The organism is Undibacterium sp. TC9W (genome assembly GCF_049339865.1).
Classification (GTDB): domain Bacteria; phylum Pseudomonadota; class Gammaproteobacteria; order Burkholderiales; family Burkholderiaceae_D; genus Undibacterium.
Genome location: NZ_JBMPPJ010000003.1, coordinates 345460 through 403130 on the forward strand (window position 1 = coordinate 345460; position 57671 = coordinate 403130).

General features: G+C 52.2%; 47 protein-coding genes (2 of these 47 only partly in view). 20 read left to right on the forward strand and 27 right to left on the reverse strand.

From position 1 onward, the window contains the following. On the reverse strand, positions 1–3833 hold the 5' portion of the coding sequence (locus ACO0LN_RS05685; protein WP_422971784.1) for an NAD-glutamate dehydrogenase. Its footprint begins 928 nt before the window's first position; the window shows 3833 of its 4761 coding nt (coding positions 1–3833); it begins with the start codon at positions 3831–3833; its stop codon lies off the left edge, out of view. Between the two features lie 37 nt (positions 3834–3870). On the opposite strand from ACO0LN_RS05685, the gene ACO0LN_RS05690 reads away from it, so the two are divergent. Beyond that, a complete protein-coding gene (locus ACO0LN_RS05690) occupies positions 3871–4194 on the forward strand; it encodes a hypothetical protein (RefSeq protein ID WP_422971785.1) in 324 nt (107 codons plus the stop codon). On the opposite strand, the gene ACO0LN_RS05695 is transcribed toward ACO0LN_RS05690, so the two are convergent. The 3 genes from ACO0LN_RS05695 to ACO0LN_RS05705 all read right to left on the reverse strand — a co-directional run bounded on the left by ACO0LN_RS05695 (position 4191) and on the right by ACO0LN_RS05705 (position 7256). Then, positions 4191–4934 carry a hypothetical protein gene (locus ACO0LN_RS05695; RefSeq protein ID WP_162044321.1) on the reverse strand — a complete coding sequence of 248 codons (744 nt, stop codon included), beginning with the start codon at positions 4932–4934 and terminating at the stop codon, positions 4191–4193. The genes ACO0LN_RS05690 and ACO0LN_RS05695 overlap by 4 nt on opposite strands. Positions 4935–4949: 15 nt before the next feature. Continuing rightward, a complete protein-coding gene (locus ACO0LN_RS05700) occupies positions 4950–5501 on the reverse strand; it encodes a hypothetical protein (protein ID WP_422971787.1) in 552 nt (183 codons plus the stop codon). A gap of 99 nt (positions 5502–5600) precedes the next feature. Beyond that, complete coding sequence (locus tag ACO0LN_RS05705; RefSeq protein ID WP_422971789.1) at positions 5601–7256, reverse strand: M20/M25/M40 family metallo-hydrolase; 1656 nt, start codon at positions 7254–7256, stop codon at positions 5601–5603. 473 nt (positions 7257–7729) lie between these two features. Here ACO0LN_RS05705 and ACO0LN_RS05710 point away from each other — a divergent pair, with 473 nt between their 5' ends. Together ACO0LN_RS05710 and ACO0LN_RS05715 are read left to right on the forward strand one after the other, a co-directional pair. Beyond that, complete coding sequence (locus ACO0LN_RS05710; protein ID WP_422971791.1) at positions 7730–8701, forward strand: foldase protein PrsA; 972 nt, start codon at positions 7730–7732, stop codon at positions 8699–8701. A gap of 190 nt (positions 8702–8891) precedes the next feature. Further along, positions 8892–11090 (forward strand): C1 family peptidase, encoded by a 2199-nt coding sequence (locus ACO0LN_RS05715; RefSeq protein ID WP_422971793.1) that lies wholly within the window; start codon positions 8892–8894, stop codon positions 11088–11090. Positions 11091–11135: 45 nt separating this feature from the next. Here the strand turns inward: ACO0LN_RS05715 and ACO0LN_RS05720 are convergent, their stop codons facing one another. Both ACO0LN_RS05720 and ACO0LN_RS05725 read right to left on the reverse strand, forming a co-directional pair. Further along, positions 11136–12470 (reverse strand): alpha-amylase family glycosyl hydrolase, encoded by a 1335-nt coding sequence (locus tag ACO0LN_RS05720; RefSeq protein ID WP_422971795.1) that lies wholly within the window; start codon positions 12468–12470, stop codon positions 11136–11138. Between the two features lie 214 nt (positions 12471–12684). Further along, a complete protein-coding gene (locus ACO0LN_RS05725; RefSeq protein ID WP_422971797.1) occupies positions 12685–13329 on the reverse strand; it encodes a TetR/AcrR family transcriptional regulator in 645 nt (214 codons plus the stop codon). Between the two features lie 198 nt (positions 13330–13527). On the opposite strand from ACO0LN_RS05725, the gene ACO0LN_RS05730 reads away from it, so the two are divergent. Continuing rightward, positions 13528–14556 carry an aldo/keto reductase gene (locus ACO0LN_RS05730; RefSeq protein WP_422971799.1) on the forward strand — a complete coding sequence of 343 codons (1029 nt, stop codon included), beginning with the start codon at positions 13528–13530 and terminating at the stop codon, positions 14554–14556. A 108-nt stretch (positions 14557–14664) separates the two neighbouring features. On the opposite strand, the gene ACO0LN_RS05735 is transcribed toward ACO0LN_RS05730, so the two are convergent. Further along, a complete protein-coding gene (locus ACO0LN_RS05735) occupies positions 14665–16995 on the reverse strand; it encodes a DEAD/DEAH box helicase (RefSeq protein WP_422971801.1) in 2331 nt (776 codons plus the stop codon). 215 nt (positions 16996–17210) lie between these two features. Between ACO0LN_RS05735 and ACO0LN_RS05740 the strand changes: the two genes are divergently transcribed. Then, entirely contained in the window at positions 17211–17612 is a 402-nt protein-coding gene (locus tag ACO0LN_RS05740; protein WP_422971803.1) for a hypothetical protein, read from the forward strand. Between the two features lie 23 nt (positions 17613–17635). Here ACO0LN_RS05740 and ACO0LN_RS05745 read toward each other — a convergent pair whose 3' ends face one another. Further along, entirely contained in the window at positions 17636–18544 is a 909-nt protein-coding gene (locus tag ACO0LN_RS05745) for a LysR family transcriptional regulator (protein WP_422971805.1), read from the reverse strand. A gap of 210 nt (positions 18545–18754) precedes the next feature. On the opposite strand from ACO0LN_RS05745, the gene ACO0LN_RS05750 reads away from it, so the two are divergent. From ACO0LN_RS05750 to ACO0LN_RS05765, 4 genes are read left to right on the forward strand one after another with little or no spacing between them, the layout of a single operon-like run. Further along, a complete protein-coding gene (locus tag ACO0LN_RS05750) occupies positions 18755–19969 on the forward strand; it encodes a M48 family metallopeptidase (RefSeq protein ID WP_422971807.1) in 1215 nt (404 codons plus the stop codon). Between the two features lie 20 nt (positions 19970–19989). Next, the gene (locus ACO0LN_RS05755; RefSeq protein WP_422952479.1) at positions 19990–20649 is read left to right on the forward strand and encodes a TIGR00266 family protein; all 660 of its coding nucleotides are present in this window, start codon (positions 19990–19992) and stop codon (positions 20647–20649) included. A 9-nt stretch (positions 20650–20658) separates the two neighbouring features. Further along, on the forward strand, positions 20659–21339 hold the full coding sequence (locus ACO0LN_RS05760; protein ID WP_422952480.1) for a TIGR00266 family protein: 681 nt from the start codon (positions 20659–20661) through the stop codon (positions 21337–21339). Between the two features lie 12 nt (positions 21340–21351). Then, complete coding sequence (locus tag ACO0LN_RS05765) at positions 21352–22464, forward strand: TIGR00266 family protein (RefSeq protein WP_422971809.1); 1113 nt, start codon at positions 21352–21354, stop codon at positions 22462–22464. On the opposite strand, the gene ACO0LN_RS05770 is transcribed toward ACO0LN_RS05765, so the two are convergent. Next, positions 22461–22691, reverse strand: a complete 231-nt coding sequence (locus tag ACO0LN_RS05770) for a hypothetical protein (RefSeq protein ID WP_422971811.1) — start codon at positions 22689–22691, stop codon at positions 22461–22463. The two genes, ACO0LN_RS05765 and ACO0LN_RS05770, sit on opposite strands and share 4 nt — an antisense overlap. Positions 22692–22771: 80 nt before the next feature. Beyond that, positions 22772–24031, reverse strand: coding sequence for a flavin-dependent oxidoreductase (locus tag ACO0LN_RS05775; RefSeq protein ID WP_422971813.1), 1260 nt, complete (start codon positions 24029–24031; stop codon positions 22772–22774). A 198-nt stretch (positions 24032–24229) separates the two neighbouring features. Here ACO0LN_RS05775 and ACO0LN_RS05780 point away from each other — a divergent pair, with 198 nt between their 5' ends. Continuing rightward, positions 24230–24763 (forward strand): MarR family winged helix-turn-helix transcriptional regulator, encoded by a 534-nt coding sequence (locus tag ACO0LN_RS05780; RefSeq protein WP_422971815.1) that lies wholly within the window; start codon positions 24230–24232, stop codon positions 24761–24763. A gap of 359 nt (positions 24764–25122) precedes the next feature. Continuing rightward, on the forward strand, positions 25123–26265 hold the full coding sequence (locus tag ACO0LN_RS05785; protein ID WP_422971817.1) for an ABC transporter substrate-binding protein: 1143 nt from the start codon (positions 25123–25125) through the stop codon (positions 26263–26265). Between the two features lie 88 nt (positions 26266–26353). Here the strand turns inward: ACO0LN_RS05785 and ACO0LN_RS05790 are convergent, their stop codons facing one another. From ACO0LN_RS05790 to ACO0LN_RS05800, 3 genes are all read right to left on the reverse strand, one after another. Beyond that, positions 26354–27760, reverse strand: a complete 1407-nt coding sequence (locus ACO0LN_RS05790; protein WP_422971819.1) for a DASH family cryptochrome — start codon at positions 27758–27760, stop codon at positions 26354–26356. 27 nt (positions 27761–27787) lie between these two features. Beyond that, positions 27788–29344: a deoxyribodipyrimidine photo-lyase/cryptochrome family protein gene (locus ACO0LN_RS05795; RefSeq protein WP_422971821.1), complete on the reverse strand. Its 1557-nt coding sequence runs from the start codon at positions 29342–29344 to the stop codon at positions 27788–27790. A gap of 64 nt (positions 29345–29408) precedes the next feature. Then, positions 29409–29963 carry a lipocalin family protein gene (locus ACO0LN_RS05800; protein ID WP_422971822.1) on the reverse strand — a complete coding sequence of 185 codons (555 nt, stop codon included), beginning with the start codon at positions 29961–29963 and terminating at the stop codon, positions 29409–29411. A gap of 516 nt (positions 29964–30479) precedes the next feature. Between ACO0LN_RS05800 and ACO0LN_RS05805 the strand changes: the two genes are divergently transcribed. Next, a complete protein-coding gene (locus ACO0LN_RS05805) occupies positions 30480–30710 on the forward strand; it encodes a hypothetical protein (protein WP_422971888.1) in 231 nt (76 codons plus the stop codon). A 107-nt stretch (positions 30711–30817) separates the two neighbouring features. On the opposite strand, the gene ACO0LN_RS05810 is transcribed toward ACO0LN_RS05805, so the two are convergent. From ACO0LN_RS05810 to ACO0LN_RS05835, 6 genes are all read right to left on the reverse strand, one after another. Continuing rightward, positions 30818–31605, reverse strand: a protein-coding gene (locus tag ACO0LN_RS05810; RefSeq protein ID WP_422971824.1) for an IS5 family transposase whose coding sequence is annotated in 2 segments (ribosomal slippage) — positions 30818–31254 and positions 31254–31605 — 789 coding nt in all. Because the reading frame shifts where the segments join, the coding sequence is not laid out codon by codon here. Positions 31606–32005: 400 nt separating this feature from the next. Further along, the gene (locus ACO0LN_RS05815) at positions 32006–33733 is read right to left on the reverse strand and encodes a methyl-accepting chemotaxis protein (RefSeq protein WP_422971826.1); all 1728 of its coding nucleotides are present in this window, start codon (positions 33731–33733) and stop codon (positions 32006–32008) included. 69 nt (positions 33734–33802) lie between these two features. Continuing rightward, positions 33803–35518, reverse strand: coding sequence for a methyl-accepting chemotaxis protein (locus ACO0LN_RS05820; RefSeq protein WP_422971828.1), 1716 nt, complete (start codon positions 35516–35518; stop codon positions 33803–33805). Positions 35519–35741: 223 nt separating this feature from the next. After that, the gene (locus tag ACO0LN_RS05825) at positions 35742–36155 is read right to left on the reverse strand and encodes a hypothetical protein (protein WP_422971830.1); all 414 of its coding nucleotides are present in this window, start codon (positions 36153–36155) and stop codon (positions 35742–35744) included. Positions 36156–36166: 11 nt separating this feature from the next. Further along, the gene (locus ACO0LN_RS05830; RefSeq protein ID WP_422971832.1) at positions 36167–37360 is read right to left on the reverse strand and encodes a hypothetical protein; all 1194 of its coding nucleotides are present in this window, start codon (positions 37358–37360) and stop codon (positions 36167–36169) included. A 342-nt stretch (positions 37361–37702) separates the two neighbouring features. Then, entirely contained in the window at positions 37703–39919 is a 2217-nt protein-coding gene (locus ACO0LN_RS05835; RefSeq protein WP_422971833.1) for a TonB-dependent receptor, read from the reverse strand. 414 nt (positions 39920–40333) lie between these two features. On the opposite strand from ACO0LN_RS05835, the gene ACO0LN_RS05840 reads away from it, so the two are divergent. Together ACO0LN_RS05840 and ACO0LN_RS05845 are read left to right on the forward strand one after the other, a co-directional pair. Further along, positions 40334–42025 (forward strand): ABC transporter substrate-binding protein, encoded by a 1692-nt coding sequence (locus ACO0LN_RS05840; RefSeq protein WP_422971890.1) that lies wholly within the window; start codon positions 40334–40336, stop codon positions 42023–42025. A 43-nt stretch (positions 42026–42068) separates the two neighbouring features. After that, positions 42069–44312, forward strand: a complete 2244-nt coding sequence (locus ACO0LN_RS05845; RefSeq protein WP_422971834.1) for an ATP-binding protein — start codon at positions 42069–42071, stop codon at positions 44310–44312. 73 nt (positions 44313–44385) lie between these two features. Here the strand turns inward: ACO0LN_RS05845 and ACO0LN_RS05850 are convergent, their stop codons facing one another. The 5 genes from ACO0LN_RS05850 to ACO0LN_RS05870 form a co-directional block, all read right to left on the reverse strand. Beyond that, positions 44386–45801, reverse strand: coding sequence for a metallophosphoesterase family protein (locus ACO0LN_RS05850; RefSeq protein ID WP_422971836.1), 1416 nt, complete (start codon positions 45799–45801; stop codon positions 44386–44388). Between the two features lie 15 nt (positions 45802–45816). Then, positions 45817–46995, reverse strand: coding sequence for a serine hydrolase domain-containing protein (locus tag ACO0LN_RS05855; protein WP_422971837.1), 1179 nt, complete (start codon positions 46993–46995; stop codon positions 45817–45819). 38 nt (positions 46996–47033) lie between these two features. After that, a complete protein-coding gene (locus tag ACO0LN_RS05860; RefSeq protein ID WP_162061682.1) occupies positions 47034–47354 on the reverse strand; it encodes an AzlD domain-containing protein in 321 nt (106 codons plus the stop codon). Continuing rightward, entirely contained in the window at positions 47351–48088 is a 738-nt protein-coding gene (locus ACO0LN_RS05865) for an AzlC family ABC transporter permease (RefSeq protein WP_422971840.1), read from the reverse strand. The genes ACO0LN_RS05860 and ACO0LN_RS05865 overlap by 4 nt, the downstream gene beginning before the upstream one ends. A 597-nt stretch (positions 48089–48685) precedes the next feature. Beyond that, positions 48686–49513 (reverse strand): AraC family transcriptional regulator, encoded by an 828-nt coding sequence (locus ACO0LN_RS05870; protein ID WP_162061684.1) that lies wholly within the window; start codon positions 49511–49513, stop codon positions 48686–48688. A 385-nt stretch (positions 49514–49898) separates the two neighbouring features. Here ACO0LN_RS05870 and ACO0LN_RS05875 point away from each other — a divergent pair, with 385 nt between their 5' ends. From ACO0LN_RS05875 to ACO0LN_RS05890, 4 genes are all read left to right on the forward strand, one after another. Then, positions 49899–51515, forward strand: a complete 1617-nt coding sequence (locus ACO0LN_RS05875) for an ABC transporter ATP-binding protein (RefSeq protein ID WP_422971842.1) — start codon at positions 49899–49901, stop codon at positions 51513–51515. Beyond that, on the forward strand, positions 51508–52575 hold the full coding sequence (locus ACO0LN_RS05880; RefSeq protein ID WP_422971844.1) for an ABC transporter permease: 1068 nt from the start codon (positions 51508–51510) through the stop codon (positions 52573–52575). The genes ACO0LN_RS05875 and ACO0LN_RS05880 overlap by 8 nt, the downstream gene beginning before the upstream one ends. 6 nt (positions 52576–52581) lie before the next feature. Then, complete coding sequence (locus ACO0LN_RS05885) at positions 52582–53502, forward strand: ABC transporter permease (RefSeq protein ID WP_422971846.1); 921 nt, start codon at positions 52582–52584, stop codon at positions 53500–53502. A 71-nt stretch (positions 53503–53573) separates the two neighbouring features. After that, the gene (locus tag ACO0LN_RS05890) at positions 53574–54731 is read left to right on the forward strand and encodes a BMP family ABC transporter substrate-binding protein (protein ID WP_422971848.1); all 1158 of its coding nucleotides are present in this window, start codon (positions 53574–53576) and stop codon (positions 54729–54731) included. 207 nt (positions 54732–54938) lie between these two features. On the opposite strand, the gene ACO0LN_RS05895 is transcribed toward ACO0LN_RS05890, so the two are convergent. Next, entirely contained in the window at positions 54939–55865 is a 927-nt protein-coding gene (locus tag ACO0LN_RS05895; protein WP_422954408.1) for a LysR family transcriptional regulator, read from the reverse strand. Continuing rightward, positions 55862–56653, reverse strand: a complete 792-nt coding sequence (locus tag ACO0LN_RS05900) for a class II glutamine amidotransferase (protein ID WP_422954407.1) — start codon at positions 56651–56653, stop codon at positions 55862–55864. The genes ACO0LN_RS05895 and ACO0LN_RS05900 overlap by 4 nt, the downstream gene beginning before the upstream one ends. Positions 56654–56742: 89 nt before the next feature. On the opposite strand from ACO0LN_RS05900, the gene ACO0LN_RS05905 reads away from it, so the two are divergent. Further along, positions 56743–57039 (forward strand): YciI family protein, encoded by a 297-nt coding sequence (locus ACO0LN_RS05905; protein WP_422971850.1) that lies wholly within the window; start codon positions 56743–56745, stop codon positions 57037–57039. Positions 57040–57200: 161 nt separating this feature from the next. Further along, entirely contained in the window at positions 57201–57536 is a 336-nt protein-coding gene (locus ACO0LN_RS05910) for a hypothetical protein (protein WP_422971852.1), read from the forward strand. A 35-nt stretch (positions 57537–57571) separates the two neighbouring features. On the opposite strand, the gene ACO0LN_RS05915 is transcribed toward ACO0LN_RS05910, so the two are convergent. Beyond that, positions 57572–57671: the 3' portion of an ArsR/SmtB family transcription factor gene (locus tag ACO0LN_RS05915; protein ID WP_422971854.1), read on the reverse strand. Its footprint extends 617 nt past the window's final position; 100 of the gene's 717 nt are visible here — the last part of the coding sequence; its start codon lies off the right edge, out of view — the gene reads right to left on this strand; its stop codon occupies positions 57572–57574.

Consider the following 57671-nt stretch of genomic DNA (forward strand, 5'->3'; position numbering starts at 1 on the left):
ACCAGTTCATCAAACACTGACATCTTGGCATAGGCCAGCACGACCGCACCTTCTGGTGCAGTCAGGCCCTGCTTCAATGCCTTGCGATGGAAGATTTCATCATCGCTGGGCAGGTATTCTATGGCACGGTTCAGGCGGCCCTGCTTTTCGAGAGATTGCATCAATCTTTGCTGACCATCAAGTACATACATTGGACGATGCGCGGCAATATCCAGTGCCTGGCTTTGATAATAATTATCGGTCAGTACCAGATGGCCAACTTCATCTGTCATTGAAGCCAGCAAATCATTGCGTTGCTTGAGTGTCAGGTCACCAGCTTCGACGATACTGCCCAACAAAATCTTGATATTGACTTCATGGTCAGAGCAATCAACACCGGCAGAATTGTCTATCGCATCGGTATAGATACGGCCACCTTTTTGCGCGAATTCTATACGGCCATTTTGTGTACAACCCAAATTACCACCTTCGGCCAGCACCTTGCAGCGCAGGTCATTACCGTTGACACGGAAGGCATCACCAGCCTTGTCACCGACCTGGGCATGGGTTTCATACTTGGCCTTGACATAAGTGCCTATGCCGCCGTTGTACAGTAAATCAACAGGGGCTTGCAAAATGGCGCGCAGCAATTCCACTGGTGCCAGTTCGGCAGTTTCTATACCCAGCACAGCGCGTGCTTCCGGGCTAAGGCTGATGGATTTTGCACCACGTGGAAACACGCCGCCACCAGCAGAAATCAAACTCTTGTCGTAATCATCCCAACTCGAACGCGGCAAGTTGAACAGGCGCTGGCGCTCGGCAAATGAAGTTGCCACATCAGGTGATGGATCAATGAAAATATGACGGTGATCAAATGCCGCCACCAGTTTGATATGCTCGGACAGCAACATACCATTCCCGAACACGTCGCCCGACATGTCACCAATACCGGCGACAGTGAAAGCCGTATCCTGCGTATTCACACCCAATGAGCGGAAATGGCGCTTGACCGATTCCCATGCACCGCGTGCGGTAATCCCCATTTTCTTGTGGTCGTAACCTACAGAGCCACCAGACGCAAATGCATCACCGAGCCAGAAACCGTAGTCAGCAGAGACACCATTGGCGATATCCGAGAAAGTAGCCGTGCCCTTGTCTGCCGCGACCACCAGGTAGGGATCATCGACATCATGGCGTATCACCAGTTTAGGTGGCACTACCGCTCCTTTGACGATATTGTCAGTCAGGTCCAGCAAGCCGGACAGGAAAATTTTGTAGCAAGCCACGCCTTCGGCCTGATAGGCTTCACGGTCTGTCGCTGGTGGTGCATTCTTGAGGACAAAACCACCTTTGGAACCAACCGGTACGATGACCGTATTCTTGACTTGCTGGGCTTTCACCAGTCCCAGGATCTCGGTACGGAAGTCTTCACGCCTGTCGGACCAGCGCAAGCCACCACGGGCGACCTTGCCACCGCGCAGATGCACGCCCTCAACACGGGGTGAATATACCCAGATTTCAAACAGGGGTTTGGGTTCAGGTACACCCGGCACTTCACGCGGGTTGAGTTTGAAGCTCATGTAGGGCTTGAATGCCCCGCTGGCGGTGGTTTGCCACAGATTGGTACGCAATGTCGCAACGATAGTCGCAATGAACTGGCGCAAGATACGGTCTTCATCCAGACTCGCTACATTGCTCATCTGCGCTTCCAGCTGTTCACGTATATGCTTTTGCGCCAGGTCGCGGTCACCGACATAATCAGGCTTGAAGCGCGCACCAAACAGCTCTGCAATCAATTGCGTGATAGGCGCGTTCTTGTTGAGTGCTGCTTCTATGTAGTTCTGGCTATAGGCAAAACCCAGTTGCTTGAAATAACGCGAGCAGGCGCGCAAGACAGCAATGGAGCGGGCATCCAGCGTGGTATTCAAGACCAGGCGATTCAGGTCATCACTTTCAACCTCACCACCCCAGGCTTGCGAAAACAGGTTTTCAAAGCGCAGTTTGACCGATGACAAATCTGTATTGGCAGGCAGTTGCAAGCCAAGGTCATGTATCCACAAAGTTTCGGCACCGCTGACGATGGCATACGGATGTTCATCCAGTACCCTGGCACCCATGTGTTCCAGCACAGGCAGGGAATCAGACAAGGCCACTTTGGCGGTGTTATAAATCTTGAAGCGCAAATTGCCGGGGCCTGCATCGAGTGGACGGTAGAGCTTGACCATCATCGGTGCACCGGTGTTCAGGCTGGCCAGCATGTCGGCATCTTCTGCACCCACCAGGGCAGAAAAATCTTCACGGTAAGCAGTAGGGAAGGCATTGGCGAAACGGTTTGCCAGGCTCAGGCCATTGCCTTCACCATGCGAGCGCAGCAACTCTGCTGTGCAATCATCTTCCCAGCGTTGTGCGAGTTTGGCAATGCGGGCTTCCAGCATCGCCAGGTTGACGTTCTGTGGTGCGACATCCTTGGCCCTGACCAGATAATGAATACGCGCCAATGGGCTATCGGTCAGCATCGGTGTAAATTCTATCGACTGGCCATTCAGTGCCATCATCAATTCATTGCCTATCTTGACGCGTAACTCAGTGTTATAGCGATCACGCGGCACGAAAACCTGGGCAGAAGTAAAGCGGCCAAAAGGGTCACGACGCAAGAACAAACGGGTGCGCTGGCGCTCTTGCAGGCGCAGGATACCGATCGCATGATCAGCCAGGGTAGCAGCGTCAATCTGGAACAGCTCATCACGCGGATAATCGTCAAGAATGGCTTGCAGGGACTTGGCCGCATGGCTTTCAGGCACGACGCCGGAGGTATTCATGACGTTCACTACACGCTGGCGTACCAGCGGGATGTTGCCTACCGGCTCGGAATAAGCCGTGGATGTATATAAGCCCAGAAAACGCGATTCACCAATGACATTGCCTGCATCATCAAAACGCTTGACGGCAATATAGTCCAGCCATGCTGGTCTGTGCACAGTGGCGCGTGTCATGGCTTTGGTGACCATGACCATTTCTGTCGAATCCATCAGGGCCACGACTTCTGGTGGCAAACGGGTTTCAGCCGTCTTGACGGGGCCGCGCAAAATGCCCAGGCCAGAATCGGCAATCGCCACCAGGCTGACATTGTCGCCTTCGCGCTTCAGGTCATAGTCGCGCACACCGAGGAAAGTGAAATGCCGGTCTTCCAGCCAGGCCAGGAAGGCAATCGCTTCATCACGTTTTTCTGGGGACTGGCTGGATTTCTCGCAGGCTGCACGCACTTCACGTACCCGGGCCAGCATGGGTTGCCAATCGACCACGGCACCGCGTACATCAGACAAGACACTTTTCAAATCTTCTACCAGCGCCTGCTGTGCCGCCTGATCAACAATACGGTCACATTCAACCAGAATCAGGGATTCAACCGGATCAGTGCTGCCGGCAGCCTTTGCCGCTGCCACGGTGCTGACTGCTGTCACACTGCCATTCGCATCACGCGCCACACTCATCAAGGGATGTACTATCCAGTGTGCAGTACGGCCACTGCGGTTGATTGCCATCGTCACCGAATCCACCAGGAAAGGCATATTGTCATTCACAATCTGCACGACAGTATGGTCACTGACAAAACCATCTTCTGCCAGGGTCGGGTTGAACACCCTTATCTTGGGCGTGTGCGCAGCCCGTGGAGCATCCAGCAAACGCCAGTGGGCATTGGCCTGGGCGAACAGCGTAGCTGGACCGCGGCTGATAATTTCATCCGGGTCAGTGTTTTCAAAATAGGTGGTAATAAAAGAACCCTGGCGTTCAGATGCAGGGCCGGTGTGCGCTTGCGCATAAGCAATCAGCTCAGCGAAGTGGGAAGAGGTCATACGTTCTCCTTCTGTTGGAAGATAACGAGAGATAAAGATGCAAAGACTGATGCACCATATTGTGCAAGTATCCTCCATTATGCGGATGGAAACAAACGGGATTTCCCTTACGAGCGTACGGAAAATTAGCCGCCAGACCACACAACTGGTATTGACTGCAGGCAGTTCTGGGCAAGTGTTGCTTACTTACACAAAAATGCCGACAAAATGTGAGAACATCGAGCCCAGGCTAAATGCAGCTTTTTTGCTTTTTCTCAAGCCCATAGAAATAAGAGGATACAAATTTCAAATAAGAATGCTGATGAATCCTTATGTGCAGCGCAGCATGATGGACGTAGCCGGTTGTATTTCATCACTCTAATGATTGAAACGAACTGGTTGCATAAACCAGCCCACAATACTGGCAATCAGTATGATGGCAGCCAGCCACACCAGCTTGCGCCATGTCTGACCACTGCTTTTGAGTATCTCGAAACTATCAACAAAAATGGTTTCGCAGGCACCATTGCCGGTATCGGTGCGGACGATGCTGGTGCCGCGCTTGAAAGCGAAACCATGGTTATGTGAATATTCAGACAAACGACCGCGCAGGTGTATTTGGTCGCCCACTTCGACTTTTTGCATGATCTTGGCGAGGCTGGGCTGGTCGGTCAGCAGATGGTTGTTTGAAATGGCAGTCTGGTCAAATGCAGCAAATGCTTCTGCTGTCGATGCCCGGAAATTGCAGGTGAACTGGCCACTGGAAAAACTGATGTCGTTGTAAGAACCATTGCGTGCATTATTACCCCAGATGACACAGATATCCATGACATTCAAATGGTCGTTCCATTCGCGATGCAGGTAATCCCAGCCTGTGCTGGTGTCATGTCTGCTGACGACCAGACCAACCAGGTCATAGTCATATAATGGTTGTACCTGGTAATCGACACCGCCTCTGCTGACTGCAAATGCGGTTTGCTCTATCTTGGTTTGTACTGGTTCATTCAAGAGCACATTGTTCAATTCGGCAGGAGGTGGCAATACGTCTCGCCGCCATATCGCGTATAGCAAAAGACAAAGGCTGAATGTCATCAGCCATTTCAAAAAAGTACGCGTTGTCAAGGTGCTTAATCCAGCTTAATCCAGCTTCAATAAGCTGGCATCATGCAATGAGCAAGCCTGTACTTTTGCGCCAAAAAAATCGGCCTGTAGCTGAAATGCACGCAGGATTCTTTGACGACCGGCTTCATCCTCCGGCAAAGTAAAAATCACTTTCAGTACATTGGCTGTATTTGTGCCCTTTATGGTGGTAAGGGTTTGAGCTGGAGCCGTAGAGGCATTCGCTAAAGCTGTCTTTGCTGCTGGCGGCAGCATCAATTGCATTTCAGCCAGAACTTCGGCTTCGGTAATGATGACGATGTCATGCGCACCATGAAATTTTTTACCGCCGGAACTTGGGTCGGCAATACCGCCTGTGATTTCAAATTCGCTTGCAGAAATGCGCTCATAGTGGAATGCCTGCCAACCACTGTTTTGCTGTTCTGCTGATTGGGCCGCCAAAAACTTGCGGTTGGCTACTGCCGCCATGGCCAGTGCTGCCACGCCTCCACCCGCGATCATGCCCACTGGCAATATCTCGGCCAGGTTATCGGGAATATCTTCCACGCTGGCCAGGCTAACTTCACTCATCTCTTGTCTCAATCAAAAAAAGCCAAAGGCGCATTGTATTCCTGTTCGGGAAGACTAAGCGCAAATGGCCTTTTTGAAAGAATAAAGTATCTGTATTATTTATTTGACCGCTGTCTCTTCAGTTGCCTTGTCTTCTTTCTTCTCGTCTGGCGGTGGATCTTTAGGCATAGGCTTGCGCGGCAGCATGTCATTGCGGTTGGCAGCATGGGCAACGAAGCTCGCCAGTATCATCGAAGCCTGGGTCAGGTCGCTCTTTTGTACTTTGTCATACACGTCCATGCTGGAGTGATGGGTGCGGCTGAAGTAATCCATATCATCCTGGACAAACTGGAAACCGGGCACGCCAACGCGGTCAAAGCTCACATGGTCGGTGCTGCCAGTATTGCGCAGCGTCGTCGTGGTTGCACCGACATCATTGAATGGCGCCAGCCAGGCATCAAATATCGGTTTTAAGGTCGCATTGTTTTCTGCATAGATGCCACGGATTTTACCGCCGCCATTATCGAGATTGAAGTAGGCAGAAATCTTGCTGTGCATGGGTTTGATACTGAGCGGTCCGGTGGGTTTGCGTGCAAAAGTCGGCAGTTCAAGTTCCTTGGGGTCAGTTGGTTCAGGGCGGGACGCTATCCATTTATTGACATAGGCACGTGAACCCAGCAAACCCTGTTCTTCACCACCCCACAGAGCGATGCGTATGGTGCGGCGTGGTTTGAAACCAGTCGCCTTCAAGAGTCGCACAGCTTCCATTGCCATGGCAACGCCGGCGGCATTGTCTGTCGCGCCTGTGCCACCATGCCAGGAATCCAGATGGGCACCGAGCATGACGATCTCGTCTTTTTTATCTGTGCCGGGGATTTCTGCCAGCACATTGATGGCAGCTTCCGGGTCTTCGTCGCTGAACGTGGCTTTGACATCAATTTCCAGTTCCACATCTTTTTTCTTTTCGACCAGGCGATACAGACGGTTATAGGTTTCGCTGGCAACGACCAGGGTAGGCGGGCCGGTCACTTCATCTTTCTTGTATGAGCCACCTTCCTGTACAAAGATGGTACCGTCTTCGCCGCGGGTCACATTCAGAGCAGCCAGGGCTTTTTCTTCTGCCAGGAAGGTGCGCAGTTTTTTGGCGAATGCAAAACGCTTCAGGTAAGTCTGTATATCGCCACGGCGGGAGGCTGACGGCTCGAAATCGATCTTACTGAGCTCACTCAGTTCTTCATGTGTATACCTGTGCGCATCTGCCTTCACATGCGGTTTGATCGGCAATGGTTCATCGAGCAAGACGATGGCACCAGCCAGCTTGCCTTTCCATTTTGGCAGATCCTCATCTGCTACCATTTTTGCGATGATCAGCTTGCCACGCTGCAGTCCATTTGTGCCTGGTGTCCATGCCTTGGGGATCGCATACAGATCGACTTGCGAAGGCGCAACCATGCGCAGTGTGGTTTTTTCCAGCGTCCAGCCACGGCCAAAGGGGGCAAAGCTTTCGCTATGAATATTTTGCAGGCCCCATTCACCAAATTTGCTGCGGGTCCAGTCACCTGCCTTGCGCAGTGCGGGCGAACCGGTCAGGCGCGGGCCAATTTCATCTGTGAGTGTGCCCAGTATCTCTTGCGCCTTGGAACGGTTCATGGCCTCGTCGCGCAATTTGGTAATCAGATCGAGGTCGATTTTTTCTTCACTGGCGGCAAGCGCAAGCTGGCCGCTAAAGCTGGTGGCGATGAGGGCTGTGCCACATAAAACCTGCAAAATACGCATTCATGTCTCCTGTTTGGATTCTTCTATCGAAATTTCTGGCCGGATTGGCCAAAGCTCCCTGTACGATGCTTTTTAATTGCCGGTATGGGCCTTGATTGCCATTCTTATACCGGATAAAACCTCCTGTTTGGAGTGAGCAAGTCAAAATTTGTTCCCTGACTTCCGTGCATTTAAGAAATATTCCTCATTTTTAACAGAAATACCTGACAAATTTGCCGGAATTTAAATTTGTCATCGAAATAACGATGAGCATGCAGGGGACATGCTATTTATGCCAGCATCAGTCAGGGCATTGACGGCTGGCTTTGACAGGAGCCGACGGCAGATATTTTCACTGAAATTTGGTAAGTAAAAGTGAATAACTAGCATGACAGGTACAATCACGAGTAGAATTCAGCGTCATTTTTTAAATCGTCGTATGCCGACAGGCATGATATCTGCTGCAAAGTCAGCTCAATATTGAAGGAATGTGTATGTCAATTAAGTCCCGTGTCGTCCTGGGTAGCGCTCTTGCCTTGTTGGTACTCAGCGCCTGTAATGATAAGAATGCAGACAAGGCTGCGTCAGCCTCGGCTTCCGCTTCTGCGTCGGCTGCTGCAAGTAGCGAAGTCGCAGCCACTGTCGATGGCACGCCTATCAGCAAGAAACAACTGGATCAGATCATGCAGCAACAGGCCGCCCAAGGCATGCCTGATACGGCTGAAACACGCAAGATGGTCATCGACAATCTGGCCATGCAAATCGTTGTAGCCAAAGAAGCTGTCAACAAAGGTCTGGATAAAAAGCCAGAAGTGGCCGATCAGATCGAAATGACGCGTCAATCCATCCTGGCTAATGCCTATGTCAAGGATTACATCAAGACAGCAGCCGTCTCGGATGATGCTCTGAAAGCTGAATACGAAGAATTCAAGAAAAGCAATGGTGGCAATGAATACAAGGCACGCCATATCCTGGTAAAAACAGAAGATGAAGCGAAAGACATCATCGCCAAGATCAAGAAAGACGTGAAGTCTTTCGAAGGCCTGGCCAAAGCCAAATCACAAGACCCTGGCTCCAAAGCCAATGGTGGTGATCTGGGCTGGTTCAACCCACGCGGCATGGTGCCGGAATTTGGCGCAGCAGTCGCTAAACTGGAAAAAGGCAAATTCACTGAGGAGCCAGTCAAATCCCAGTTTGGTTACCACGTCATCATCCTCGACGATTCCCGTCCTGTGACTATTCCTCCGCTGGAAGAAGTCAAGTCCGGTCTGAGCCAGCAATTGCAGCAAAAGAACCTGAAGAAAATGCTGGATGACATCAAGGCTAAAGCCAAGATAGAAATCAAGGAAGCGCCAGCCGCGGCTTCTGCACCGGCAGCATCAGGTGCGCCTTTGTCAGTCACGCCGACAGTGGTACCGGCAGCATCTGCAGCAGCATCCGCTCCTGCTGACGCAGCGAAAAAATAAGCTTCAGTAATTTTTGGGCAAAAGGCCGTCAAGCTAGTCTTGGCGGCCTTTTTCTTTATCTGCAGGCTTTTCCAGATATCGCTATTCATTGAACTATTGCCAAGCCAAATAAATCCTGAGACACTATTGTTGCCAATATTTCAAGCAACATTCTCCATAGAAATCCTTCATACTGACCCAGGAGGCCTGCATGCCAGCCCAGATCATACCTTTCAACGGCAGCGAACTGGCCCTGGATGCGCGCCCTGACCGCCTTGATATCCGCGACCGCATCTACACGCCCCGCGTGCTGAACCTGCCAGTATCCTACCCGGATAGCGGCTTTATCAAGAACCAGCTTGCCAGCTACATCAAGGCAGGCATGATTTTGAACCAGGGCTCGGACGGTGCCTGTACTGGCTTTGGTCTGGCCGCCGTCATCAATTACCTGTTCTGGCTGCGCGACACCAGCAACAAGGAAAGCAGCCCACGCATGATTTACCACCTCGCTCAGCTTTATGACGAATGGCCGGGTGAAGATTATCTGGGCTCCAGCTGTCGCGGTGCTCTCAAGGGCTGGCACAAGCATGGTGTCTGCAGCCGTGCGCTGTGGCCCTATACGGTCAATAAAAATGACCAGGTAGCAGCCTTTGAAGCGCCAAAACCGGGCTGGGAAAAAGACGCACTGAGCCGCGCCCTGGGTGTGTATTACCGCATAGATAAAACATCGATCACCGACATGCAGGCGGCCATCCTGGAGATTGGTGCCATCTATGTCTCATGCAAGCTGCATCAGGGCTGGTCCGAGGTACCGACATCAAAAGCAAGCAGCTTCAGCAAGCTGGAGCAATTGCCTGTAGTCAGCTTTAGCGAGGTCAAGGCCGGTGGCCATGCCTTTGCCTTGCTCGGTTATACCGACCAGGGTTTTGTCGTGCAAAACTCCTGGGGCGCAGATTGGGGCCTGCAGGGTTTCGCCATCATCACCTATGACGACTGGCTGGTAAATGGCACAGATGCCTGGACCGTATCCCTGGGCGTGCCCGTGCGCTATGTTGATGCGGTGAACCGCACTCGTGCTGAGAAACAGCTGTCCCCTCAGGCGAATATCCCGCCTGTTGCCGCCTTCAAGGCCAGTGGATCAGCCCTGTTGCCCGGTGGTGCCCATCCCGCAGGCAAGCCTGGTCAGGCGGTACTCAGCATGGACCAGGCGTATAGCCTGACCGTGGTCATGGGCAACGATGGTGGTCTGATACAAAGATTGCTCGAAGTTGCCGATGCCGCAGCAACGGTAGAAAAAGTACTGGTGCAGGCACCACAAGCCTGGCTCAAACAACACAGCAAAAACAAGGTCTTGAAACTTGCCCTGTATGCTCATGGTGGCCTTCATAGTGAAGCTGAGTCACTCAAGCGCATTGCCGCCATGGCACCCAGTTTTCTGGCAAACGGTATATACCCGGTTTTCATCACCTGGAAAACCGGGCTCACAGAAACCATGGGGGACGTGCTCAAGGATAAATTGCGGGATTACCTGACAGGCTCGGTAGTCTCCAGCGACTGGCTGGAGCAGCTCAAGAATACAGCCGTTGATGTCATGGACCGCACGATAGAAAACCTTGCAGCCAGCATAGGTGGCAAATCGCAGTGGATGCAGATGAAGCAAAATGCAGCACTGGCTACAGAAGATGGTGATCCGCCACGCGGCCTGCTGGCCATCGCCGAACGCCTGAAACAATTAAGCAGGGAGCTGGGCAAGGGCAAGCTGGAAATCCATCTGATAGGCCACTCAGCAGGTTCCATAGCTCTGGGCCATTTACTGGGCTTGCTGGCCGCACGCAAACTGGCAGTCAGCACATGCAGTCTGTATGCACCGGCCTGTAGCCTGGAATTTGCAGAAAGCACTTACCGCCCTGCGATGGAAAGCGGCATACTGGCACGCGAGAATTTTCACCTGCATCTGATGTCAGACCGGCGCGAGCGCACTGACAATGTCTATCTGGTGTATCGCAAATCCCTGCTCTACCTGGTGGCCCGCGCTTTTGAAACCCGCCATAAAACACCCTTGCTGGGTATGGCTGCCAGCCTCGATGCGGCCTACTTCAATGGTGACAAAATGGCAGAGGAACAATGGAATGTATCCAGCCTCGCCACCTTGAAGAGCTGGAATAAATTTTACTGGGGTAAAAAACTGCCCCGCGATTTTGCTGAAGATGGCAAGGGGCTGACAGCAGAGCAAAGGAGCAATTTGCACATCATCGATGCTAGTCACGTCAATTGCGGCAAGCGCCTGATCCCGCTTGCCCATGGCAGTTTTGATAATGACGTGAATGTGGTCGCACAAACCCTGGCGTGCATCCTCGGTCTGGCAACAACAGATGCCTTGCCTGCACCTGTGCTGGATCTTGATTATTAAATCTGCACAAACCGCGGCGATTGTGTGCTGCGGCTTGCCATTTTTTTACTTGACCAAGACCTTGTATTCCCAGGGTTTGAGTTCAATTTCCTGGCCTGATTTAAGCGTTTCCCTCTTGCCGCTAAACAGATTGCTGAGTCCAGCCGCAACTGGCTGGTTCAGGCTAAAGCTTTGTGCTTGCCCGCTCAGATTAAAAATACCCACGACCTGATTTGCTGCCTTGCTGCGTGAAAACGCATAGATGGATGCATCATTCGATGTGGCTATACGCATCTGCTCTGCACCCTCAGTACCGTTCCACAAAGCCTGATTGGTTTTCTTCAAATGGAACAGCGTGGTGTAGATAGCCTTGTAAGGATGATCTTGCCACTTGATGGGGTCACGCTCAAAGAATTCCAGGCGTTTGGTATTGCCAGCCTCCTGGCCTGAATACAATAAGGGCATGCCTTTCAGCAGGTTCGACAAGACGAGGAAGTTTTCTGCGCCATCACCAAGGCGTTCAAATTCTGTACCTTCCCATGAGTTCAGATCATGGTTGGAGGTATGCAGCATGCGGTAGGCATTGCGGTGAAATTTCTTTTCTGGCCCGGCCATATAGGCGGCCAGATCATTTGCATTTTTCTTGCCTTTGGCGATCTCGCCAAACACATCCTTGAGTTGCCAGGCATACGTCATGTCAAAGGCTTTTTCATGCAAGTCTGTAGCCTCGGCTTCTGCCAGCATGAAGACTGGTTTTACCTTGTCCAGTGCTGCCCGCGCTTCGTTCCAGAAATCAGTTGGTACCATCTCGGCAACATCGCAACGGTAACCATCGATGCCATATTCAGTCAGCCAGAACTTCAGCGCATCTATCATTTCTGCGCGCAACTGCTTGTTCGCATAATTGAGCTTGATGACGTCCTGCCAGTCCGGCACAGGCGGGACGAATTCGCCTTTTTCATTCTTCAGGTAATACTCGGGATGGGATGTGGCCCAGGGATGGTCCCAGGCAGTGTGATTGGCGACCCAGTCTATGATGACCTTCGTGCCTTGCGCGTGGGCGGCATCGACAAGATTTTTGAAATCAGCTGGTGTACCAAATTCTGGATTGACGCCCTTGTAATCACGCACGGCATAATAACTGCCCAGAGTCCCCTTGCGGTTTTTCTCACCTATGGGATTGATGGGCATGATCCAGATAATGCCTACTCCCATCTTTTTCAGTTCAGGCAAGTATTCCTGAAAACGCTTGAAACTGCCCTCTGGTGAATGCTGGCGGATGTTTGCTTCATAAATCGCGGCATTCTTGCTCCACACCGGGTGTTTTACCGTGCTGGTGGTTTGTGCAAGCACAGGCAGGGCTATTAATCCCAGCAGAGCCAGGCCAGTTAGTGTCTTCATGAACTTGTCTCATTGTTTAATTTATGTAGTTAAGATACATCAATAAAAAATGCAGATCAAGAAAAAGAAAGATGAGGATTCCTAATCGGTCTTTTCAAAAACAATGATCACTCTATGTAATTTTCTTGAGAACGATATCATGTCTATCAAAAAACTGGATGTTTAGACAGATATCTAAATGTAGTTAAAATACACATCCTGATTATTTTATTATCTACACTTTGCTTGTACCAGTGACGGGCTTGGCGCCATAACGCAAGCCATCGACCAGCAAAGCCAGCACGCGTCGCGCATGTTCTGGTCCGCCTTCCTGCGTCGTTGTTGATAAATTGGCGACTGCCCGCAGCAAATCATAGGGAGCTATATCTGAGCGCATATCGCCTGCCGCTGCTGCAGCCTCGAGCAAACTGCTGAGCGCTGGCTCAAGGTGCTGCTGGAAGTAGGCAGGCAAAACGGCGAATGCCGGGTCACCCGAATGCAGCGCTGCCGCCAGCCCGCGCTTGGCGGCGATGAAATCGACATAGCGCAGCATCCATTGCGCGACAGCCTCACCAGGCGCATATTGAGCCGCCAGCACGGGTGCAGCGTCGGCACAGGCATCCACTTCATGACGAAACACCGCAATAACCAGGTCTGAGCGCTGCGGGAAGCGGCGATACAGGGTGCCGACACCTACGCCTGCCCGCTGGGCAATCTCGCGCACTGGCGCGTCCACGCCGGAAGTGGCAAACACTTCCAGGGCAGCCTCCAGCAAGGCATCTGTACTGCGTTGTGCATCAGCGCGCACGCGTCTGGGCTTTTGCTCTTCATTCCAGCCGCTTTCACTGCCTACACTTGGAGCCAGCTTATTTATTTCCACTTTTCACTTCCATTTTTATTTCCAATTTTATTCTTTTCTTGAAATACGGAACATCGTTCCGTATAATAAAACGGAGCGATGTTCCGATTAATCTGGAACGATGTTCTATTTTACCTCTCAGCACGCTGATTTCGCCGACGGTCATCAGAACTCATTTAACTGATTCATTTAATTCTCTCAACTACAGGAATAAACCATATGCAATACCGTACGCTAGGAAAAACCGGCATCAAGGTCAGCCCTTATTGCCTGGGCGCGATGATGTTTGGCGCAGTCGGCAATGCTGACCATGAAGACTCGATCCGCATCATCCACAAGGCACTCGACGCTGGCATCAACTTTATCGATACCGCAGATTTCTATAGCCGTGGCGAGTCGGAAGAGATTGTTGGCAAGGCGCTCAAGGGCCGCCGCGATGATGTCGTGCTGGCGACCAAGGCCAATCTGCCCATGGGTACTGACCCCAACCAGCAAGGCAATTCACGGCGCTGGCTGGTGCGTGCAGTGGAGGATTCCCTGCGCCGCCTGCAGACCGATTACATAGACCTGTTCCAGATACACAGGCCAGCACCGGACACCGACATAGAAGAAACCCTGTCGGCACTGACCGACCTGGTGCGCGCAGGGAAAATACGTGCCATAGGATCATCCACCTTTCCGGTCTCGGAGATCGTGGAAGCGCAATGGGTAGCCGAAAAGCGCGGGCTGGCACGCTTCCGTTGCGAGCAACCTTCTTATTCGATACTCAACCGCAGCATAGAAAGGGAAGTGCTACCGACTTGCGAAAAGTATGGCATGGGCGTGATGGTATGGAGCCCCTTGTCCATGGGTTTGCTGACCGGCAGATATCGCAAGGGCCAGCAAACCGATAGCGCACGCGTGCGTTTCAATCCCGGCTATATGACAGATGCAGGCAAACTGGACGCCGTTGAACAACTGATCATCGTCGCGCAGGAAGCTGGATTATCACTGACACACATGGCGATGGCTTTCGCAATTGCCCACCCAGGCGTGACCTCGGCCAACCTCGGGCCGCGCACGATGGCGCAACTGGATGATCTGCTGGCAGGTGCTGGTGTCGCGCTCAGTGATGAAGTGCTGGATAAAATAGACCAGATCGTCGCACCGGGAACTGACGTCGGCCCTTTGCACGCGGGCTACAACCCGCCGGCAATTACTCAGTTCAGGTTGCGCCGCAGGCCAGATGCAGAACGCGCTGCTGCCTGAGCAAAGATAAAACCGCCCACACAAACAAATACCCCCGCAAGCGCGGGGGTATTCAAGCTAGTGTTTCAGATGTGACGAACTGGCACCATCATGGCGCAGTCATGCCAATCAGGCTTTAGGGCCTTTGCGATGTGGCTTGGCGGCTGCCGGTTTGCCCGCGCCATAACCCTTGGCTTTTTCTGTCACGCGGCGATCACCGCCTGCTTTCTTGGGGCCGAAAGGTGATGGCTGGTTGACTGGCAAAGGCTTGCGCACATGGTCTTCACCGACCGGGCTGATCTGGATTTGCTTGCCTGCGACCCAGACGCCTTTCAATTGCTTCAGCAATTCCTTGGGCATGCCATCTGGCAAATCCAGTGTACTGTAGTCGTCAAAAATATCGATGCGGCCTATGTGCTTGGCTTCGAGACCGGCTTCATTGGCAATTGCACCAACGATATTGCTAGGCGTTACCGCATCAGCCTTGCCGACTTCGATACGGTAAGTCAGCATGGGGATGCCGACCTTGCCTTTGCCGTCAGCCTTGTCTTTTTTAGGCTTGGCCGGGCGCTCTTCATCCAAAGGGGCGCGAGCGGCACGATCGACTACCTGGTTCAGCTTGCTGCCAGGTGCGGCTTCAGCTATACGTGGAGCACGTTCGCGAGGCGCTTCTTCACGTGCTGCACGTGGTGCAGGACGAGATGCTGGCGAGCTGCTGCCCTGGCCTTTTTCTGCGCTAATGCGCAGGGCCTGGCCAGCCACACGTACTGAACTCAGGTGTTCCATCATGTCGCCAGGCAGATTGTCTGGCAGATCAAGGATGGTGTAGTCATCATAGATATCGATACGGCCGATGAACTTGGATTCTATATTGGCTTCATTGGCAATTGCACCAACGATATTGCCGGGCTTGACGCCATGATCATGGCCCACCGCAATACGGAAAGTCTGCATGCCAGGCTCTGGTGTGCGCGGGCTGTGTTCACGGCGTGCACCACGGTCTTCACGCGGTGCGCGTTCGAAACGGTCACCCCGGTCGCCGCGGTCACCACGATCGCGGTCACCACGGTCGCCACGTTCAGCGCGGGCAGGACGCTCATCGCGCCAGCTATCGTCGGTCTTGGTTTCTTTGCGGTTTTTATCGAGCAGCAAAGGTTCATCGCCACGCGCCATCTTGGCCAGCGCCGCAGCAATTTCCACTGCCGGGATATTTTGTTCACGTTCAAAATCTTCGATCAGGGACGTGAATTCTTCCAGGCCGCCTTGTGCCAGCGTGGCAGTAATCTGATCCTTGAAACGGGCGATACGGACATTGTTAACGGTCTGTATGGTTGGCAATTCCAGTGGTGACACTGGCTGACGCGTTGCTCTCTCAATCGCTTTCAACAAGTTCTTTTCGCGCGGTGTGATAAACAGGATGGCTTCACCACTACGACCGGCACGGCCGGTACGGCCTATGCGGTGAGTGTAGCTTTCCGGATCATACGGTACGTCATAGTTGATGACATGGCTGATACGCTCTACGTCCAGACCACGGGCAGCAACGTCAGTAGCGACCAGGATATCGATCTTGCCGTCTTTCAGCTGCTGTATGGTGCGTTCACGCTGTTGCTGGTTGATGTCGCCATTGATGGCAGCAACCGAGAAGCCTCTCGCACCCAGCCTGGCTGCCAGTTCTTCGGTACCGAGTTTGGTACGGGCAAAAATGATCATGCCGTCGAAAGTCTCGGCTTCCAGTATGCGTGTCAGGGCATCGAGCTTGTGCATGCCACTGACCAGCCAGTAGCGCTGGCGGATATTGTCGGCCGTGCCGGTCTTGGCGGCGACTGTCACTTCTGCCGGTTTGTTCAGGTAAGTCTGGGCGATGCGCTTGATGGCAGCAGGCATGGTGGCCGAGAACAATGCTGTCTGGCGGCCTTCCGGTGTTTCTTGCAGGATGCGCTCTACATCATCAATAAAGCCCATGCGCAGCATTTCATCAGCTTCATCCAGCACCAGGGTTTTCAGGGCGGATAAATCCAGCGTGCCTTTGTCCAGATGGTCGATGACACGGCCAGGCGTACCCACCACGACATGCACACCACGGCGCAGGGCCGAGAGTTGCGGGCCATAGCTTTGGCCACCGTAGATAGGCAAGACATGAAAGCCGGGGATATGGCGTGCATAGGTCTGAAAGGCTTCAGCCACCTGTATTGCCAGTTCACGCGTTGGTGCCAGCACCAGCGCTTGCGGGGTAGTCTGACGGATATCGATGCGCGACAGGACAGGCAGGGCAAAGGCAGCAGTTTTACCAGTACCAGTCTGGGCCTGGCCCAGGACGTCACGGTTGGACAGCAAAATCGGGATGGTGGCCGCCTGTATCGGCGACGGTGTTTCATAGCCTACATCCTGCAAGGCGCGCAAAATAGGCGCACTCAGTTGCAGGTCTTCAAAGGTAATCGGAGGTGTGTTTTCTGACATGGCGATGCTCGCTCGTTCTTTCGTATCGCAGGATGCGACAAGATGGTTATCCCTATAGTTTACTCTTCTGTGGGTAAGTCAGGGGAAATACCTGTCAGCGGCACTTGACAAAAAATAAAATATTTACTTACTTGCAAAGTATATATTTGATATTATTTGATATGAATTTGGCACTTAAACTAATGAGTCATACTAAATAAACCGAGCTCAACACCATGAAAAAATACCTCGTATTTGCATCTGCCTTTATCTGTCTTGCCGGCACTGCTCTTACTCCCAACACGGCCAGTGCTGCTGACCTGCCCTCTGATCTCATTCGCCAGTATGCAAAAAATCCCCAGGTCGATGTACTGTTGAAAATCTCGTATGAGACTGAAGACGAGGCAACCCTGGATACATTCCGCAAGGCCGTTGACGCTCTGGGGCTGCATTACGAATTGACGTATAGCGTCTCTGCAGCCAGCGATAAAGCCACAACAAAAAAATGGAAACTGCAAACCAGCAATAAAATCGCCGCCCAGGACAACAATGCAGATAAGCAGGTCAGTACCCTGTATGAAGCGGTCAAATCAAAAGGCGGCAGTTTTTCCTGGTCGGTTGCGCAAACGCCAAAATAGATGGCGTTGAAATACGCTAGAACTCACTTCATGAAATCGATGAAAGCCCGCAAAGCCGCCGACTGATGACGGCGGCTGGGGTAGTATAAATAGCTGCGCTCAGGCGCTGGCCACCAGTCTTCCAGCACGTATTGCAATTTCCCCTGCTTTACCAGCTCATCGGCATAGCCACAATAGGTATAGCAAATCCCGGCACCATCGCAGGCGACCCGCGTCGCCACATAGAAATCATCAAACACCAGCGCGCCGGTAGTGGCAACTTCCATCTTTTCCTGCCCGCGCTGGAATTCCCAGCGATATCTTTGCCCGCTGGGGAAACGGAATTGTATGCATTGATGCTGCAACAGCTCATGTGGCGTTTCAGGTACACCGTGTTTTTGCAAATAGGCAGGAGAGGCACAGACGACAAAACGGATTTCGCGCCCCACCGGGATAGCCACCATGTCCTGCTGCAGGCTTTCCCCAAAACGCAGGCCTGCATCAAAGCCCTGTTCCACGATATCGATGAGGGCATCACTGCTGACGACTTCAAGTTCGACTTCAGGGTAGGCGGCATGCCACGCAGCCATGACCGGGGCCAGCGTGAGTTGCGCCGCCGGGCGCGGCACATTCAGGCGCAAGCGGCCAACTGGCTTGTCCCGGAGTTCATTCAGACTTTCGAGAGCGCCCTGGATTTCCTGCAGCGCCGGTTGCAGACTCTGCAGCAAGCGTTCACCCGCCGGTGTCAGGCTGACGCTGCGGGTAGTTCTTTGCAGCAGGCGCATGCCCAGTTTTTTCTCCATCCTGGTCATGGTATGGCTCAGTGCAGAAGCCGTGAGTTGCAATTCTTGCGCAGCCTGGCGAAAGCTGCGGCATTCTGCAACGCGGGCAAAAGCGAGTAAATCATTCAAGTCTGGTGACATGGGCAGGAGTTCTTTTAATAACGAAAGCATTATATCGGCACAGGGAAACATAATACTTGCAGGCGATGCACTACGATGCACTAACAGCCACACCCCTGCAGCGTCAATACCATGTTTTGTCAGGTTTGAAAACTTAAACAAAAAATATGGATCGCTGCTTTATAATTCTGACGCTCTGACTAAATTTGCCTGCTTCTTCAGCAAGCTATAGACAGCTTTTTATATTACTTCAGGATTAACATGGAGCTTGCTTCCAGCAAATACCCTTGCCACGCTTTTCACGCATCCTTGCCAGGTGGCCGGGATACTGGTGAACTGAGCCTGTCGCAACTGGGGGTCAGTTATCAGGTGGCCTCTTTGCTGGGCACTCTGCCATTTGCGCAACTGGAACTGACACTGGGTGGTGCAGCGAATAAACTGGTGTTCATCAAGCATGCCCACAAGCCTGACCTGGTGCTGTATACCAGTGACCTCAGCATCTTGAAAAACCCGGTATTGCTTGCTCACCCTGAATGCTCACGCCAGATCGCTGCGGCGGGCCGCAAGCGTGCCTATGGCTGGGGAGCATTGATAGGTTTCAGCCTCTTGCTGATAGCAGTGCCTGTAGGCCTGATGTGGCAAATGGACACCATGTCTGCCTATGCCGCCAAACAGGTGCCGGTGGAATGGGAAGAAAAACTCGGTGCCAGCGTGGCTGCCCAGGATGACCTGAAAAACCGGCGCATGCCTAAAGCTGAGGCTGATGTGGTGTTGAAGCCGCTCACCACACCCCTGCTGCAAGCCTTGCCGAATTCGCCATACCGCTACTCTATTTCTATCGTCAATGACAGCAGCACCAATGCCTATGCCCTGCCTGGTGGCTATGTTGCCATCCATTCTGGCCTGATCCTGAAGGCAGGCAGTGCAGAAGAATTACTGGGCGTGCTGGCGCATGAAATCAGCCATGTGGAAGAACGTCATGGCACACGCAATGTCATCGGCAATGCCGGGATTTACCTGGTTGCCAGTGCCGTGTTTGGCGACGTCAGCGGCTTGCTGGCAGTCTTCAGCAATGCCGCGCCCATGCTGCTGAGCCAGCAATATTCACGACGCTTTGAAACCGATGCGGATGAAAAAGGTGTGCTGCTATTAAAACGTGCCAACATCAATCCGGCCGGCTTGCCAGTTTTTTTCGAGCGCATGATTGCAGAAGAAAAAGCTGCTCTCGAAAAAATCGACAACAAGCAGGCGCGTGAAGCCTACAAGCAAGCCATGGGTTTGCTGAGCACTCACCCCACCAGCGAAAAACGCATGGCGCATTTACGTGAACTCATCGGTAAACCTGAAGGGTCGTACATTAATCAAGAGGCTGCCTTCAAGGATTTGCAGGAAGCCGTCAAAAAATTTGTCGCCAAGCCAGCAACTACCGAGTCCAAAGACAAGCCAGCAGGCCCGTCCTCAACACCACAATCCTGAAACACAAAAAGGAGTAATCAGTGAAAGCAAATATCAAAGGGGGCCATGCCTTCTCCTACGTCGAGGTAGAACTCGCACCAGGTGAGAGCATCATGACCGAGCCCGATGCCATGTCCAGCATGGATGCCAGCCTTGACCTGACGGCACATTTCAATGGTGGCCTGATCAAGGGTTTGCTGCGCAAATACCTGGGTGGTGAATCCCTGTTCATCAGCCGCTTTCACAATGCGACCTCGGCACCGCGCAGCATGACTATCGTGCAGCCTACGCCTGGTGAAATCCTGTGCAAGGAACTGAATGATGAAGTGTATTTCATGCAGCCTGGCGCTTTTCTGGCTTGTGAAGAAAGCGTCAAGATAGGTCTGGGCTTTGCCGGTTTCGCCTCCTGGATTGCGCGTGAGGGCCTGTTCCGAATCAAGGTCAGCGGTCATGGCAAGGTCTGGTTTGGTGCTTATGGTGCATTGCTGGAAAAAGAAGTCAATGGTGAATACATCGTCGATACCAGTCACCTGGTGGCTTACGACCCATCGCTGCGCCTGAATCTGCAACTCGCAGGCGGTTTGTTTTCCAGCTTCTTTGGTGGTGAGGGCCTGGTCACGCGTGTCAGCGGTAAAGGCAAGATCATCATACAGACGCGCAGTATTTCCAGCCTGGCTGGCTGGCTCAATCCAAAATTGTAAGGACGCATCATGCACGTAGAATTAGTCAATCAGCCTGGCAATACCGCTGCCAAAGTCAGCCTGCGTCCCGGCGAAGTCTGCACGGCAGAATCCGGTGCCATGCTGGCCATGAGCAGCAATATGCAAATCACCACGACCACCCATAAAAAACAGGGAGGCTCATTACTGAAGGCAGCCAAGCGTTTGCTCGGCGGTGAATCATTATTCCTGAATCATTTTGAACCACAAAACACACCAGGCGAAGTCTGGCTGGGTACTGATCTCGCCGGTGACATGCTGGTACTGCCATTAAACAACGACAACCTCATCGTGCAGGGTGGTTCTTTTCTGGCATGCGATGAAGGCATAGAAGTCGATCTGGGCTGGCAGGGCTTTAAATCCCTCTTGTCTGGCGAACGCATTTTCTGGCTCAAGCTCAAGGGTAAAGGCACAGCAGTGATCTCTTCATTTGGAGCCATTTATCCTATAGAAGTCGATGGTGATTACATCGTCGATACCGGTCACATCGTCGCCTTTAGCGAAACCCTGCAATTCTCTATCACCAAGGCTGGCAAGAGCTGGCTGCAATCCATGCTAGGTGGTGAAGGCCTGGTCTGTAAATTTTCTGGCCGGGGCACAGTCTGGTGCCAGTCACATAATGAAAACAGCTTTGGCAGCCTGCTCGGCCCTGAACTCAAAGCCCGCGGATAAGGACAAAAAGAAATGAATAACACGATGATAGATATCGTCCTCACCGGTGAACTGGCTGAAGGCATCAGTTTTGAACAGGCTTGCGCTACAGTCGAAAAATTGTTCAAGCTCCCGGCAGAGCAAGCCAGGCAATTGCTGGAGACTGCACCGCGTGTCATCAAGCGTGGTCTTGATAGCGAGACTGCAGAAAAATACCGGCTGACCATAGAAAAAAATGGTCTGAAGGTGCGCTTGCAAAGTGATGCGGATGTTGCGGCGAAAAGTGACTTTGCTGCGCCTGATGTGGTAACAGAATCCGCAGCAGAATCCGCAGCGCCCGTCCCCGCAACTGCAGTAGCGCCAGCAGTTGTGGCACAATCCAACGTTGAAACAGTACCGCCAGCGATAGCCAGGCAAGAGTCTGCTATCAACACAGCCACGACAGCGCTTGCTCCGGCGCAGCCAGTTGCAACAACCGATTTCGCCGGCCTGAAATTCAAGATCGATGGCAGCCCTGACTTTGGCTTCGTCACCGTCCAGCTACCACCCGGACAAATGTTGAAAGTGGAAGCCAGTGCCATGGCCACGATGGATACCAATCTGGTCATGAAAACCAAGATGAAAGGCGGCATCTCGCGCATGCTGTCCGGTGAAAATCTCTTTCTCAATGAATTCACTGCTGAAAACGGCCCCGGCGAAATCGGTATCGCCCCAGCAACACCAGGCGACCTGATCCACCGCTACATGCGCGGCGAAACCCTGTATTTGCAAAGCGGTGCCTTTGTTGCCAGCACCCCTGGCATCAATATAGAAACCAAATGGCAGGGCTTGACCAAAGGCTTCTTCTCCGGCGAAAGCCTGTTCCTGATACGCGCCTCCGGCGAAGGTGATTTGTGGCTCAACAGCTACGGCGCCATCATAGAAATCGATGTCAAAGATGGCTACGTCGTTGATACCGGCAACATCGTCGCCTTCACCGAAGGCCTGGAATACAGCATCAGCAAAGTTGGCGGCTACAAGTCTTTATTCTTCTCCGGCGAAGGCTTCGTCTGCCGTTTCAAGGGTGAAGGTAAATTGTGGATACAGACACGCAGCGTAGGCGCATTTGCAGGCTGGGCAGGGCAGTATCGTCCGACTAAGGATTAAGCAAAAGGCAAAACGCAGGTCGAAGAAATTTGAGTGATCTGTTGTTGATTAATCGCCGCGTTGATATCGGAGCTGTTTTGAATTTTTACAGCTCTGATATGTCGCTGCCTTTTGCTGCGAGGCAGAAAATGGAAAAAGAAAGACCGCAGACGATTGCCGGACTCTCCTATTTTTTGTCTTGCAGCAAAGCGGCCATCCTTTAAATGGATGGTGGCAGGGTTTTGCAAAGCATGCTTTGTGAAACCCCGACATCCTCCCTCTTGCTGGGGAGAGAAAAACTAATCCAGCAGCTATTTTTTCAAATACATCAAGCAATCTTCCCTGCTACACGCAAGGCATCCTTATCAAACCCTGCCAGCCGTTTATACCGCAAAGAAATTGCTTCAAGCTCAGACTGCGCAATCACTTCAGTCACGTCCGCAAAACCCTGAGGCGCACGCTCCTCTGCCATCTGCATCACCTGCTCAGGCCCGTTCATGCGATTGCGTAATACTATGCCTGCCGTGCGTGGCAAACGCTCAGCTTCATACTCACGCAAGGCATACAAGGTACTTGCTTCACCACGCAGGCAATCGGCCAGGCAATCACTCAAATACCGCGCATCAAGTATTGCCTGAGCACTGCCGTTCGAGCCTATAGGGTACATGGGGTGGGCAGCATCACCCAGCAGCGTCACTCGTTCAAATGTCCAGCGTGGCAAAGGGTCACGATCTACCAGCGGGAATTCATACACCACTTCTGCGGCCTCTATAAGTGCAGGGATATCTATCCAGCCCCAGTTCCAGCTATCAAAGGGTTTGCTGAATGTAGATTTATCGACCTTGCGGTTCCAGTCCGAGGCGGGCAATTCGCCACCCGGTACCCGCAACTCGGCAATCCAGTTGATCAGCGAACGGCCCTGTTTGCGCAAAGGCTCAGAGATAGGGTAGCAAACAAATTTCTGGTCCTGGTGCCCCGCCATGAACATGCTGCGCCCATCCATATACGGTGCAGCTTCTGTCACGCCACGCCACAACATGCGTCCAGAAAATCGCGGGTGGTCGCCCTGCGGGTACAAAAAGCGCCGCACTGCTGAATGTATGCCATCCGCACCTATCAGCAAATCAGACTCCACCGTCACCGCCGTTTTATCCGCCTGTCTGGTGAAAGTAGAAATCACCTTGTCTGCGACCTGCTCAAAAGACGTGATTGCATGTCCCTGGTGGATACACCCAGCACCCAAGCGCTCTATGGCATTTTTCAGCAAAGTCATTTGCAATTCGCCACGGTGTATCGAGTATTGCGGTGAGTCATACCCAGCCGCACGGCCACGTGGCTCCTGCCAGATTTTTTGCCCTAATTTATTGAAGTAGGACAATGATGAGGTCTCGATACCCAGTTCAGCCAGGCAGCTTTCCAGCCCCAACTGGCACAATTGCTGGCTCGCATGCGGCAGCAAATTAATGCCCACACCCAGCGGCTTGATCTCATTGACCGCTTCATAGACTTCAACATCTATACCGCGCTCATGCAACATCAAGGCAAGAGTCAGGCCACCTATCCCGGCACCAGCGATTACCACTTTCATGTCTTCCTCCAGCAAATTGATGATACTGCGCGTTTTTAAATACGGCTATATTGTTCTACTGTATAACAATTATTCCGGGTAATACAAGCCTTGTTGCAAATTTCTATTTGTCTATTGCTGGTAATGTAGATTAGCTAATATAAAATAACCCAACATGTACAATACTTCAACGAACAAGTTCACTCATATTGCCTGACCATGCCCAAACAAAAAACAGACAACTCCAAAGTACAAGCCAGGGCCCTAGCAAGCAAGCATCAGCCCAGCACACCGCAACTGCCCACTTTCAACGCCCGTATAGAAGGCATAGACTATGGCATCCTTGATGAACTGACTGGCTACGCCGTCCGCCGCGCCCAGCTATCCATCTATGCAGACTTCAGTGCCAGCCTCGGTGTCTATGACATCACCCCCCAGCGCTTCTCATCCTTGGTGATAGTCAGCAACAATCCAGGCATCTCCCAAACCCGCCTCGCAGAAGTCATGGGCATCGCCCGCTCAGGTGTGGTCGCCATCATCGACAATTTTGAACAGGCAGGCCTGCTGGAACGCCAGGGGTCCGGCGACCGCAGGGCCTATAACCTGCACCTGACCAAAGAAGGCCAGAAGCAATTAGAGAAATATAAACAGGCTGTGAAAGAACACGATGACAGAGTCAGCCAGCACCTGTGCGCGAAGGAAAGGCAGCAGTTGCGCGCCTTGCTGGGGAAGTTGTGTGTGGAGCCTGAGTAATAATATTTTTGTAGGTTGGGCCGGGCCTCGCCAGGCTACGGGTTATCAGCTCAACACTGGGTGTATAAATAATGTACATGTTTGTTAAGGCCGAGTGTTGGGCTGATAACCCGTAGCCCAACCTACGAAGAATGCATTCAAGGTTTTGTGTTTGAACGGCGACATCGTCGTCGCTAACACGAAACTCAAAAAATCAAATCCTCACTTGCATCCCAACGAAAATATTATTATATTAAATAACTGTTATGCGACATAACAATATTGCAGCGCAGTAAAAAACAAAAAGTCCAAGCCAGCCAAAAAGACAAAAACCGCATCTGCAAGCATCTGCAACACCAACAATAATTCAGGAGACCGCAATGCAAATCAAACTTAAACCCAGCTTATTGGCAATGCTGATAGCCGCCACCTCAGGCATGGCCCACGCCGACATCACCATAGGTGTCAGCCTGCCGCTGACTGGTCCCGCATCTGGTCTGGGCATCCCGACCAAAAACGGCATAGGCCTGTGGCCAGAAACCATAGGAGGTGAAAAAGTAAAACTGATTATTCTCGACGACGCATCCGACACTACCCAGTCCAGCAAAAACGCCCGCAGGCTAATCACTGACGATAAGGTCGATGTCATCGTCGGTTCCACCGCCACTCCCGCCTCCGTTGCTCTGGCAGAAGTCGCCTCTGAACTCAAGACGCCACAAATCTCTACCTCGCCGGTTGAGGTCGCACCCGGCAAAGGTACCTGGACTTTCCGTGTCGCCCAATCAACCCCACTCATGGCCCATGCCGTCGCCGACCACATGAAAAAAGCAGGCGTCAAAACCTACGCCTACCTGGGTTATTCTGATGCCTATGGCGAAACCTGGTTCAAGGCCATCACCGCTGCAGCCGCCAAAGACGGCTTGCAATCGGTCGCCACAGAACGCTTCAACCGTCCCGACACCAGCGTCACCGCACAAACCCTGAAGATACTGGCCGCCAAGCCAGATGCGATACTCATAGGCGCATCCGGCAGCGGTGCAGCCATGCCGCACAAGGCACTGATAGAACGCGGCTACAAAGGCAAAATCTACCAGACCCATGGCGCCGCCTCACGTGACCTCATACGCCTCGGTGGTAAAGACGTAGAAGGTGCCTTCGTCGTCGCAGGCCTGGCCATCCTGCCCGAGCTGCTGCCAGACAACCATCCCTCAAAACAACTGGCCACAGACTTCACCAACCGCTATGAAAAACAATACGGCGAAGGCACCAGAAATCAGTTCGCCGCCCACGGCTACGACGCCTATTTGCTGCTGAACCGCGTCATCCCCCTGGCCCTGAAAAAAGCCAAACCCGGCACGCCAGAATTCCGCACAGCGTTGAAAGACGCAATGGAATCCGAGATTGATATTCCTATCACCCAGGGTGTCTTGCATTACACCGCGAATGACCATTTCGGTCTGGAAGAAAAGGCGAGGGTGATGCTGACCATACAAGGTGGCAACTGGAAATCCGTAGGCCCTTGATGTCCCGGGCGAAACCTGGAGCGAAGCCCTGATGTCTTGGCAAGCGCAGCCTGAGCCGCCGCGCTTGCATTTCATATTTCAGATATCATCAATCTCTGGCTTCGCTTGCTAGTTTGCCCCATGAGCGTCGATATGCGCCATCAGGATCATGGTCATGGACTTGTTTTTGGACATTGAAACGCCTGCCATTGCGCGGGTCTGTGCCACGCCCTGCGATATACAACCAGTTACCTTGATTGCTATACACATCATAATCAATAAGCTGAGATTCAAACCATGCCGCACCAGCACGCCAGTCGCAAGCCAGTTCATGGATGAGATAACTGGCAACCACCTGACGCATGCGATTCGATAAATAGCCTGTTGCAGTGAGCTCTGCCATCGCCGCATCAATAAACGCATTGCCTGTCCGGGCCAGACACCAGTCATTGAATTTTTTTGCATCATGTGCCGGTGCCGGTAAATCGCTCAGGCCCTTGGCAAAATATAAGCGACGTCCGTATTTCAGATGCAGCAAGCGAAAATAATCACGCCACAATAATTCAAACCAGATCCAGTAACTGCCTTCATTTGCACCATGTTCCGCTTCAAATTTTTTCAGCGCACTAAAAATCTGGCGTGCTGATATCGCCCCAGAGGCTAGCCACGGAGAAAATTTGGTCGAATAATCCAGCCCAGACAATTGATTGCGGGTTTGCTTGTAGGTGTGCGGCAGCTTACGCTTCAGATAGTCTTCTACATGCGCGCAAGCTGCAGTTGAACCACCAGAAAACGCAGGTAAAAAGTAGGGGAAAGATGAGCGATCATCATTCAGCAGTGCTGATGCTTCAGCACTTGCCTCTACCGCGCCAGCGTGTGAGTCAATCCCCCACTTCTTTACAATCTGGCCGAAGTTGTCCGGCAGAGCTGGCAAGCACTTTGGTGCTGGCAGCGGCGCAGGCGGCTGCAAGTCACTGCCTTCGATGAGAGTGCGAAACTGCGTAAATACATCAGGCAGCGCTTCTGTCCTGAAGGGCAAATCTGCCAGGTCTAACAAGGTGGATTGCCAGTGTATATGCACAGTCAAACCTGCTGCTCTTAATGCCAGGATATCGTCTTGCTCATAAGGTGCAGCAATCTCTTCACAGTAAACCACCTTGCTATCTAGTTCACTTGCGAGCAGTGGTAGAAATTCCACTGCACTCATTTTAACCTCAAGTAGCTGGCTGCCCATTGCGTTTAACTGATCGCTTAAATCAGCTAAAGCGGATGCCTCAAAGCGCTGGCGATGCAACCCAGAGTGAGGCAAGTTCCAGCGATGTGGCTGCAAAGTGGAGAGTGAATGACAATAGACAAATACCAGGCTTTCCGCATGCTGGCAGGCATGAACCAAAGCCCGGTTATCTGCCAAACGCAGGTCATTGCGAAACCAATAAATCACAGTGCCCGACGTGTTAGAAGGGCTGCCTTCTTGAGCTTGCGCTGAAAGAACACATGAATTATCACTCATCGCCATCCTTATTCTTTAACCTTTGTTTTCATCTCACCAGTCCAGTTCCAATTGCACGCTGACAGGCTGCTTGCTCGACAGAGTTTGCTGGTGCATCTTGTCAGGAGTCTTTTTGCGCGAACCATGCTTTTCTATGACGGCTAATTTGGGAGCCTGCATGTGAGGCTGCTTGCGCAAATCAAACAGCCGGGTCTTGGCAATGCGGGTCGCCAGTTCCAGATCGACTATAGGCTCAGGGATATCGACACCCACTTTGATACCACAAGCAGCCTGCACATCTAGCGGCATGCGCCACGGTTCAAATAACCATGTGTGAGGTACGCGCCGCATGGCAGGCAGCCAGCGCCGCACGAAATGGCCATGGGGATCATGGTCACTGGCCTGCTTGATAGGATTATAAATACGCGGCACATTCGTCCCCGTAGTGCCTGATTGCATCTGCATCTGGCTCCAGTGTATGCCCGGTTCATAATCCAAAAACTGACGCGCAAGCCAGTGCCCGACTGGCCGCCAGTCCAGCCACAAAGGATAAGCTGCGACAGAAACCAGCATGGCACGCATTCTAAAATTAAGCCAGCCAGTTTGCCGCAACATCGTTACGCAAGCATCGACCAGCGGCCAGCCAGTGCGGGCAGAAACGAGTGCGTCAAAATGCGCCTCATTAAACTCCTGCTCACGCAGTCCGTCATAGCCACGATGCATATTGCGGTATTCAATTTCTGGCTCACTCTCCAGTTTTTGAATAAAGTGGCAATGCCAGTACAAGCGACTGATAAAGGCTTCCAGGCCTTTTTTATGACGCTCAGCCGTGGTTGGCAAGCTGGCGATGTGGTCGCGTGTGGCATGCACGACTTCCCGCAGGCTAAGACAGCCAAATGCCATGTACGGCGACAGGCGCGAACAAGCCGTGGGTGCCGATAAGGGAGATGAAATCCCGCCCCGGTATTGATGGCTGCGCTCACGCAAAAAACTATCCAGTATCATCAAGCCATTCTGCCTGCCACCACGCTGACGCTCAGGCGGATCATAAGGGTCCAGGTGCAACTCCTGTACTGAAGGCGGCAATCGTGGGAGTGTAATTGCAGGTGTCATTGGTGCAAAACTGGCGGTGCTCAATGGCGGCAGCGCTACGCAGGGCAAGTCATTATGCGCATTCCAGCTGGCCTGCCAGTCATCCCTGCTCTGCAAGCGACGCACCACACCAAACTGGGCAAACTCATGCCATTCCACTTGTTGCGCGCAACACCAGCGCGCCAGCGCCTTATCACGCTGGTAGGTGAAATTGTTGCCCGTTTCTTCGTGTGAATAAATAGCCGAGAATGGCTGGTACGCAAAAATGTGCGCAAATACCTCAGTGGCTTCACCAGTCAGGATATGCAGTTGGCCACCGCTTTTGCGTAAAGCAAGGTACAGCACACGCAGGCTCTCTAGCAAAAACTGGTAATGCTGGTTCGCCGCATCAGCCTGCGCCCACAAGGATGGCTCGACCACGTACAAGCACAGCACCGGCCCTTTGCTGATTGCTGTATGTAGCGCAAGATGATCATGCAAACGCAGATCGCGTTTGAACCAAACGATGCTATATGTCATGCGGGCATTATATCAACGCCTGTTTATTTTATCCGGCATGCGCAAAAACTGGCATGCAAGCCTGCTAATCCTGTTTGGTGGGCACCAGCTTGCTTACGTCAAAGCCTTGCGCCACCAGCCGTGCGACCAGGGTATCGTACTTTTCTTTATCAACTTTTTTCGTGCGCGACAATATCCACAAGAACTCGCGCTTGGCTTCGCTGACGGCAACCAACTGATAATCCTGGTCCAGATCTATGACCCAATAATCACCCCACACCATAGGCAGAAAAGACAAAAACGCTGGCGCAAAGCGCACTTTCAACTTCGGTGAGCTTGAGTTGCCCACCTGCCTGGCCTCGCCAATAGCCTCGATGACTTCACCACCACTGCCCTGGCAACGGTTGGTGACCTGTACCTTGTCGTCCGCTAATGCTGAATACGTCGCCGAGGTAAAGCCCGTACACTTCTTCTGGAACCGATTTTCAAACTTTGCTATTTCATACCAGGTACCCATGTAGCGCGGCACATCCAGTGCGGCTATCGTCACAACCGGCTTGGCAGCAACTTGCGGCGCGTCGGCAGCATTCGCGCTCAGGCTTAATGCAAACAGTACCGCGCAGATGATTCTCTTCTTCATTAAATACTCCAAATGATTTCATGGCAATCGCAGTTCAGTGACGGCGACCGCTTGCCGGACATGCCAATATACAGCGAATTTGTAAGCCGTTCACAGACGTTGGGTAAGTTCAGGCATTAACCAGCGATCATCTGTCATGATCCACCCTGTCTCATGCAACAGCATGCGCTGGTTGGCACCACTCTGGAATTCATATGCCAGTGCAGTGATGGCGCCGCTCCAATATGTAAACTCCGCAACCAGACTGGCAAATTTTTATATTGCATGTTTTTCAACTGAGACATTTTGTCCTCATGTAGGGAAACTGCTTTGAGGTAGTATGCATCAGGGCGCACAGCAACACCATTATTGCGTGACAGTTGTGGACGCCTGCTCATTTCTCATCCGCATTCAGCAAATCACTATGCTGGATGCCTGAGGGGGATGATTGAAAAAAACGAAGCTGCTGGAGTGGCGTTTTACGTTAGTGCCGTCCACACGATAGATAGTGCCAATAACAACCTGAAAATACTTAAAATGATGGATTGGATTCCTATAGTCCTGCTGACATTCAAGCTCCTCGTGCTCGCCATCGGCATGTTCTTCGCCATCAAGTGGCATTATGACCAAGGGAAGAAGATGGCGACGAATGCGGTACTACGCGCGGGCGGCAAGGTGGCCGCAATCTTCATGCTATCACTCCTGGGCCTGGGACTCTTCACCCTCGTCCTTGCCAGGATGTTCGGTTTGGACTTGAGCTTCTCGTGATCGCAAAGAATAGTCGGCTGATATCCAGTGATGCGGTAGCAATTCTCCGATGCGGCTATGAGGCAATGTAGGCAGGCGAGTCGTCTATATTTTTACTAGAACTCATTTCATAAATACCTTCGAAGCAGGATCATAGAAAGAGCCAAATGTACAAAGCTTGTATATCGATCAGCACAACGATCCCAACGAGTGAGGACACGCTTGAATTTGTTGAGCCATGCGAACAGATGTACGACTTTCCAGCAACGCTTGTATCGACGCAAAGCGCGACCATCCTGAGTAACTGCACGTTTGCGGTTGCGTTTGTGTGGTGCGATCAGTTCTACACCTTGTTTTGCCAAGAGGCAATCGAGCGGATCACTATCGTAGGCGCGATCCCAAATAAGTCGTTTGGGTCGTCCCACCGTGATGGTTTCATCGAGCGTAGCTTCGACAAGGGTGACTTCATGTGGGCTAGCAGAAGACGTGTGCACGGCGAGTGGAAGACCAGTAGCGTCTGCAATAACCATGAGCTTCGTACCCTTGCCCCGCTTGGTCTTTCCCACTTTTGGGCCCCTTTTTTTGCCAGCACAAATGTGCCGTCTATAAAGCATTCGGATAAATCGATTTGCCCCACTTCTTCCAGATGCCGTGCCAGCGTTTCCAATATCTTGCGCAATACACCATCTTTAACCCACCGGCTAAATCGACGAAAGCAGGTAGAGCCTGATGGAAATCGGTCTGGTAAATCAGCCCAACAAGCTCCGGTACGTAATATCCATAAAATCCCGTTGAGCACCGCACGATTATCATGCACTTCGGGCCTTCCACGACCATCACTACGCCTGGTCGATTCTGGAATTAAGGGAGCTAATACGTTCCATTGATCTTCGGTTAATTCTTCTCTTCGTGTCATGCTCCAAAGTTAACATAATCCAAAAAAAGTTAACAGACTCTATTTATGAAATGAGTGCTAGTCTGCTTCAACGAGCTGTCTCCCGGGATAAGGTCGCGGAGATAAGCCTGTCCGCCATTAAGTGGGTAAATATTCAGTGGGTAATTTGTCAGCAAGTATTATGCTGGCAGTCTGTTGGTCTTGGGCAAGCTAAGTGCGGGCGGGATAGCATTTGTATAAAAAAACAGACATTCCGGCGTGGTAAGGCAAGTATTTGTGATATCAGCAGGCAGGCAATTATCGGCAGGTTTATTCCTGCTAGCTCAGGTCTTGAATTGGGTCTTAAAAAAATAAACTGAACTCCAAAATCTGGTGCTCCAGTTTTGGGTTCAGTTCAAGTTTGCTGAGGATTTATTGAGGATTAAAACTCTTCCCAGCCATCGGTCGCTGTTGCCACGGGTTCTTTTCTGGGGGCTGTTGGTTTTGTGGTTTTGGTGACAGGTTTAGCTGTAGGTTTGGGCAGCCTGCGTACCAGCGGTTTTTCAGAAACGCTGGCGACTGCGACCGGTTTTGAAGCAGGTTTGGGTACAATGACGTGGCTCTGGTCAAGTTTAAAGACACTGACTATGCGGCTCAGGTTTTCGGCCTGGTCTTGCAAGGCACCTGCCGCGGCTGCGGCCTGCTCTACCAGGGCAGCATTTTGCTGCGTCATCTGATCCATCTGGGTAACGGCAACATTGATCTGTTCTATACCAGCGCTCTGCTCGGTGCCCGCTGCGGTAATTTCACTGATGATGTCACTGACGCGTTTGACACTATCCACGACTTCTTTCATGGTTTCACCAGCCTGATCGACCAGGCGGGTGCCTTGCCCTACTTTATCGACAGAATCATTGATGAGTTCCTTGATCTCCTTGGCGGCACTGGCCGAGCGCTGCGCAAGGTTGCGCACTTCTGATGCCACTACGGCAAAGCCGCGCCCTTGTTCACCGGCACGAGCAGCTTCTACCGCTGCGTTCAGGGCCAGGATATTGGTCTGGAAGGCAATCCCGTCGATGACGGCGATGATATCGACGATTTTTTTCGAGGATTCATTGATGGAACCCATGGTATCAACTACCTGCGACACCACATCGCCACCTTTTTGTGCCACCGCAGAAGCAGAGTGGGACAACTGATTGGCCTGGCGTGCATTGTCGCTATTGTGTTTGATGGTAGAGGTAATCTCTTCCATTGAAGAAGCTGTTTCTTCAAGTGAGCTGGCCTGGTTTTCCGTGCGGTTGGATAAGTCCATATTGCCTTCTGCAATCTCTTTCGTCGCTGCGGCAATTTCATCTGTGCCCTGACGTACCTCACTGACTACCTTCAACAGGCTCTGGTTCATTTCTTTTAGAGCTTGCAATAGCAAGCCGGTTTCGTCACTGGTATGCGACTCGATGTGACTGGTCAGGTCGCCGGCAGCAACGGTCTGAGCAACCCTGACGGCATCCTGCAGTGGACGTGAAACAATGCGGGCAATGGCAACAGCAAGCAACATGCCAAGCGCGATACTGCTGACAAGGACAATGATAATCAGGGTGCGCGAAGACTCGTAAGACTCAGCACCACGCTTGTAGGCATCAACACCGCCCTCGACATTGGTCTTGACCATTTTATCGACAAGAGCACGTACTTTGGTATTGAGCTTGGAAGAGTCACCGCGCATCAAGGCCATGGCGTCCTTGCTGTTACCCTCTTTCGCCAATGCCGCCATCTTGTCTGAGATTTGCAAATACTCGGCCATTGACTTGCTATATTCTTCAAACTGTTTTTTTTCGTCAGGCTCAGATATGAGGCGCGCATAATCGGTCTCATTCTCCTTAAGGCCAGTAACGGCTTCCTTAGTGCGGCCTATATATTTTTCGACCTCTTCGGCATTTTCAGCTGAAACCAGTTGTGCTTCCTGTGAGCGTATGCGCGATACTCTTTCCTTGATACCCATGGCGGCGTTCACGCTGGGCATCCAGTTGGTGCCCAGCTCGTAGGCGTTCTGGTTCACCTTGGCCAGCATGGTAATCGAAAATACGCCGAGGAATATCGTCAACAGCAATAGCAAGCCAAAGCCAACAAACAGCTTGGCTGAAATTTTCAGGTTATAAAAAATCTTCATCACAACTCCCATTAAAAGGGACGACAATACGTCGAAAAAAAGCCAGTAATACGGGCTGGGTCAGACATCTCAGAATTCTTCCCAGTCTTGCTCTGTTTTGGCCGGTTCACGCTGTTTGGATACTGCTCTTGCTGGTGGCAGTTTGCGTGTACTCGTTGCAGGTTTAGCGGCTTGTGCAGATATTCTGGCTGCGGGCCTGGCTGCCTGTTTTTGAAAACCTGCAGCAGGCTGCACATGATGGAGCTTGAACACCGCAACAACGCGGCTCAGGTTGGCTGCCTGTTCTTGCAGAGCCCCCGCAGCTGCTGCGGCTTCTTCCACCAGCGCCGCGTTCTGCTGGGTGACCTGGTCCATTTGTATGATGGCGGTATTGATCTGGTCTATGCCTGAGCTTTGTTCGGCACCGGCTGCTGTGATCTCGCTGATGATGTCACTGACACGTTTGACGCTATCAACGACTTCTTTCATGGTGATACCCGCTTCATCGACCAGGCGTGTACCGAGATCGACTTTTTCGACTGAGTCATTGATGAGTGTCTTGATTTCCTTGGCGGCACTGGCAGAGCGCTGCGCGAGGTTGCGCACTTCTGATGCGACCACGGCAAAGCCGCGCCCCTGTTCGCCAGCCCGTGCAGCCTCTACTGCAGCGTTCAGCGCCAGGATATTGGTCTGGAAGGCGATGCCATCAATGACAGCGATGATATCGACAATTTTTTTAGACGATGCACTGATGGAACCCATGGTATCCACTACTTGTGATACCACACTACCGCCTTTTTGCGCAACTGCAGAAGCCGAATGCGATAACTGATTGGCCTGGCGCGCATTATCACTGTTATGCTTGACGGTAGACGTCAGTTCTTCCATGGAAGATGCCGTCTCTTCGAGTGAGCCGGCCTGGCTTTCTGTGCGGGCTGACAAATCCATATTGCCGTTGGCAATTTCAGTCGAAGCGGTGGCGATGAGGTCAGTACCTGTGCGCACCTCACCAACGACAGATAACAGGCTGGCATTCATGTCTTTAAGGGCTTGCAGGAGTTCGCCGGTCTCATCCCGTGTAGTAACCTGAATATCACTGGTCAGATCACCCGAAGCCACGGTCTTGGCAACCTTGACTGCTTCTTGCAGGGGGCCTGCCACTACTCTGGCTATCCAGTACGCCAGCAGCATTCCCAATGCAATGGTTGCTACGATAAGACCCAGTATCAGATTCCTGGAGTTCGCATAAATCTGTTCACCCGACTGGTATTCGGCGATACCGCCATCGGCATTCACTCGCACTATTTTGTCGATAATTGCCAGCATGTCGGCATTCAGTTTGGATGAATCGCCGCGTAAGGTCGTGCGCGCTTCTTCCATATTGCCGGCGTTGGCCTGGGCGACCAGTTTTTTTGTCTCGGCTGCATAGCGCTCCCAGATGGCGAGATATTCGGCAAAAAACTTTTTTTCCGACTCAGTGCTGATCAGTTTTGCATAGTCCGATTCATACTTCTTGAGTTCTGCAACATAATCACTCCAGCGCTTTTCGTATTTTTTCAGATTGGCTTCATCACCTGCTGATAGCACGATTTGCATTTCCTGGGTGCGCAGACGTGAGATTCTTTCCTTGATACCCATGGCGGCGTTCACGCTGGGCATCCAGTTGGTGCCCAATTCCAGTGCAGTGGCATTTACCCGCGACAATTGAAAGACTGAAAAGCCGCCAAGAAAAACGGTGAGTATCAGCAGCAGCATAAAGCCAACAAACAGCTTGGCAGAAATCCTCAGGTCGTAAAACAATTTCATGGTGAGTCCTTTACAGAAAAGAACAACAAAATTGCTAAGGTCAAGAAATCAGGGAATCAGGAACAGAGGCAGGGGATGCTATAACTATATATCTAGTTGTAGAAGGAAGTGTTGCAAAATGCAAATTTCTTATTACTAATCAGCAGGACAGGTGAGAAAAGCGTGGCAAAAAAAAAGAAAGCTGACCAGCAGCTTTCTTTTTGATAATTGGCCGACTGTTTGGTCAGGGCAAGAAAGTCACGACCTTGACCGTGGCATCCACCGCTGATTTTTCTATATAGCCTATGCCGGTAGGATTGGCAGCCACAGCTTTTTTCACTTCTGCACTATTGTGCAATTCCTTCGGTGCTGTACCCTTGCCGGTGAACACCAGCTTGGACCAGATGGTCTTTACTTCAGACAAGTCCTTGTCGGCGATTTTCTTGTAGAATTCGGCACGTATCGGTGAGTTGTCTGGTAAATCGACAGGAGTAAACATGGCCGACTTGCCAAGGAAAAACTGCGAAGCCTGGGTAGATGTCATGGCCGTTGCCGGGTTGGCAGTATTCACGATCACGACCAGTTCTGCCGCTTGCACCATTGCAGTGCCAGTCATGACAGTGGCGGCGAACAATAAATGTGTCAATAGCTTATTCATCACGCCTCCCATCAGAATACAAAATCAACTGCTGCTGCAAACACGGTCACAGGACCTTTGAAACCCGGCTTGGCATTGATGAACACGCCAGGGCCATTGTCCGGTGACATCCTGTCGAGCTGCAATTTCAAAGCGGCAGATTTATGGAAATCCCAGCGTACACCTATGCTGTTGCTGCTTTGTATAGGAGATGCTGATGCCAGAGCATTTGCGCCCAGGGTGTAAGGCAGCAGCGGGCCAGCTGTTGGCAAACCGGCGACTGTGCGTGGGCTGTCCTGGGTGGCGGATGCATGGACTACATACGGCAAGAAACTGCCCATGCGATAACCAAACATGGTGTACCAGGATGTGGTGTCTGCAATAGACAGGCTGGCGGATTTACGCTTGCCATATTCTGCCTGCACTACCATGCTCTTCCAATCCACACCGAGACCGACGGAAGTGAAAGAAGCCTTGGTGTCATTCACCGCGATGGCATTTGCAGCAGAGGCAAAACCAAACTTCGTCAGGCCAGAAACCAGGGTATTGAGGTTAGTGGAATTATCAACAGTGACATTCGCATCGACACGGCCAAAACGCAAAGTGAAAGGACCATTTTCAGCAACGATATTGATGCTCGATACCTTTTTGAATTTCGCTGTAAAGCCACCGCGGTTATCCGAGTCAGTCACGCCATAGGCAAATTGCGCAGTCACGGCAGTATCACCCAGATTGGTCTGGTACAGTACATCGGCACCATCCAGGCTTTCCAGTGTAACCTGGGTGTACATTTCTACTGGCGGGCGCAACATGGTGTTGGCATAGCCTACATTGCGGTAGTCAGAAATCATATACACAGGCAGGCCAACGCGGCCCACGCGTATGTTCAGGTTGTCAGATACCTTGGCTTTGGCAAAGGCCCAGGCCAGTTCTGCACCAAAATTGTCCGTGACGTTTTTACGCACCAAACCCTGCCCCGTAAAAGACAGCCAGTCATTCATTTTTGCCGTGACCTGCAAACCAAGATTGGAATCCACCCCGGTTTTTGCGCCGCTGGTGACGCCAGCCAATTGATTTGGACGGGCAAATTCTGCATCAGAAGTATTGCTGCGTGTTAGTGCGGCCGTACCAAATCCGCTGATGGTGATGTTGGACGTGTCCTCAGCCCAGGCGGCTGATACGGCAGATGCCATCGCCAATAAAGTGATAAAAGGTTTCAATTTCATGCTATCTCCTTGAAAGTTTCTTCATTGTAAGTTTTATTGAACAGACAGATTTAGACTATTTCCTCAGGGAAATCCGCAAAAAAATTGCATAGTGGCAACTCGACGGTTGGCAAAAAAATAGTAATCTGATATACGATTTTTTGATGCCTACTAGGAGATGCTTGACGGAAACATAAACAAAAGGCCCGCCTTTTCAAATTAGGTGATGGTCAGAAATACAAAAAGTCATTTCACCATTTCTTGCACTTTCCGTGGCGAAATGCCGACAATACGCATGCTAAAAAAGCAAAAATGGCAGGCCAAAACGGCCTGCCATCACCAAATCGGTGCACGCAAATTTGTTTAAAAATCAGCTGTCACTGAAAAATTCCAGCTGCGGGATGGCACAAAAGTATATTGATCAAATGCTGCACCCTTGCTATTTGCGGAAATGGATGTGGCATCCTGTTTGTCGAACAGATTATTGATGCCAAACTGCGCCTTCAGATTTTTGAGCATCAGCCCATCGGTCTTGTAGCGATAACCCAGCGTGAAATCTGTCGTGGTATAAGCCGCTATTTTGTAGGCTGCCGGTTCGCCATCTTTTGCATATTGCTTGCCCGTGGTTTTTGCTATCAATGAAGCATGCAAGCCATTGGCCTTATACAGCAAACCAAAAGCAGAGGTAGATTCTGGTGCCTTGGCAACCTGCAAGCCTGTGTCTTTTGCCTTGGCACTATTCAGGGAAGCATTCGCATGCACTGAGAAACCGCTACCGAGATAGTAAGTCGCCGCAGCTTCTATCCCCTTGTAGATGACGCCACCCTGGTTGTAATACACGACATCATTGCCTGTGCCAGTGGATGCGATCTTGTTGTTGAAGTCGATGTAATACACGTCAGCATCCAGCGTCAGGTCTCTGGATTGGTGAACCATGCCCAACTGATAATTGGTCGATGTCTGTGGCTTTGGTGTGCTCAGGCTGGGCGTGTTGACATAGAACATGGACAGGTCAGGCACCAGAAAGCCGCGGGCGATTTGCGTATAGGCAGACCATTCCTTGTTGATGCTGTAATTGGCAGTCAGGAAAGGCAAGGTCGTTGTAAAGGTTTGCTCTGTAACGGTCGGGATGCGGGTGGTCTGGTTGACCTTGGCATCGAGTGAGCGCTGGAAGCTGACATATTTCAAACCTGGGGTAATTGTCAGGTCTGGCATGGCGGCCCATTCAAATTCGACGAAGGGCTGATATTGCCTCCAGTTCGACCCTTGCTCATAGGCGACATTCTTGGGTGCAGTCGATTCTTTCGGATTGGCGACACCCAGGGTCCAGTCAAAGTCATAGGTATGGCGGTTGGTGCTGGCATTTTCCATCCATATGCCAAGACGCAGCAAGCCAGCATCAAATTGATTGCTCGCCTTCAGGATATCGCCATTCACACGGTAGGCATTGAGCTTGTTATAACCCGGGACATTCAGATTACCTGTTACACCAGCCTTGGTGCCATTCGCAGTCGCGCCACTGGCGTCCTGGCCAGAGTAAGTGTCATTGGTATAGGAGTAGGTGTAGAGGGTATTATCGATCCCCCAGCCTGCCAGTTTCGATTGCAGGCGTATGTAATCAAAATCCGTGTTCTTGTTATTGAAGTTGTAGCCGTAAAAATTCTGGCTCTTGGGATCATTATTGAGTGCATAGTTTTTGCCGAACTGCGCTACCTGGTTCAAGGTCACGCCGCCTTTGTCGGCTGCATAGCTGGTGATTTTGTTGAAGGTCGAGAACACGGTCAGCGTGGTGTCCTTGCCCAGGCTGCGTTGCAGTTTGAACTGGTAATTGTCTTCGGTCACGCCGCTATAAGTCAGATAGCCATCTGTCGTCAGGCGCGAACCATTGAACATGAAGCGTGTATCACCAAAATGTGTGGTAGTTCCGCTGTCTATCTGCACTCCAGTCATCCTGGTATTCCAGGAACCAAATGTGGCATAGGGTGAGAAATGAAAATCATGCGACAACTCTTTGGAAAACAGATTGACCGAGCCACCAAATGTCGCCTGCCCCAGATTGCTGGCATTGCCAGGACCACGTTCTATGACCATGCCACCGATGATGCGTGCCGGGAAATACGAAGTGGAATGATGGGTTGGATTATTGGTGTCGCCAAAAGGGATGCCATCATAGGTGATGTTATATTCACCATCCTGAAAGCCACGCAGTGTCACCTTGGTTTCTGCCAGGCCCGGCCCATTCGGTGAGACACCGGCACCGACGCTGGGGGCGATGCGTGCCACCGCATTAAAATCTGCTAGTGGCGTCACTGATTGTTCTATGAAGGTCGCCGTGATCACGGACTGTGGCTGAGTCGCTTTCAACGACGTTTGTACTGGTGCCCGGTTACCTATTGAAGAGCCACTGATGACAACACGCGATTTGATGGCATCCGCATCCAGCGCGGACGGGGACTCCTGTACAGTTTCAGGAGTGGCAACAGTCTGTGCCCTGGCGTGCTGCTGTGTCATGCATGCGATGGCGAGCAACACCTGCGCCGTCATGATATGCATGGAAAATTGAACTTGCTTGCGTGTCATTATTTGCCTTCCAATGAACTTGGTGGGTAGAAAACCCTCAAGTGTAGGAAGTGCATGTGACAGGATAGTGTAAGCAGTGTGACTGTTTGGTGACCTGACAACATGCCATGATTGGAAAAAAAAGGTAAAAAATCTTCAACTCATGATGAATCGTCACTCATGCTTGGCCGATCGTTGTATCTTCTTGGTCTGCGGCAGATGCATAAATATATTTCCTTCTTCAAATCAGTTTGAGTGTGATTGCAGTTTTAACGAATGATTTATACGGAGCATCCTTACGTTATCTGTCCACAGCGGCTGCCGTGAGTAAAGAAAGCCAAAGCAACAAGTTGTTTGTCCTTGAGATGGAGTCCATGAATGGCTGCAATCCGGAAATCCGGCACCATATCAGTAATGTCGCTGGCAATATTGCTGATGCTGCCATGGTTGACTGTGCATGCCGACCAGTTGGCTGCCGAAAAATGGCTGCGCGAAGAATTCAGGATATCCACCTTGTCTGCTACCCAGCAGATGGATGAGATGCGCTGGTTCATTGCAGCGGCGGACAAACTGAAGCGGGCCGGTGTCAACGAGATCAGGGTGGCGTCTGAAATCATTGATACCCATGCCTATGAATCCACCGTGCTGGCAAAAGCCTTTTTCGAGATTACCGGCATCAAGGTCATTCATGAAACCATGCCTGAGGGTGAGCTGGTTGAGCGTCTGCAAAAAGCCATGTATGCCGACAAGAGCAGCTACGATGGCTGGATCTCGGACTCTGACCTGATAGGCACGCATTACCGCTACGGGGTCATCGAGCCCTTGTCAGACTATATGAAGGGCCAAGGCAGGGAATACACCAACCCCGGCCTCGACATCAAGGACTTCATCGGTACCAGTTTTACGACTGCACCCGATGGCAAACTCTACCAACTGCCAGACCAGCAATTTGCCAATCTCTACTGGTTCCGGGCTGACCTGTTTGCCCGCAAGGACTTGCAAGAACAATTCCGGCAAAAATATGGCTATGAACTCGGCGTACCGCAAAACTGGTCGGCCTATGAAGACATCGCAGAATTCTTCAGCAAGGATGTCAAAACCATAGACGGCAAAGCTATCTACGGTCACATGGATTATGGCAAGAGTGATCCTTCGCTTGGCTGGCGCTTTACCGATGCCTGGTTGTCCATGGCAGGCGCGGCAGACCGTGGCATACCAAATGGCTTGCCGGTCGATGAATGGGGCATACGTGTCGCCAGTGACAAATGCACACCGGTAGGCGCAAGTGTCAGCAGGGGTGGTGCCACCAATTCACCGGCGGCTGTGTATGCGTTCAGCAAATATCTGGAATGGCTGAACAAATACGCACCACCACAAGCCAGGCAATTGAATTTCAGCGAGGCCGGGCCAGTGCCGGCGCAGGGGCAGATTGCCCAGCAAATATTCTGGTACACCGCTTTCACTGCCGCCATGATCAAGCCTGACTTGCCCGTCATGAATGCTGACGGCAGCCCCAAATGGCGCATGGCGCCATCTCCGCATGGTGCCTACTGGAAAACCGGCATGCAAAATGGTTACCAGGATGTGGGTTCGTGGACCTTCTTCAAATCCACACCAGAATACCGCAAGGCTGCTGCCTGGCTGTATGCGCAGTTCGTCACTTCAAAAAGCGTCTCGCTGAAAAAATCCATCGTCGGCCTGACCTTCATACGTGAATCCGACATACGTCATGAATACTTCACAAAAAATGCCTATCGCTACGGCGGCCTGATCGAGTTCTACCGCAGTCCGGCCAGGGTGGCATGGACACCAACCGGGAATAATGTGCCGGATTACCCGAGGCTGGCGAGTCTGTGGTGGAGCAATATCGCCCCCGTAGTGCAAGGCGAGATCAGCCCACAAATAGCGCTCGACAAACTGGCTGTACAGATAGACCAGGTCATGGCGGAACTGCAAAGCAAGGGTATGAAAAATTGCCCGCCAAAACTTAATCCCGTGCGTGATACAGCAAAGTACCTGACCGACAAGGGCGCACCATGGAAAAAACTGGCGGTGGAAAAACCCAAAGGCGAAACCATTGGCTACGACAAGTTATTGCAAGCCTGGCGCGAGGGTCGCGTTAAATAATATGCCTTAAAACACATCGGTCAGGCTGGTGATGGATGGAGTAATGAAAGAAAGGGAAGCTGTGTTCCTGCGTAAAAATCTGAGCCTGATTACCGTTACGATACTGATCGTGTCGGCCATCCTGGCGCAGTCATACTGGAGTGCCCGGCAAGACAGGGAATTGACGCTGGAAGCAGAGCGCAGCAATGCCCATGTCGCTGTGCGCCTGCTTGAAGAACATGTGGCCCAGACCATGCAGGATGGCGTGCAAAAAATTGATACTGCTGCCATTGCCGCTGCCTCTTTCACGGATGTTGGTGTTGATATCCAGCATTTCATCAATAATTATGATGCCCAGGATTACCGCTATATCAAGGCTTTGCGCTACATAGACCTGGCTGGTAATAGCTGGGTCAGCTCGCCTGATTTTCCATCGCATCAAATGTCAGTTGCTGACAGGGATGATATCCATTTCCTCATGCAACATCCTGAATATAAAGAGGTCGTCATCGGTAGCCCGTATGAAAGCCGCTACGACAGCCAGCTGGTCTTGCCTATCGCACGCAATGTGTTTGATAAGAAGGGTAGGCAGGTGGCAATGATCAGCACTGACCTGCGCATCGCTTACTTTGCCGAGCTGTATGCGAATGTGGCAAAAGAGAATAATGCGATGCTGGCCCTGATTGCCAATGCTGGTTTTATCATCGTTCGCTCCCCGTTTGAGGCGCGCTATGTGAACCGGGATATCAGCAAGGAGCCTGCGACACACAGACTGGCCAGCCAGGACAAGGAAGGCAGTTTCACTGACCCTGAATGGCTTGATGATGAGTTTGAACGCCTGTATGCGTATCGCAAGGTCAGCGGTTTCCCGCTCAGCGTCGTATATGGGCGTGATCTTGAAAGCATACTCGCCCCCTGGCACCAGCGCCTGCAAACCAGGGCCATCTTTACTGCGGTGGTGGTCTTGCTACTGCTCGGGGTCATGGCGATGCTGGCCAGACAATTCCATAAATTGCGGGTGTCTGAAGCGACCCTCAGAAATGCCGAATATAAATTTTCTGAAATTTTTGAACGTTCGCCACTGGCGATTTCCCTGGTCAATCTGCACACCCGGAAAATCGATGCTGTCAATGATGCCTGGATACGATTATTTGGCTACCGTCAAGAAGACATCGTCGGTCCTGAAGAACAGTACCTGAAATATTTTTGGGTAGATAAAGAAGAGTTACGCAGCTTTGTCTCACTCTTGCGCACTGAGCCGCAGATAGATCATTTTCAGGCGAGACTCAGGCATGCTGACGGCAGCATCAGGGTTTGCCTGCTGTCCTCGCGCACTTATATGGCGGATGGTGAAGCTCGTTACATCGTCACCCCGCAGGATGTGACACGCCAGCTCGCCGCAGAGCAGGACTTGCTGAACCTGAATGCCTCGCTCGAAGACCGGGTTGCCAGGCGTACAGAGAACCTTGAGCGCTCGAATGCAGAACTGGCAGAAGCCCTCAATTCCTTGCAACTCATGCAAGGTGAATTGATACGCCAGGAAAAACTGGCCTCGCTAGGGTCGCTGGTGGCGGGTGTGGCGCATGAACTCAATACCCCGATAGGCAATAGCGTGACCGTTGCCAGTACCCTGCAAGACCAGGCCAGGGTATTGCAGGGCGAATTGCAGCAAGGGGCAATCAAACGCAGTGCCTTTAATGCTTTCCTGGAGAGTACCATTTTTGGCTCTGATGTCTTGCTGCGGTCCTTGCGGCGTGCGTCTGAACTGATACGCAGCTTCAAACATGTGGCTGTCGATCAGTCCAGTGATATGCGCAGGCAGTTTGACTTGAGCCAGGTGGTGGAAGAAATTCTGCTGACCAATTCATCCCTGTATGCCAAGACTGGCTTTGCAATGCAGACTGATTTGCAGGTAGATATACGTATGGATAGTTACCCTGGTGCGCTAGGGCAAATCATAGGAAATTTTCTGACTAATTCTATTGCGCATGGCTTTGAAGGACGTAACAGCGGCATCATGCATCTGAGTACCAGCATGCTTGATCAGGATCATGTCAAACTCGAATTCAGGGACAATGGCTGTGGTATCGCACAAGAGCATTTGGCCAAGGTGTTTGATCCATTCTTCACCACCAAGTTTGGTCAGGGCGGCTCTGGCCTGGGCATGAATATTGTCTATAACCTGGTAAGCAAGATACTCGGTGGGAAAATCCAGGTGCACAGTGAAGCTGGCGAGGGTAGCTGTTTTACTGTCATCGTTCCTTTAATTGCACCGGTAGCGGAAGAAAAAACCAAGCCCCAGTCCTGATCCTGATCCTGATTCTGATTCTGATCTTGAGACAGGGACTGGGGGGAGTATCACAAAAAGCGATAACCCAGATTTACTTGTTGCTGCACTCCGTCTTATTGCCCTGCATGCGGCACTCGGTAATCAGCTTGCCCTGCTTGTTCCAGGCCTGGACTTTCCAGCTTTGCTGTTCACGCTCCATGGTCATGAAACCAACTTCATTCGAATTGCTGAAGTAATCCAGTTTTGCCTCGGTATACGGTGTGGAATTGGCTGCCAGTGGCACAGGCAGCGGCGTATCAAGCGAAGAGCCGCCATTGCCTGAAACAAATTGCACAGGATGATCAGTGCTGAAAGTCAGCGCTTCAAACAAATGCACATGACCGGACAGGGTCGCCTGCACTTTGGACGGAAACAAGCGTGTGGTATTCAGGGTTTGCATGATGTCTTGCATCGCGAGATTGCCAGGGAAGATATTCAGCGGCCCGTCTTTTTTACGTTCAGCAGCAAAGGCCAGCACTGGGTGGTGGTCGATGAAGATATTGAAGTCTGCACTTTCTGCCAGCTTGTTGACGGTCTTGAACTGATCCATATATAAAGAATAGGCAGCATCGGTTTTTGCAAGTGGTTTGATCGGTACTTTGGCTGAATCAAAGATGATCAGTTGCGCCTGCTCGCTGCCTACACGCCCCAGCGGTACGGCATAAGGGTCGCTATAGTCGCCACGTATATCATTTGCTTCATCTACACAGTCACGTCCTCTCTTCAAAGGGCGCGGGTCCATCAGACGCCACCAGCCCTGGCCTGCACGGACACATGTTTCATGATTGCCGCGCACAACGACCCACGGTGCAACCTTCAGCAAAGCTTGCGCAGGCGTGAAGAAATCTGCCTGCCAGGTATCCCAGCCATAACCCCATGGGCTGCCTGCACATTCCTTATTACCCTCAGGGCAGGCATTTTCACGGTAATGGTAATCACCGACATGTACAACCAGGTCAGGCTTGAAGCGCGCTGCGGTTTCCACCATTTCACGGAAAGCCCATTTCTCGCTGTCATTGCAAGACTGGAAGTAATTGTCAGCCACTTTCAAACGGCAACCGGTATCGCCAATGACGATGATTTTTTGTGCGACAGGTTTTGGTATCGGTAAATCCCGTCCGCCTACGCTGGCTGTTTTGGTCGCAGGCAGCAAGGGTGCTTCACAAGTCAGCACAGGAAAATCGGAAGGCTTGCTGTCTTCCGGTTTGCTGGCTGTCTTGCGCAAAGGCAGGGTATTTGCCGCAGCCCTGTGGTTCATCGCAACCAGATTACCATCCTGCACCAGGGCAGGACAGATATTGTCGGTCGTGACAGCGCGGGCAATCGCCTGGCCATTTTCACCCAATACTACCCAGGCAGCCTGTATTTTTGCATCGTGTTGCGTAGGCAGGCTGCTACAGGCCGCCAGCAAGCTGCTGATGGCAGCGATAGCGAATAGTCGTCGTCCTGGCAAGCTACGTGTGTGCATATTGTTCTCCATCTTTTATTTCAATCCCAATGTCTCGTAGGCCAGTCTCTTGAAGTCAAAAGAGAACGGATGCCAGAAGCTCATCAATCTTTGTGTCATCAACACCCCGGCGATATTGTGGCGTGGTGATATCCACCAATGCGTGCCAGCGATACCACCCCATTCAAATTCGCCAACGGAAGCTGGTGGGTCTATCGATGAAGGTTTTATTGTTACCGCACCACCGAGGCCAAAGCCCTTGCCAGGTACATCACCAACGCCAGGAAAAGCAATACCGGTACCAGCAGGCAAGTGGTTTTGCATCATCAATTTGATCGTTTCTGGCCTCAGCAAGGTATCTCCATCCGGCATGAAGCTGCGCATCAGTGAAAGCATATCCTGCATGCTTGATACCAGTCCACCACCGCCGGACAGGCGTGCTACTGGCGTGGTGAATGCGCCGGGGTAAGGTGATTTGTCGAGCTTGCGCAAGCCACGCTGCAAGATATTTTGCGGGTCAGTACCGGCATAGTAAGACGCCAGCCTGGCTAGCTTATGCTCAGGCACGACAAAGCTGGTGTCATGCATGGCCAGGGGATTGAATATGCGCAACTGCAGGAAGCGTTCAAAGCTCATGCCACTGGCCACTTCGACCAGGCGCGCCAACACATCGGTGGCTATCGAATATTCCCAGTCTTCACCAGGATGAAAGCTCAGCGGCAATTCTGCCAGCACATCCATCATCTCAGCCAGAGTAGTAAAGGCATTCATGACCCGCTTTTCATTGTAGGCCTTGTACATGACCGTACCATGATCCAGCAAGCCATAACTGAGGCCAGCGGTATGGCAAAGCAAATGCCTGATGGTGATCTTGTTGCGGGCTGGCTCGGTATCGTCAATGCGGGTCGCACCGGGTTTGAGCACCTGCAGGTGCGCGAGCTGAGGCAGGAATTCTTCGGCAGGTTGATCGAGTTCCAGCTTGCCGTCTTCCATCAACAGTAGCACCGCCACTGAGGTAATCAGTTTGGTATTGGAAAACACGCGGAACAAGTGGTCATCGCGCATAGCCGTCTGGCTCTCGCGGTCAGCCCAGCCTGTACAATGCTGGTGCACCAGTTCACGTCCAACAAGCACCGCAGTCGAGACACCGGACAGGATTTGCCTATCTACATATTTTTGCATCGCTGCGTTAACTGCGCCGAAATCGTAAGTCATTTGCCAAATATTGAAGCTACAAAGGGTATATCCTACCCTCAACTCAACATATACTGCCAGCTAAAGAATACGGTCAGACCGACGATGATGGTCGCCAACTGATGCCTGGTCACCGCGCACAGCAAGGCTGCCACAGTTGCTGCCACCAGTTGCGGATTACGCCAGCTCAATTCCAGTTCCTTGCCATGCGGCGACAAAATCATGGGAACGATGATGGCTGTCAGCACAGTCACAGGCACAAACTCCAGCGCCTTTTTGAGGTTACCGGAAAATGCTACACGGTCGCCAAGGATAAAGATGAGGGCTTTGACCAGAAAGGTGATGATAGCCATGCCGAGTATGGTCAAAGTGATATTCATGCCTGCTCCACGGTGATTTGTTCTTGCTTATTATCTTGTCTGGTGAAGCGCGACGCCAGCATGCCAGTCGCGACCCCAAAGGCAATCGCCACCAGCAAACCCAGCTTATAGGGCAAATGTTGCAAGACATAGGCCGTGCTGCCAGCAACGATGGCTGCCAGCAAATGCGGGCGCTTGAACAATTGCGGCACGACGATAGCAATAAAAGTTGCCACCATGGCAAAATCCAGACCCAGGGTCTGCAACTGCGGGAATATCGCCCCGAACATCAGGCCTATCAGCGTCCAGACTTGCCAGTTGGCATACATGGACAAGCCAGAACCCAGGAAATACCAGTGCCCCAAAGCATCTTGCGGATGCTGGCGGTAATAGCGATCGACCACGGCAAAAGTCTCGTCAGTCAGTAAAAACCCCAGCGCCCAGCGCCAGCGCCTGGGTAAATGACGTACATGCGGCATCAGGGCAGCCGCATACAGCATATGCCGCAGATTAACGATAAAAGTCGCCAGCCAGATCACCAACATGCCGGTGTGACTGGCGATGAGGCCAGTCGCAATAAACTGGCTGGACCCGGCAAACACCGCCAGCGACATCAACTGCCCCTGCCAGGCTTGCATTTGTGCGGAGGCGACCAGAGTGCCAAAAATCATGCCGAAAGGGGCTGCACCTATCAGCATGGGGACGGTGTCGCGGACGCCGGCGGTGAAGTGCTTCGTTCTTGAGGATGAGGGCATGGGGGGATTCCATATTGCATTGCGATTGAATGGGATCTTGCCTGTTAATTCGGGAATGGGCTTGTACGTTCTTGCGGTTTGGGGGCGTTATTTGAAATAAAGAATTTACTTATGCACCTTACCTGGCTGAAAGTAAATTAAATGACTCTAAATGTTAGTTACGTCATTCCAGCGTGGGGTTAGCTGGAATCCACCGGGCTGGCGCTCCAGCGGCGTTCGCTGCATATCGGACAACACATTAAATTCAGAATCGTGAATTTACGAGTTAGATTTCTAAATTCTTCTACGCGTCATTTGAGATTGCAGGCCGGGGGTAGCCCGGCAGCTACTCACTTTTCTTGCTGTCGCCAAGAAAAGTAAGCAAAAGAAGGCGACCAAGGCGTCGTCGCCCCTTGAAGGGGGTTCCCGTTTGTGCAGTACAAAAAATGGGAAGATCCGAAACTCGCCTGCGGCTCAGACAGCGGCTCTTCTTTTTCCATTTTCTGTACTGCACAAACGGCGCCGACACATGGGAACTGCGAAAGTCAAAAGCAACGTCAACACGGCCACCAATCATAATTCTTAATGGACGGTTGTAATCAATTTTGAGAAATCCACTCAAACCCGCCATCTCCCCGGCGCAACCCCAAACGCCTTCTTAAAATGCCGCGTGAAATGACTCTGGTCCGCAAACCCCGTCATCGTCGCTATCTCGGTCACCGACAGATTCTGCCGTAGCAGACTCTGCGCGCGGTTCAGTCGAAGTTGATTACGCCAGGCATGTGGTGGCATGCCAGTCGTGCGGGAAAACAAGCGGGCGGCGTAGAAGCTCGACAAACCTACCTCTTGCGCCAGCTCTGTCAGGCTGATCGCAGCGCTAAGGTCTTCGCTAAGCCGGGATTTCATCATTTCTACCCTGACGGCGTCGGGCAAGATAGTTTGTATGGTCGGACGGCTACGGGCGTAGCGCGACAGCATCAGGGCAAAGCCTGCCGTCAGGGCGTTTTCGGCTGCAAGTGGATCACTACCCGCTTCCAGCAAACGGTGTGCAAAGGCAAGTTGGGCAGAGACTTCGGCATCCTCGATTACGCCATCAGGTAACCAGGGGACACCGACAGCGCTGCCTGCCATGTCGCTGGCGAGCTGCTGCATCCACTCTACCGAAGGGTAAAAGGCGCGGTAGGCCCAGCCATGCTCAGTGGCCCTTTCACCCGTATGCACTTCGCCGGGATTGATGGCAGCGATGCAGCCAACCGAGGCCAGGCAACGGCTGCCGCGATAGCGGTAGGTTTGTGCGCCTGACTGTATGACGGGGATGGAAAAGCCTTCGTGCCAGTGCGGGGCAAATTCTTGTGCGAAGTATTCAGCCGTCAGCAACTCAGCATCTGGCAGCAGCGGGCTGCGCCAGAAATGGGCATCGTCACGGAAGGTTGCTGGTTTGTCCATACACAAAGAAATGCTGTAAAGGTTTGATTATTAAGGGCTATTCTATACTTAGTCGGTAAATCTTACATTTGACACCACCATACATTTGCCTGAAACCTGTGCATTTGCAAAATGTTGTATGCAGGTTTGCAGGCAAGCGCGCACTCATTTTTATCTGATGCTGGAAAACAACGCAAAACAGTCACATGAAAAATTTAAATGATTTCTTCCAATTTGATATCGGGCAAACAAATTCCACCTTGTACTAAATGACAGATAGATTTTGAAATTGTGCGCTGCCGCCACTTATAATGTCTGGCGTATGTTCGCCATGTTGTTGCCGTGATGTACAGCAACAGGCTTACTCCCTACTCTAGAATCTTGAATACCGGATGGAAAGGTCAACGTGACTTCTGCTGATGCGCCCATAGTACACAGGCTGGAACTTACCGATATCTGTAAACGCTATCCGGCGGTGGTTGCCAATGATGGTGTCAATCTGCAGGTGGCACCGGGTGAAATCCACGCGGTGCTGGGTGAAAATGGTGCCGGCAAATCGACGCTGATGAAAATCATCTTTGGTGCCGTCAAGCCAGATTCAGGCACGGTGCGCTGGAATGGCCAGGAAGTCAGGGTAGCGACACCACAGGATGCGCGCAAGCTGGGCATCGCCATGGTGTTCCAGCATTTTTCTCTATTTGATACCCTGACGGTCACCGAGAACATCGCCCTAGGTCTGGACCAGCATGTCAATATGCTGGAGCTGGCCGAGCAAATCGCCCAGACCGGTGAAAACTATGGCCTGGAGCTGGAACCACACCGCCATGTACATACCTTGTCAGTTGGTGAAAGGCAGCGCGTGGAAATTGTGCGCGCCCTGCTGACCAAACCGCAATTGCTGATACTTGATGAGCCAACCTCGGTACTGACGCCGCAAGCCGTACAAAAACTGTTTGTCACCCTGCGCAAGATTGCTGCTGAGGGTTGCAGCATCCTGTATATCAGCCACAAGCTTGATGAAATCCGTGAGCTTTGCCACAGCGCCACCGTCATGCGTGCAGGCAAAGTCACAGGCCATTGCGACCCGGCGCAGGAAACTGCCGCCAGTTTGTCACGTATGATGATAGGTGAAGACTTACCTCCATGTGCCCATACAGAGCCCGTCACCCTGGGTGAGTCGCGCTTGCGCATCAGGCAATTGAGCCTGCCCAAGGCACATGCGTTTGCCACTGCACTCGAAGACATACATCTGGAATTATTTGGTGGCGAAATTGTTGGCATCGCTGGTGTATCCGGCAATGGCCAGCAAGAACTGCTGGCTGCATTATCTGGGGAAGACAGACGTGCAGCACCACAGATGATAGAACTCAAAGGCAAGCCAGTAGGCAACCGTGGCCCTGAGAGCAGGCGCAAGCTGGGCCAGAGCCTGGTGCCGGAAGAACGCCTGGGCCGCGGCGCAGTACCCGAGATGAGCCTGACTGCCAATATGCTGTTGTCGCACCAGCACGCGCCTTTCGTCAGCAAGGGCATGATCAATTTTCGCCATACGATACAGGCAGCGGCAGATATCATCGCCCGCTTCCGCGTCAAGGCTGGTGGGCCTGCAGCACTGGCGCGCAGCCTGTCGGGTGGCAATCTGCAAAAGTTTATTGTGGGTCGTGAGATTACCCGTCAGCCTGATGTCTTCATCGTCGCCCAGCCAACCTGGGGGGTGGATGTGGGTGCTGCAGCGCAAATCCATGATGAGATACGCAAGCTCAAGCAGGCGGGTTGCGCGGTGCTGGTGATTTCGGAAGAACTCGATGAATTGTTTGAATTATGTGACCGCATGCATGTGATCGCTAAAGGCCGTTTGTCGCCATCAATAGCAACTGCCAGCGCGACCAGGGAAAAGATAGGATTGTGGATGAGCGGTTTGTGGGAAGAATGGACAACGGCAGAAACTGTGTCCCTCGGTAAAACCGGTGGCGGTGGCAGCCGCAAAAAGAAACCATACATCAACGAGCGGGGTGAGCATGCTTAAGCTGGAATTGCGCGCCGCCAGCTCGCGCAGCATGGCCTACCTTTCTCCTGTGCTGGCCTTGCTGCTGACAATCTTTTTGGGTGCCCTGTTATTCATGGCACTGGGCAAAAACCCTTTGACTGGTCTGCAGGTATTTTTGATAGAGCCGATACGCAGCAAGACTGCCATCGCCGAATTATTATTGAAGACCACGCCGCTGGTCTTGTGCGCGCTGGGGCTGTCGGTCTGCTATCGCGCCAATGTCTGGAACATCGGTGCCGAGGGACAGTTGATCGCCGGCGGCCTGGCTGCGGGCAGCACCATCTTGTTTTTTGATACCGGCACGCCAGGTTTGTCGGGCGGCATGGTCTTGTTGCTGGCAACTTGCGCGGGGGTGGTTGGAGGCGCCTTGTGGGCATCCGTCACTGCCTTGCTGCGTGATCGCTTCAATGCCAATGAGATACTGGTGTCGCTGATGCTGACCTATATCGCGCAATTGCTGCTGATGTATGCCGTCAATGGTCCGCTGAAAGACCCACATGGCATGAACTTCCCGCAGTCCAAGGTGTTTTCCAGCGATTATCTGTTGCCACATCTGTTCTCGGGCAGCCGCCTGCATATAGGCTTTATCGTCATGCTGGTCGCCAGTGGTTTGATGGCAGTGTTTGTGTATCGCAGCTTTGCTGGTTACCGCTTGACGGTAGGCGGACTGGCACCGCTGGCAGCGCGTTATGCAGGCTTCTCCAGCCGCCGTGCCTTGTGGACATCCTTATTGATATCTGGCGGTTTCGCTGGCATGGCGGGTGCGTTTGAAGTGGCCGGGCCCATAGGCCAGGTCTTGCCGTCCATCTCGCCCGGTTATGGTTTTGCTGCCATCATCGTCGCTTTCATTGGTCGTCTCAACCCAATAGGCACCATCTTTGGCGGCCTGGTGCTGTCGCTGTTTTACCTCGGTGGTGAGATGGCGCAATCACGTCTGGGCCTGCCTTCTGCCATCACTGGCCTGTTCCAGGGCATGCTGCTGTTTTTGCTGCTGGCTTGCGACACCCTGATCAATTACCGCCTGCGCTGGCAGAAATAAACAATCATGGAAAATTTTGCTGCCCTGATCGCCGCCTCCATCAACTCTGGCACACCCTTACTGATCGCCGCTTTGGGTTTGCTGATCAATGAACGTGCAGGCGTGCTCAATCTTGGTGCCGAGGGCATGATGCTGGTGGCTGCCATCACCGGTTTCGCCGTGGCTCACCAGACCCATATGCCCTGGCTGGGTTTTGTTGCCGGTGCTGTTGCCGGCATGTTGATGGCCACCCTGTTTGCCTGGCTGGCACTGGTACTGGCAACCAACCAGGTAGCAACTGGCTTGGCCCTGTCCATCTTTGGTACCGGCCTGTCGGCCTTCATAGGGCAGTCATTTGTTGGCCAGTCTTTGCCTGCCGGGCCACATGGCGTCGCCTTTTTATCGGACATCCCCTTCCTCGGCAAAGCTTTTTTTGACCAGCACCTGGCCGTGTATTTTGGCCTTTTACTGTGTGCGGGCATCATCTGGTTCCTGCAACGCAGCCGCGCTGGCCTGGTCTTGAAGGCGGTCGGGGAATCACCAGAATCTGCCCATGCACTGGGTTACCCCGTGCGCAAGATACGATATCTGGCGCTGCTGTTCAGCGGAGCCTGCTGCGGTATCGCTGGTGCTTACCTGTCTGTCGTGTATACACCGATGTGGGTGGAAGGCCTGGTCGCCGGGCGTGGCTGGATCGCACTGGCGCTGACGACTTTTGCCACCTGGCGTCCGGCACGGGTCTTGCTGGGTGCTTTACTGTTTGGCAGCGTGACGATCTTGCAGTTCCATTTCCAGGCGATAGGCATTGCCATCCCCTCGGAAATTTTATCCATGCTGCCCTATTTGGCAACGATTATCGTGCTGGTGCTGATCTCGCGTAACCCTGACTGGATACGCCTGAACATGCCAGCCTCCCTGGGCAAGCCTTTCCGCCCGGGGTCTGCTTAAGTATTGATAGAGATGTCATTTGCTGTGCGTTTTTTTGATTACAACTGAAAATCAGACGAAGGAAGCTACCCATGAAAATTACCCGCAGAAAAACCCTGGCAGCCGCGCTGTCCCTGGCTATTGTCGGTCTTGCTGGTTGTGGCCAGAAAGAAGAAAACAAATCCGCCAGCGCCAGCGCAGCAGCGCCTGCACCAGCCAGCACCGCTGCCGCACCCGCTGCGGCAGAACCGCTGAAAGTCGCTTTCGTCTATGTAGGCCCGGTCGGTGATGCAGGCTGGACTTATGCCCACGATGCAGGCCGCAAGGCAGTGGAAGCCAAGTTTGGCGACAAGGTGAAAACCAGCTTCGTTGAAAGCATTCCTGAAAGTGCTGCCGATGCAGAACGCGTCTTCCGCGACCTGGCAACGCAGGGTAACAAAGTCATCTTCGGCACCACCTTCGGTTACATGGAAGCCATGCTCAAAGTCGCCAAGGATTTTCCCGATGTGAAGTTTGAACACGCCACCGGCTATAAAACTGCTGAAAATCTCGCGCAATATGATGTGCGTACTTATGAAGGCGCCTACCTCGCCGGTATCGCTGCAGGCAAGATGAGCAAGTCTGGCAAGCTGGGCGTGGTTGCCTCCCTGCCTATTCCTGAAGTGCTGCGAAATATCAACTCCTTCACTCTCGGAGCGCGCTCTGTGAATCCCAAGGCAACCACCAAGGTAGTCTGGGTCAACAAATGGTTTGACCCAGGCAAGGAGCGCGAAGCCGCCACCACCCTGATAGGCCAGGGCGTCGATGTACTCATGCAAAACACGGACTCTGCCGCCGTCGTGCAAACCGCCGAAGAAAAAGGCGCATATGCCTTTGGCTGGGACAGCGACATGAGCAAGTTCGGCGCCAAAGCTCACCTGGCAGCATCCGTCATCGACTGGGGCGTGTATTACACCAAGCGCGTCGATGAAGTGCTCAACAAAACATGGAAATCAGACACCACCTGGTGGGGCCTGAAAGAAAACATGATAGACCTCAAAGCCTTCAACGCCAGCCTGTCAGACGAAGTCAAGAAACTCATCGCCGACAAACGCCAGGGCGTCATCGATGGCACAGGCCCGATCTGGAAAGGTCCAATCAAGGACAATACTGGTAAGGAGCAGTTGGGCAAGGATGTCGTGGCCGATGACAAATTCCTGCATGACATCAAGTTTTATGTCGAGGGTGTTGAAGGGAAAGTGCCGGGTTGATGTAGGGAAAACCTTTAGCGTACGCTATGTTTTAGTTCCCTCCCTTTCAAGGGGAGGGTTAGGGTGGGGATGGTTTTCGGTTAATTAACCTATAATCAAATTGTCAGGGAACCCCATCCCCATCCCAACCTTCCCCTTGAAGGGGAAGGAGTTACTTTAATCCCACTTTGCCGGGCTAAGGTTCATCAACCAAGCTACGCGAGTGCTTTACACCATCACCTTAGCCGAAGCCTCCGCCACTATCCTTCGTAACCATTGCACTTCCGCCGCCGCATGCGCGCGTTCATGCCAGAGCATGAAGAACTTCATCTTGGGTACGGTAATCGGCATGGGCAAGACTTCTATCGGCCAGTCTCTGGCGCATTGCACGGCAAAGCTACGGCTGGTGGTGAAGATCAGATCGGTGCGTGAGAGTACGTAAGGGACCATGCCGAAGTAAGGAATGGTCATCTGTATCTTGCGTTTCAGGCCCTGCTCTGCCAGTGCGCTATCGATGATGCTGCGGTGGCCCATCATGTAGGGTGTTGGGGCCAGGTGAGCCATTTCCAGATAATATTTAATCGACAGACCCTTGCTGACTACCGGGTGTTTACGGTTGACCATGCACACCACTTCATCTTCAAACAATTGCGCCAGATGCAGGTGTGGTGGCAGGTCTGGCCAGTTGCCGATGACGCAATCGAGTTCGCCACTTTCGAGACCGGCGGCATAATCAAAACCGGCATTCAGGGCATGTACGGTCAGGCCAGCATTGGGAGCTTGTTCGCGCAGTTTTTCAATAATGAGTGGGATCAGCAGAGCGCTCAGGTAATCCGGTGCACCTAGCTGAAAAATGCGCTGGCTTGAGGCAGGCATGAAAGCCGGTGCCGGGCTGGCTATGCTCTCCAGCACGTTCAAACCCTGACGTGCCAGCAGCAAGAGTTCTTCACCACGCTCGGTCGCGGTCATGCCATTCTTGCCGCGTACCAGGATGGCGTCGCCCGTGATTTCGCGCAGGCGTTTCAGCATATTGCTGATGGCGGGTTGCGATTGCCCCAGCTTCATCGCGGTGCGAGTGACGCTGCGCTCGGTCAGCAGGGTATGCAGGACACGCAAGAGATTGGTGTCGAGCTGGTCCATCAAACGCTGGTTCATGCTGCGGCCTTCGGCATTGTCAAAGGCAAGACATCACCATCAATAAACACCAGCATCTGGCCAGATTCACATTGCGTCCAGCTTTCATTCGTGGTCAGGGGCTCGGTGACGATGATGGCGACCTTGTCAGCAGGAGTGGTGACTTGAGAAAAATCCACGGCCACGTCTTCATCCGTCAATGCTGCGGTCCTGAAAGGATGCTGGCGTACGATGTAGTACAGCTTGGTGGAACAATGGGTGAACAGCGCTTCGCCATTAGAGAGCATCATGTTGAAGGTGCCATAAGTCGCAATCTCTGCAGTGATCTCATGCATGAATAGCGCCAGTTGTTGCACCGATGGCAATTGCTCACCAAAATGACGGCGCATGCGTTGTAGCAAATAACAGAATGCCCGCTCACTGTCAGTATTGCCAACCGGCTGGAAACTGCCATCCAGCACAGGTGCAAATTCCTTCAAATCGCCATTATGGGCAAAAACCCAGTAACGCCCCCAGCATTCACGCACAAAGGGGTGACAGTTTTCCAGGCTGACCTGGCCCTGGGTCGCCTTGCGTATGTGGGCGATGACGTTCTTGGATTTGATGGGATAGCGCTTGATGAGCTCAGCCACGGGTGATTCCACGGCTGACTGGTGATCGACAAACAGGCGTACGCCGCTGCCCTCAAAGAAAGCGATACCCCAGCCGTCCTTGTGCTCGTCCGTCAAACCGCCGCGTGTTGCAAACCCGGTAAAACTGAAGACAATATCAGTCGGGGTATTGCAGTTCATTCCTAGTAATTGACACATGATGCATATAGTGAAAACAGTTTGCACATACCTTACCATAGGCAAACCCGCTTATTATTCCCATCTTTATAAGATTTTGAAGTTTGCTTATGTTATTTGTTGTCAGATTTACCGACAAAACAACGATGCGCCATGTCCGCGCCGACTATATGGCTGCTCACATAGACTGGCTGGCAGCGCGTCAGGCACAAATCAAGGTGGCCGGCTCATTGCGCCATGATGCCAATGACTACCCCATAGGTGCTTTATGGATCATCGAAGCCAAAGACCGGGCGGAAGTGGAAAACCTGTGGCGAACTGACCCTTTCTGGCTTCACGGTATGCGTGAAAGTGTGGAAATTTTGCACTGGTCCAAGGCATTTCCAGAGGCGATGGTGGCAATTTGAGGCAGTCTTCAGGGGGCTTTTACTATTTTGATAGCAAGTTGGCAGTGAGCTCACAACATGCCCGTGGTAAATGTTTTACATTTTCACCGTGGACTAAGTTGATATTGAAGCCGATAATAAACTGTGAGACCTGATCTCAGGTGAATAAAGGATGGATAATCATGCAAAGCTTCAGCACTGACGCCTTGTTACTGGCAGTACCTGAATTAAAAGATGTTGCGCCCAAACACTACCCTGATTTGGTGCTACTGGCTGCGCAGAAAACATTCAAGACACGCAAGCCATTCTGGCGTGAATTCCTGACAGGCTTGACAATGTTTGCGGCAGTTTATCTGTCTAACCGTATCGCTGCACCAGACTCGATATGGATTAGCTGCGTGCTGACTGCTGGCCTGGGCCTGGTTTCCATGTTTGCGATAGACTTGGTGTACTTCCGCAAGTTAAAGCCTGCGATCATAGACCGTCTTGCCAAGATCAAGCTTGGTGTAAAAGAGTAAGCCAGGCTGCGGTCTCAGGCTTCAGGCCTTAAGTTTCAGGTTTTTATGGCAAACACTTTTAGAAATTCACGTTTGCCCTTGCTGGTCAGTGCCAGTGCCCGGCTATCAAGATCGCGTTCCAGCCAGGCGCGGTTC

Excerpts from the sequence above, each read along its gene's own strand:
- ACO0LN_RS05690 (WP_422971785.1), top strand. The coding sequence starts at position 3,871 with ATGCAAAGACTGATGCACCATATTGTGCAAGTATCCTCCATTATGCGG.
- ACO0LN_RS05700 (WP_422971787.1), bottom strand. The coding sequence starts at position 5,501 with ATGAGTGAAGTTAGCCTGGCCAGCGTGGAAGATATTCCCGATAACCTG.
- ACO0LN_RS05705 (WP_422971789.1), bottom strand. The coding sequence starts at position 7,256 with ATGCGTATTTTGCAGGTTTTATGTGGCACAGCCCTCATCGCCACCAGC.
- ACO0LN_RS05710 (WP_422971791.1), top strand. The coding sequence starts at position 7,730 with ATGTCAATTAAGTCCCGTGTCGTCCTGGGTAGCGCTCTTGCCTTGTTG.
- ACO0LN_RS05715 (WP_422971793.1), top strand. The coding sequence starts at position 8,892 with ATGCCAGCCCAGATCATACCTTTCAACGGCAGCGAACTGGCCCTGGAT.
- ACO0LN_RS05720 (WP_422971795.1), bottom strand. The coding sequence starts at position 12,470 with ATGAAGACACTAACTGGCCTGGCTCTGCTGGGATTAATAGCCCTGCCT.
- ACO0LN_RS05730 (WP_422971799.1), top strand. The coding sequence starts at position 13,528 with ATGCAATACCGTACGCTAGGAAAAACCGGCATCAAGGTCAGCCCTTAT.
- ACO0LN_RS05735 (WP_422971801.1), bottom strand. The coding sequence starts at position 16,995 with ATGTCAGAAAACACACCTCCGATTACCTTTGAAGACCTGCAACTGAGT.
- ACO0LN_RS05740 (WP_422971803.1), top strand. The coding sequence starts at position 17,211 with ATGAAAAAATACCTCGTATTTGCATCTGCCTTTATCTGTCTTGCCGGC.
- ACO0LN_RS05745 (WP_422971805.1), bottom strand. The coding sequence starts at position 18,544 with ATGCTTTCGTTATTAAAAGAACTCCTGCCCATGTCACCAGACTTGAAT.
- ACO0LN_RS05750 (WP_422971807.1), top strand. The coding sequence starts at position 18,755 with ATGGAGCTTGCTTCCAGCAAATACCCTTGCCACGCTTTTCACGCATCC.
- ACO0LN_RS05760 (WP_422952480.1), top strand. The coding sequence starts at position 20,659 with ATGCACGTAGAATTAGTCAATCAGCCTGGCAATACCGCTGCCAAAGTC.
- ACO0LN_RS05765 (WP_422971809.1), top strand. The coding sequence starts at position 21,352 with ATGAATAACACGATGATAGATATCGTCCTCACCGGTGAACTGGCTGAA.
- ACO0LN_RS05775 (WP_422971813.1), bottom strand. The coding sequence starts at position 24,031 with ATGAAAGTGGTAATCGCTGGTGCCGGGATAGGTGGCCTGACTCTTGCC.
- ACO0LN_RS05780 (WP_422971815.1), top strand. The coding sequence starts at position 24,230 with ATGCCCAAACAAAAAACAGACAACTCCAAAGTACAAGCCAGGGCCCTA.
- ACO0LN_RS05785 (WP_422971817.1), top strand. The coding sequence starts at position 25,123 with ATGCAAATCAAACTTAAACCCAGCTTATTGGCAATGCTGATAGCCGCC.
- ACO0LN_RS05790 (WP_422971819.1), bottom strand. The coding sequence starts at position 27,760 with ATGGCGATGAGTGATAATTCATGTGTTCTTTCAGCGCAAGCTCAAGAA.
- ACO0LN_RS05795 (WP_422971821.1), bottom strand. The coding sequence starts at position 29,344 with ATGACATATAGCATCGTTTGGTTCAAACGCGATCTGCGTTTGCATGAT.
- ACO0LN_RS05800 (WP_422971822.1), bottom strand. The coding sequence starts at position 29,963 with ATGAAGAAGAGAATCATCTGCGCGGTACTGTTTGCATTAAGCCTGAGC.
- ACO0LN_RS05805 (WP_422971888.1), top strand. The coding sequence starts at position 30,480 with ATGATGGATTGGATTCCTATAGTCCTGCTGACATTCAAGCTCCTCGTG.
- ACO0LN_RS05815 (WP_422971826.1), bottom strand. The coding sequence starts at position 33,733 with ATGAAGATTTTTTATAACCTGAAAATTTCAGCCAAGCTGTTTGTTGGC.
- ACO0LN_RS05820 (WP_422971828.1), bottom strand. The coding sequence starts at position 35,518 with ATGAAATTGTTTTACGACCTGAGGATTTCTGCCAAGCTGTTTGTTGGC.
- ACO0LN_RS05825 (WP_422971830.1), bottom strand. The coding sequence starts at position 36,155 with ATGAATAAGCTATTGACACATTTATTGTTCGCCGCCACTGTCATGACT.
- ACO0LN_RS05830 (WP_422971832.1), bottom strand. The coding sequence starts at position 37,360 with ATGAAATTGAAACCTTTTATCACTTTATTGGCGATGGCATCTGCCGTA.
- ACO0LN_RS05835 (WP_422971833.1), bottom strand. The coding sequence starts at position 39,919 with ATGACACGCAAGCAAGTTCAATTTTCCATGCATATCATGACGGCGCAG.
- ACO0LN_RS05840 (WP_422971890.1), top strand. The coding sequence starts at position 40,334 with ATGCTGCCATGGTTGACTGTGCATGCCGACCAGTTGGCTGCCGAAAAA.
- ACO0LN_RS05845 (WP_422971834.1), top strand. The coding sequence starts at position 42,069 with ATGAAAGAAAGGGAAGCTGTGTTCCTGCGTAAAAATCTGAGCCTGATT.
- ACO0LN_RS05850 (WP_422971836.1), bottom strand. The coding sequence starts at position 45,801 with ATGCACACACGTAGCTTGCCAGGACGACGACTATTCGCTATCGCTGCC.
- ACO0LN_RS05855 (WP_422971837.1), bottom strand. The coding sequence starts at position 46,995 with ATGACTTACGATTTCGGCGCAGTTAACGCAGCGATGCAAAAATATGTA.
- ACO0LN_RS05860 (WP_162061682.1), bottom strand. The coding sequence starts at position 47,354 with ATGAATATCACTTTGACCATACTCGGCATGGCTATCATCACCTTTCTG.
- ACO0LN_RS05865 (WP_422971840.1), bottom strand. The coding sequence starts at position 48,088 with ATGCCCTCATCCTCAAGAACGAAGCACTTCACCGCCGGCGTCCGCGAC.
- ACO0LN_RS05870 (WP_162061684.1), bottom strand. The coding sequence starts at position 49,513 with ATGGACAAACCAGCAACCTTCCGTGACGATGCCCATTTCTGGCGCAGC.
- ACO0LN_RS05880 (WP_422971844.1), top strand. The coding sequence starts at position 51,508 with ATGCTTAAGCTGGAATTGCGCGCCGCCAGCTCGCGCAGCATGGCCTAC.
- ACO0LN_RS05885 (WP_422971846.1), top strand. The coding sequence starts at position 52,582 with ATGGAAAATTTTGCTGCCCTGATCGCCGCCTCCATCAACTCTGGCACA.
- ACO0LN_RS05890 (WP_422971848.1), top strand. The coding sequence starts at position 53,574 with ATGAAAATTACCCGCAGAAAAACCCTGGCAGCCGCGCTGTCCCTGGCT.
- ACO0LN_RS05895 (WP_422954408.1), bottom strand. The coding sequence starts at position 55,865 with ATGAACCAGCGTTTGATGGACCAGCTCGACACCAATCTCTTGCGTGTC.
- ACO0LN_RS05900 (WP_422954407.1), bottom strand. The coding sequence starts at position 56,653 with ATGTGTCAATTACTAGGAATGAACTGCAATACCCCGACTGATATTGTC.
- ACO0LN_RS05905 (WP_422971850.1), top strand. The coding sequence starts at position 56,743 with ATGTTATTTGTTGTCAGATTTACCGACAAAACAACGATGCGCCATGTC.
- ACO0LN_RS05910 (WP_422971852.1), top strand. The coding sequence starts at position 57,201 with ATGCAAAGCTTCAGCACTGACGCCTTGTTACTGGCAGTACCTGAATTA.